Here is a 56,526-nt window from a genome sequence, read left to right as displayed (position 1 = left end):
CTTCCAGGGAACACCTACAAATGCACAACCTGCCCCCAAGTCCCTGGATTCGTTGGGTTTTGGCCAGAGTGCATCCCACGGTAGGGTGGACCCATGATGCGCCTCACCCCTCTGGTTGCCCTCCTTGTCGTGCCCGCCCTGGCCTTCGCGCAGGAAGCCGAGGTCTCCTTCTCGCAGGAGGACCCGCTCGGCTCCGTGGTGGCGCCGGTGATGCTGCCCGCGGGGGCGACGGCGCTCTATGGCTACACGGGCGCGCCGGAGGTGGGCGTGGGGTTCCGGCAGGGGCTGGGCGCGCTGGAGGTGGAGGCGCGGGCGCGCTTCGACTGGTTCAAGCTGGGCGTGTCGCTGGAGCTCGTGGGCCGCAAGGAGGTGGTGCGGCGCGGAGCGTTCAGCCTGGCGCCGACGCTGGGCGTGGGCCTGGTGCTCAACTCCGGCTCCACGTACATGGACGACGACAACTTCTCCGGCGTGCTGGTGCGCATCCTGCCGGGGATGGTGGCGGGCTACCGGGTGGCGGACACCGTGGAGGTGCTGGGCCTCGTGGACCTGCCCATCGACCTGGGGCTCACCGGCGACAAGCAGCGGCGCTTCCAGGCGCTGGGGGGCCTGGGCGTGGAGGTGTACCTGGGCGGCAACGTGTCACTGCTCGCGGCGGGGCAGGTGGGCGTGGAGACGTTCCAGGAGCGCGCGGGCGCGGGCCACACGCGGCTGGGGCTCACGGGGCGCGTGGGACTGGGGACGCGGCTCTTCTAGAAGTCCGGCAGGGGGCTCTGGCGCGGCGTGCCCATCAGCTCCAGCGCGCGCAGGGCGACGCGGATGAGCGTCTGGGCGCACGGTTCGCAGCCCCCGCCACAGCAGTGGGGCCAGCGCCCTTCCGGGTTGCGCAAGAGCGGGCGCACGCTGGACTGGTAGTAGCTGGGGAACTGGAGCTCCTCGCTCGCGCGCACGAGCGCGTCATCGAGGGACAGGGGCGAGGGGACGGGAACGTCGGACACGCTCCCGTTCATACCAGCCCCCCGGGGCCTTGTCAGAGCAGCGATGCCTGCGCCGGAGCTTCAGCCGGAGCCCCCTCCGAGGGCTGGCAGTGCGCGCACCAGTGCGTGTTGCGGCCTCCGATGCGCAGGTGAGACACGGGCGTCGCGCAGCGGGGACACGGCGCGCCCGTCTTCCCGAAGATGTTGCGCCGGTGCTTCGCCAGCCCCTGCACGCCGAACAGGTCGCGCTGCGTTCCGCGCAGCCGCAGTCCCTCCTCCAGCACGCCGCGGATTCCCCGGTGCAGCCGGAGGATTTCAGCGGGAGACAGCGATGACGCCAGGCGCCGGGGATCGATGCCCGCGGCCCACATGCTCTCATCCGCGTCGCGGTTGCCCAGCCCCGCGAGCACGCGCTGGTTGAGGAGCACCGTCTTGAGCGGGCTGCGCCTGCGACGAAGCTGCTTCGCCAGGACCTCCGGCGTGAAGGACGCATCGAGCGCATCCGGCCCCAGCTCCTCCAGCTTGAGCTGCGACGCCAGGCGGGCCGTGGGTCCCAGCGCCACGCGCGCGTAGCCCAGCGTGTCCGTGAGCTGGAGCTCCTCGTTGCCCTCCAGCGTGAGCACGGCGAGCGTCTCGGGAGGCCGTTCACTGCCTGCGGGCTTGAGCTGCAGCTCGCCCCAGAGCATGAAGTGCAGGGCGAGCGTCTGCCCGTCATCCAGGGTCAGCAGCATGAACTTCGCGCGCCGCTCGGCCGCGAGCACCTTGCGGCCCTGGAGGTCCTGGACGAAGTCCCGCGGAGACACGAAGCGCACCGCCGCGGGTACCAGCACCTCCGCGCCCACGAAGCGGCGGCCCACGACGGCCTGCTTCAGGTCACGAACGATGATTTCGACCTCAGGGACTTCCGCCACGCGCAGCCTCCCCCACGAGTCACAACGTAGGAAGACCGCGAGGTAACGCCACGGGTTGAGCCCCGCCGACGGGGGTGCCTCGTCCGCCCGTCGGGCATCCGGCCGGACAGGGGGCACCGCCCTGCCCTGTCTTCACGTCAGGCGCGCACCGTCACCTCGCGCACGTCGCGCTCCAGCTCCCGGACGTCCACCCTCACGTCGAGGAAGTGCGCCATCGTCTCGCGCTGCGTGAGCGAGTGGCTGTCCAGCGCCAGGGTGCGGAAGGTGCCGCCCTTCGCCAGGGCGCACAGCAGCAGGAGCTGATCACACAGGTGCTCGCCCACGGGCACGCCCGCGTCCAGGTAGCGCTTCACCTTCGAGGCGACCTCCTCGCCCACGACCTCCGCGCGCTTGCCGCGCTCGCCGAAGCCGGTGAAGACCTCCGTCACGTGCTCGCTCTCCACCTCGACGCGCAGCACGTTGCCCGGGCCGAAGGCGCGCTTGAGCTCTTCCGGGCGCTGCTGATCCGGCCGCAGCTTCAGCACGGCGGCCACGGCCGCCAGTTCGCGCTTCGCCACGTCGAACGGGATGGCCGCCACCTGCGCCACGGCCTCCGTGCGCAGCACCCGGCCGCGCTCCAGCAACTGGAGCGGCTGGAGCTTCGCGGGGTGGATGTCCACGCGGAACCGTCCGCCGCCGGCCGGATAGAAGCCGGGCCGCTCCAGCGCCACGTCCACGCGCGGGCCCATGCGGCGCAGCATCGGCAGGTACGTCTTCTCCAGGAAGTCGAACGGCGGCGCCGCCGGGTTGTGCGTCCCGCCCTCCAGCGTCAGCGTGGACGGCCCTTCCGCGCGCAGCAGCGCGGGCAGCACCGTCTGGAACACGAGCGTCGCGCTGCCCGCAGTGCCCACCGCGAAGTGGTAGTTGCCCGCCGTCAGCGCGCGCGGGTGGAAGGACAGCTGCCTGGAGCCCAGCTCCGCGCCCGTCACCTCCGCTGCGCCCACGGCCTCCGCGGCCTTGAGCGCGGTGAGGTGCTGACGCAGCAGGCCCGGCTTGGCGCGGCCGGCGCGCACGTTGACCATCTCGAACGGAGCGCCCGTCACCAGCGACAGCGACAGCGCGGTGCGCAGCACCTGGCCGCCCCCTTCCCCCTGTGAACCATCGATGCGAACCATGTGCGTGGTGCTCCCTTGCGCGCTCGCGGACGTGCGCAGCATCTCATCCCTGATTTGAAAAATAGCGGCGCCCGCTCCCCCACCCTCACGGCCGCTTGCGCGGACCTCTTGGGGAGAACGGGCGCCTCGGTGTCTTCATCCCGGCATGCGCACCTCCACAGGACGGCGGGTAAGGCTTCCCTTCGGCTAACCCTTCACGCACACCACCTGCTTCAGCGTGTGGACGACCTCCACCAGGTCCGCCTGCGCGGCCATCACGGCGTCGATGGGCTTGTACGCGGCCGGCGTCTCGTCAATCACGTCCACGTCCTTGCGGCACTCCACGCCCGCGGTCGCCTTCGCGTGGTCTTCCAGCGTGAAGCGCTTCTTCGCCGCTTCCCGCGACATCACCCGGCCCGCGCCGTGGCTGCACGAATGGAACGCATCCGCGTTTCCCTTCCCGCGGACGATGTAGGAACGGGCCCCCATGCTGCCGGGGATGATTCCCATGTCGCCCTCGCGCGCCCGCACCGCGCCCTTGCGGGTCACGAAGCAGTTCTTTCCGAAGTGGTGCTCACGCGAGATGTAGTTGTGGTGGCAGTTCACCGCGGACTCGGACAGCTCGAACGGCGGCAGCTCGCCGCTCGCCTTCAGGGCCTGCACCGCCGAGTGCAGCATGAGCTCGCGGTTCATCGCCGCGAAGTCCTGCGCCCAGCTCACCGCGAAGACGTAGTCATGGAAGTGCTCCGTTCCCTCCGGCAGGTACGCCAGGTCCGCGTCCGGCAGGTGGATGAAGAAGCGCTGCATGTCCTCCTTCGCCAGCTCGATGAAGTGGCTTCCGATGCGGTTACCCACTCCGCGCGACCCGGAGTGCAACATCAGCCACACGCCATCCGACTCATCGACGCACAGCTCGATGAAGTGGTTCCCGGTTCCCAGCGTTCCCAGGTGCGCCAGCTCCGGCCCACGGCCGATGCGCGGATGCTTCTCCACGATGCGGGCGTACCCTTCCGCCAGGCGGGCCCAAGCGGAGGTATGCGTAACGGGCGGGTCCTTCCACGCGCCGCGGTCGTTACGCCCACCGTTATCCGTACGGCCATGCGGAACCGCCGCCTCGATGGCTGAGCGAACCCCGCGCAGCGAGTCCGGCAGCTGATCCGCGCGCAGCGTCGTGCGCACGGCGATCATCCCGCATCCGATGTCCACGCCCACCGCCGCCGGCACCACCGCGCCCACCGTGGGCACCACGCTCCCGACCGTCGCGCCGTAGCCGCGGTGCACGTCCGGCATCACGGCGACCCACTTGTGGATGAAGGGCAGGCCCCGGAGGTTGCGAAGCTGCTTCTTCGCCTCGTCCTCGAACGGCACCCCCACCGTCCAAGCCTTGATGGGGCGGCCCGCCTCGTCCGACAGCACCTCGTAGTTCGCGTTCACACGGTCCATGGCTCTGCACCTTTCGGTCGTTCGACCGGGCGCTGTGTCCCGGTCACGTGGGGGAGCTAGAGCAGCCCGCGTGCCAACGCCGCTCCCGAGGGGAGCTCCCCAGGCAGGCTGGCAATCCATATCCCATGAGATAAATATCTATCCTGATGGCTCAGAAGACGAAGGCACGGCGGACGGTCGTCATCGGGATGCTGGGGACGACGCTGGACACGGGGATGGGGGCGCACCGCTGGTCGCGGTGGCGGCCCACGGTGTCGCTGTGCCAGCAGGAGGACCTGCTGGTGCACCGGCTGGAGCTCCTGCACCCGCCCGCGGCGACGTCACTGGCGGCGGTCATCCGGGACGACATCGGGCAGGTGTCTCCAGAGACGCAGGTGCGGCTGACGTCCCTGCCCATCCGGGACCCATGGAACCTGGAGGAGACGTACGGCGCGCTCCTGGACCACGTGCGCGCGCAGTCCTTCCATCCGGAGGACGAGGACTACCTGGTGCACATCACCACGGGCACGCACATCGCGCAGATCTGCATGTTCCTGTTGGTGGAGAGCCGGTTGATTCCGGGCCGGCTGGTGCAGACGTCTCCAGGCAAGGCGAAGCAGGACGGGGCGGCGGGCACGCACGCCATCATCGACCTGGACCTGTCGAACTACGACACGCTGGCGGCGCGCTTCCGCCAACAGCAGCGCGAGGGCTTGTCCTTCCTCAAGTCCGGCATCGATACGCGCAACGCCGCGTTCAACCGGCTCATCGAGCGGATCGAGCAGGTGGCGGTGCAGTCCCGCGCGCCACTGCTGCTGACGGGCCCCACGGGCGCGGGCAAGTCACAGCTCGCGAAGCGCATCTACGCGCTGAAGAAGGCGCGCAACCAGGTGACGGGGCCGTTCGTGGACCTGAACTGCGCCACGCTGCGCGGCGACGGCGCGATGTCCACCCTCTTCGGCCACGTGAAGGGCGCCTTCACGGGCGCGGTGGGAGACCGGCCCGGGCTGATGCGGCAGGCGAACGGCGGCGTGCTGTTCCTCGACGAGATTGGTGAGCTGGGCGCGGACGAACAGGCCATGTTGCTGCGAGCACTGGAGGACAAGCGGTTCCTGCCAGTGGGCTCGGACAAGGAGGCGGAGAGCGACTTCCAGCTCATCGCGGGGACGAACCGCGACCTCCAGCTGGACGTGGAGCGGGGACGGTTCCGCGAGGACCTGCTCGCGCGCATCAACCTGTGGACCTTCCGGTTGCCCGCGCTGCGCGAGCGTCCGGAGGACATCGCGCCCAACCTGCAGTACGAGCTGGATCAGGCCTCCCAGGCGTTGGGCACGCGGGTGACGATGAGCAAGGAGGCACAGGAGCATTTCCTGCGCTTCGCCACGTCACCGGAGGCCCGGTGGAGCGGCAACTTCCGGGACCTCAATGCAGCGGTGCTGCGCATGTCCACGCTCGCGGCCGGTGGGCGCATGACCCGTGACGTGGTGGACGAAGAGCTGGAGCGCCTGCGAGCGCAGTGGGGGCCGACGGGCGCATCCGCGACGTCCGGGTGTGAGGACGTGCTGGCGGAGGTGATGGGCGCGGCGCGCGCGGCGGCGCTGGACCGGTTCGACCGCGTGCAGCTCGCGGATGTGGTGACGGTGTGCCGCTCCGCGCGCTCGTTGTCGGACGCGGGCCGGACGTTGTTCGCGCAGTCGCGTGCGCAGAAGAAGAGCGTCAACGACGCGGACCGGCTCCGGAAGTACCTGGCCCGCATCGGGCTGACCTGGTCCGAGGTGAGCGGCCGGGACGCGGAGTGACGCCTCCCGTGGGCCCGGCTCGAAGGGCCCACGGGGGGGCATGGCCTCAGCGGAAGGACTCCGCCACGGACCGGCATTGCGGCGTGGCCAGTGCTTCGTCGAGCACCCGGACCGCCCCCGCCCCGGGCGAAGCCGGGACGGGCGCGGGTGCTGCTTGCGCATTCGCCTTGCTCAGCCATCCGGGCGGCACCATGCATTCGACGGTGAGCGGTCCCTCGAACGTCGCGCGCACGCGTCCGTCCTTCGTTCGCACCTCACCCTTCGCCTGGTTCCCCGTGACGGTCAGGTCCAGGATGCCCTCCTCCATCAGCACCGAGGGCCCGCGGGCCTTCTGGGAGTCCACCACCGCCAGACCCGGTCCCAACAAGTTCTGCGGGATGATCCGCGCGGTGGCGTGTTTCGACTTCACGAACTTCTCATCCACCGCCATGCGGAAGCGCCAGGTGCTCCCGTCTTCGGACTGCGCGCTCAGCGTGACCAGCCTCAACGTCGCCGGCGGATTCTCCAGGAAGTCGGCGCTGAACCGCACGGACGGGGCGGAATAAATGCCCTCGTCCGTGCGCACTGTGGCCGCGCCTCGTGGCTGGGGACGCTCCGCCGTGAGCGCCTGGCGCGACATCACCCGGTCCTCCTTCGGCTTCGCGCACGCCCCCAGCATCAGCGCCGCCATCACGACCGCAGGCCGCATGCTCAGCACCCCACCCGCAGGAGCATGGCGCTGACGGTGGTGTTGTCGTTCTCGCGCAACTCATCCACCGCGCCCGCCGGGTCCATGTCCAGGTAGACGTAGTACGTGTTGAACGGCAGCGTCGCCGGCACCGTGAAGCCCAGCGAGTAGATGCCCTCCGAGAACGCGCCCAGCGAGTGGTTGAACGTGGCCACCACGTTGGTGGACTCGTAGTAGCCATTCGGCGGCGCCGTCGGGCTCAGTCGCACGCGCATCGAGTACGACGACACGGCCACGTTGCCCAGGTTGCCCACGTAGAACTTCACGCTCTGCGCCGTGCCCCGGCACACCGACTTCGTGCCGGCGGGGTCCAACGTCTGCGCCACGTCCCCCACCACGCCCATGGCGGACGGCAGCAGGTTCGGCTTCGACACCGAGTAGCCGTACAGCGCGTTCATGCCCTGCGCGTTCGTGGGCCACAGCGTGGAGGACTCGGAGCCTCCCGTCACCAGGTGCGGCGGGGAGGTGCGCAGGATGCTGTGCCCACCCTCGTGCTTGAAGCCGAAGAAGTGCCCCGACTCGTGCACGAACGTGCTCCGGCCCGACGTGCCGAACGCATTGCCGGTGCGCGGCGTGAAGTCCAGGTCGCTGGCGATGCAGACGTCCGCCTCGTCGATGCCGTTGCTCCCGATGAAGCACAGCCCCACGACCGAGTACGTCACGCCGTTGTTCCCGTCGATGGCCGCCCGGTCACACAGGCCGATCTCATTCTGCCCGTCGCTGTGGTCCAACGAGCAGTCCGTCACCGGGTTCACGTTGTAGCCCGCGACGAGATGGGACAGGTCGTCCCACTGCCGCAGCCCGTTCCAGTACGCCGTATTGACGTTGCCGGAGTCCGGGATGCTGCACCGGTTCCGGTACACCACCGGCCCGCTGTACCACTTCACCGGCGTCCCGTTGCACGTGTCCCAGGCGGCGGCTCCCGCCTCCATGCCGCCCAACACCAGCGCCGCGACGACGCCCACGAATGTCGTTGTCTTCATGGCGGACCTCATCACGGCTGGCCGGGCGGGAGGTCCCGCTCGGGCTGGAGGGGAACGGCACCCGGCACTCCTGGCGCGCCCACGGCGGGCGTCACGGGCACGGACAGCGACGACGCGGCGGTGACGGGCTCCTCGCGGAACGTCCCCGCCACGGTGAGGCCGCGCGCGCGCAGGTGGCTCTGGAGCAGCGTGAGGAACGCCTCGCGCTCCATGCCCTCCGGAGCCCCCCGAGCCTGCGCCTCCGCGCGCAGCGCCGGGCGAGCCCCCGTCAGGTCCACCGTCTCGAACACCGGCGACGTCTGCCGCACCCCCTCCGAGCCCAGGCCGGAAACGAGCCCGCCCTCGGCCCCCACGAGCACCTCGCGGCCTCCCACCGACTCCACGCGGAACGCGTGCTCATCCAGCACCGGCGACAGGCTCCACCCGGTGTTGCGCAGGAAGACCACATAGCGAGCGCCCCGCACGAAGCGGGGCACATGGCTCACCACGAGCTGACGTCCATCTGGCATCACGCCGCCGGCCTGCTTGAGGCGCAGCTCCCGGGGCGCGGCTCCCAGGTGCGCTCGAACGTTGCCCAGCGTCACCACCGTCCACGGGCCCGTGCGCGGCGAATACTCACCGCGCACGTCCGTGACCTCGCCCTCCACCACGGAGGCCGTCTGGTCGAACAGGCCGAGCAGGCTGTCCACCGCGCGCGGCGGCCGGAGCGCGGCTTCCGCGACCAGGGGACGCTCCTGCCTCGCGGGGGCTTCGTCCCCGCTGGCGGCACTGCATCCCGTGAGTCCCAGTCCCAGGAGGAGCAGCGCGCGCCCCTCCCTTCTGAACGTCGTCCATGGCCTGCCCACGCGCATCACGTCCGCTCCCTTCGTGTCGTCAGTGGATGAGATAGAAGGCGTCCTGGCGCGGCACGAAGAACCGCCAGCCTTCGTCCGTCAGGTACGCCGGATCTTCCTGCATCACCGCCACCTGCTGCCCGCCCCACTCAGGCACGGCGGTGGTGGTGCTGAGCTCGACCGCGAGGTACGAGCCCTTGCGCAACAGCCGCGGCGCCTCCGAGCGCGACGCCGCGCGGAAGTCGATGGACGCCCCCAGCCCATGGCCCTGCGCACCCAGCGGATGGCTGTAGACCTTCGCCTCGATGCCCCGCTCCTTCATCTCCGCCATTGTCGCGTCGTAGACGTCCGCCGACGTACGCCCCGGCCGCGACGCGCGCAGCATCAGCGCGTCCTGCAGCGCGTGGGTGTTCGCCAGCGCGCGCTTCAGGCCCTCGGGCGCGTCCTTTTCACCGTCCTTCAACACGTACGCCATCTTCTGCCAGTCCGTGTTCAGGCCCAGCGCCGTGACGCCGAAGTCCACGTGCAGCAGGTCCCCGCGCTGGATGACCACCGCCTCGTCCGCCACCGCGAGGAAGCCCCGGGAGAAGCCGTCCTTCATGCCCTGCCGCTGCACGCGCAGGTCCGGCTGGAACCACGTGCCCACGCGCGCCTCGAAGAGCGCGTCGAAGAGCCAGCGGCGCACGTCCCCCACCGTCGTCTTGCCGGGCACCACCACCTCGTTGGAGAGCGCCCGCTTCACCAGCGACTCCGTCAGCGCCACCAGGTCGCGGTAGGGCGCGAACTCGCCGGGCAGCCGCGTGTCCAGGTACTCCTCGATGAGCGGCGCCGCGCTCACGAAGCGCGCCTCCGCGGTGGGCCCCAGCGCCTCCACCAGCCACTTGTAGCTGTCATGCGTGAGGCCGCGCGTCACGCCCCGCCGCCCGTCCATGGCCAGCGCGATGGTGCGCGGGTGGTAGCGCGCGTCCAGGTCCGCGAGCGACTCCGCCTGATTGCGCTCCACCGGCGGCGTCACGAAGAAGCGCGACACCGCCTCCGTGGCGTAGCCCGTCAGCGCCACCTTCTGGAGCCCCGCGTCGCCCGCGTCCACGAAGACGAACACGTCGCGGTTGCCCTCGTACGGAATGGGCGGCGCGACCCAGGACGTCAGCGGGTCGTCGTGGAACTCCTCGTTGACCACCACCCACATGCCCACGCCATGCCGGCGCATCATGTCCAGCAGCAGCCCGTGGCGCTCCGCCAGCCAGGCCTCGCGAAGGGCCCGCTCCCGGGACGGGGGCAGAACGGGCGAGGACGCGGGGACGGCGGTGTCGCGCACGGGCGCGGTGGCGCACGCCGCCAGGCAGCCCAGGCTCAGGGTGGACAGAAGGACGCCACGCCAATGTTTCATGTCGGGAACTCCGGGTCGGGAAGAAGGCCGGGCAGCGTAGCGCGCCTCCCAAACCGAAGCCCCCCGCTCCCGGAACCATGGGGTCCGGGAACGGAGGGCCTGGGGCGCATCCCACCTGCTCACCCGCTCGGGTGGCCTTGCTCCATCACGCTTCCGGGTCCTCGTCCCCCCCGGTCCGGGACTCCGGGAACCCGCCGGGCCTCACGGCCGGCGAATCCACTGGAAGCGGCGGCCCTCCCCCGAAGGCCGCTTGGAGCGCGGACACCCAACCGCGCGCGCCGTTACCTCAGTAGCTGGCGACCCAATCCAGGTCGCTTTCCTCAACGTCGAAGTCCGATGCCTCACGCTCATCCCGGGAGGCTTCTTCCCCGTCCCCCTCTTGCTCGTCGTCCCGGAAGCCCCTCTCCCGGGCCGCGTCCTCTGGCCGCACCCCCGCGCCCCCGTTGGAACCGGGCGCCCACGGCGCGCCGTCCCCCTGGCTCCACGCTTCGATGCGGTACATCGCGTCCCCCCGGGTGCGGTGTCATCCGTCCCCCCGCCGCCACCACGCCGCCCCTCGATAATTAGACGCCGACCGCAAAAATCCTTGGTTCGCGCCCGCGTCATTTCAGGAACCGGCCCCCCTGCCTCAGCGCGAGTGCCCGGATTCCAGCCTCCTCGCTCCACCCCGGCTCCCCCCGGCGGGCCACCGACTCGAAGGCCTCCGCCGCCTGGAGCGGGCTCCCCAGGGCCCTCAGCACCAGGGCCCGGTTCCACAGGGCCTGGGGATGGTCCGGTGCCTGACGCAGCACGCCTTCGAGCAGGTCCAGCGCCCCCCGCCAGTCCCCCGCCGCCATCGCGACCACGGCCCGGTCATTGTCCCGGTCCAGCGACGGCGCGGTGCGCGCGAGGAAGTCCGCCGCCTGACGCAGCTCCCCACGCACCAGGTAGGCCGCCGCGATGCCGTGCAGGTCCCCCCGCTCCTCCAGCGCCGCCAACGCCCGCAGGGACACCGGCGGTTCCGGCGCCGGGTCCGCCCCGTCCCCTTCCCCTGTCCGGACGGGGACATAGGGGAGGTAGCGGTCCGCGGCCGGGTACGCGACGCGCGCCTCCAGCTCCCGCGCGGACGCATCCCCCCGCCATACGTCCCTCGGGTGGAACCCGTCCCCGAGCATGAGCGCGGCGAGCGCCCCCAGCCCCACGGCCACCACCGCCCCCAGCGCCTGCCACCACCGGCCCCGCGGGAGGCGCAGACGCGATGGCGTCCGCAGGGGCGCGGGCGGAGGCGGCGCGTCGTTGTGGGCCACCGCGCCACACAGGGCCTGGACGCTGAGCATCTCCAACTGCATGGCGTCATGCAGTCCGCTGGCGCACTCGCGGCAGAGGGCCAGATGGAGCCGGAAGTGCTCCTCGTCCCCCGACTCCAGCTCCCCATCGAGGAACCGGTAGAGCTTCTTGCACCAGAGGTCCATCAATCGTCAGGGCCCGGAGTCGCGCGGCCGCCTCCCGTCCCTTGCGAAACGCGAGCGGACCCAATCCTTGTTGGATTCCGCTCTCAGCGTTCTGCGCCGGCTTCTCGCCTGCCCCCCAGGGAGGAGCAGGCGGCCGGAGCGCCACCGTCAGCGGCGCGTGCGGGGGCGCAGCGACGCCCCACCGGAGCGGCTGGTGCGTGGGCACGGCAGGCGCGGGGCGCTCACGGCCTCCACCGACTCCGCCTTCGCGAACCAGGGGCAGCAGTTGGCGCACCCCGGGCAGCGGCGGCGGAAGCGGCGGGCGCCCTGGTGCCACGCGCGGCCCTCACGCTCCGGAGGCGGGGGCACCTGCCCGGCGAGCACGTCCCCGGGCCAGGTCCCCGGCACGTCGTCGTCCCACGAGCCGGGGACCCTGTCGCGGACCTGGCGGGCGGACACCCAGCGCTCGCTCTCCGCCGCGTCCTCCAGCGCGAGCCGGGCGAGCATCTCCAGTTGCAGGAGGTCGTGGAAGCGCCGGGAGCAGACGTCGCAGTGGGCCAGGTGGCCGCGGATGCGGCGCTGGTCCTCGGCGGGCAGGTCTCCGTCCAGGAAGGGCTGGAGGTCCTCACACGGGGTGCTCATCGTTCCCTCTCCTGACGGCGGCGCTCGGCGGTGTCGTGGAGCATGGCCTTGAGGCGGCGGCGGGCGTGGAAGAGCCAGGTGCCCACCGTTCCCGCGCTGGGGGTGTTCATCCGCCGGGCGATCTCCGCGTGGCGCAGGCCCCGCGCGTGCAGCTCAAACGCCTGACGCAGCTTCTCGTTGAGCCGGGCCACGGCCTGACGCAGCTCGTCCTCGGTGACGTACTCCCACTGCTCGGGCTCTGGCGCGGCTTCCGGGTCCTCGAAGAGCATGTGGACGTTGTGCAGGTCCACCCGGCGGTCCGTCTCCGCGCCCTGGCGGCGGCACTGGTCCAGGAACCGGTTGTGCAGCACGCGCACCAGCCAGGCGCGGCGCGCGGGGTCCGGCCAGCGCTTGAGCCGCTCCCATTGCAGGAGCGCGCGCAAGAGCACGTCCTGAACCAGGTCGTCGCAATCACTGGCACCCTTGCCGCAGACATTGCGCGCGATGGCGACCAGCACCGGCTGATGGCGGATCGCGAACGCGGCGAACTCCCCTCCCGAGCCCTCCCGGGCCGGCGGCTCCTCCCTCCCTGGCACCATGCGACCGCCTCCCTTCCCCCAGAGAACGCCGAGGGCCGGATTCTTTTTCTCTCACGGATGCGACAAACGCGGGCGCGCTTCACCGCACCTCACGACGGGCAGTCCGGCTGCAACACTTCAAGCAGACGCCAATCCATTGCATGGAATAGACAGACATCCAGGCACTCCCTGGCGTAATGCCTCTCCGTGGGTGTGATTTGCCTCCCGGTGGGTGCGCCCTGCCCGGTGCGGAAAATCAGCGTGGAAAAATGGGCGAGCGCCCGGCCCCTGCGACTTGGGGGCGGCGGGAGCGTTGGAGTGGGTGCGGCTCCGCCGCGGACGGTGGGGTGGCGGGCCCCGCGGGTCGGGTCAGGCGGGGGGACATGCCCCGGCGGGTCGCGTCCCGGCCGGGCGGGAGGCCCTCCGGGGCCCGGGGAAGCGCGCCCGGGTGAAACTCCCCCCTTGCGTGCCTGGGGAGTCCTTTGGTCCTCTTGGGACACCGCCGTATGCCCATGGAAACCGCCGCCGACAGTCGAGAGTACCGCGTGGTCTTCTTCTGCCCCGCGTCGAACGCACGGCTGGAGCGGCTGGAGGTGCCGGTGCGCCGGCTCCTGACGCGCATCCAGGCGCCGCCGGCGGAGCTGGCGCCGCTGAGCGAGGCCGGGGCGCTCACGGAGGCCGGGTGGCAGGTCTACCTGGTGCGTTCGCTGACGGAGCGCAGCGCGGCGCAGGCCATGGCGGCCTACGTCAGCGAGGCCACCTGTGCCCTGGCGGCGGAGGTGGACGCGGAGGTGCTGGGACTCTACGTGGACGTGTCCGGGGACTCGGCGCGCATCTGCCGGTGCGGGCCGGAGGACGGGCCGGAGACGTTCGCCGGGCGCCGGCAGGCCGCGCTCACCCGCACCTCCGAGTGGCTGGAGGTCGCCCCCGCGAGCCTGTCCGCCCTCTTCCAGTTGGATCCACCAGACGCCGAGTACGAACCGGACGCGGACGACCGCTTCGTCGAGGAGAAGCTGCGGGAAGCGCGAGCCCTGATGGAGCGCTACCGCACCGCGGCGAAATGAGGTCGAGCACCCCGGAGGACCTGGCGGGCCGCTGTGCGCGGTGCTACCTGCCCACGGCCCTGTGCCTGTGCGCGGAAGTGCCCGTGGTGCCCACGCGCACGGAGCTGCTCATCATCCGGCACAACAAGGAGTCGCAGAAGAGCACCAACACCGCCCGCATCGCGGCGTTGGCGCTGCCCCGCTGCCACATCGTGTCCTATGGCGCGCCGGGGACGCCGTTCGATCCGTCGGTGCTGGACGCGCCGGACACGTGGCTCCTGTTCCCGGACGCACCGGAGGCGGAGGGGCCTCCGCCGAAGCGACTCGTGGTCATCGATGGGAGCTGGGCGCAGGCGCGGCGCATGGTGCAGCGCGTCCCCGCGTTGCGGCGGCTGCCGGGCCTGAGGCTGCCTCCGCCCGCGCCGGACACGCGCCGCCTGCGCAAGCCGCCACATCCGGATGGGATGTCCACGCTGGAGGCCATGGCCGGAGCGCTCGCGCGGCTGGAGGGCGAGGACGTGGCGAAGCCGCTGCTCACGCTGCACGAGCTGATGATTGAGCGCGTGCTCGCGAGCCGGGGCCGGCTGGGCTGGGAGAACTACCTCTGACGCGAAAGCGGCCTCCTACTGGAGGACCTTCCGCATCTCCGCCGCGAAGGGCGCGGGCTCCAGGAAGCCCGTCACGCGAGGCTTCGTCAGCACCGTGCCGTCCGGGTTCACGAAGGCCACCGTGGGCAGGCCCTCCACGCCCAGCTTCTCCATCAGCGCGTCCAGCGGGTCGCTGCTGTTCGTCGCGTCGATCTTGATGGTGAGGAAGTGGCTGTCCTCGGCCTGGGAGATGACCTCCGAGGACGGATACGTCAGCCGGTCCAGCTCCTTGCAGGCCGCGCACCAGTCCGCAAAGAAGTCGATGAGCACCGGCCGGCCCTCCTGCTTCGCCGCCGCGAGCACCTGCTCGAACTGGCCCGCGTCGAACGAGGCCGTCTTCGCCGGCAGCACGTGGTGCCACTGCCAGGCCGGCGCCACGGGGCGCTCCTGCAGGCCCATGCGCACCCACAGTTCGCCCGTGGGCCGCGCGTCCAGCGCCCCGCCGCGCACCACCAACGCGCCCACCACCAGCGCCACGCCCAGCGCCTTGAAGCCGAACTCGCGCGCGCCCTCCTTGAACGACCGGTGCACCGCGCCCACCCACACGCCCACCACCACCAGCACCGCGGCAATCACCGCGCCGGGCACCTGGCCCACCTCCGCGCCCAGCGCCTTCACGGCGTCGCGCGCCCAGGGGAACGCGTCCTTCAGGTACGAGAACGCGAGCGCCACCAGCATGATGCCCAGCACGCTCTTCACCCACTCCATCCACACGCCACCGCGCGGCAGGCGCACCGTGAACACGCCGATGAGGAAGAACGGCACGCCGATGCCCAGCGCGTAGATGAACAGCAGCGTCGCGCCCAGCGTCGTGTTCGCGGACTTCGCCACGAAGGCCAGGAGGCCCGTGAGCACCGGCCCCGTGCACGGCGCCGCCAGGAACCCGGACACGCTGCCCATCACGAACGCGCCAGCGATGCCCGCGCCGCCCACGTTGCTGAGCTTCGTCTGCATCGACGACGGCAGCGCCAGCTCGAACGCGCCGAACATCGACGAGGCCAACAACAGCAGGAACAGCGCCAGGCCCATCACCACCACGGGGCTGCCCAGCATGGAGCCGAAGGCCTGGCCCGTCTTCGCCGCCAGGACGCCCAGCGCGCTGAACACCACGCCCATACCCACGATGTACGACGTCGTCAGCGCCAGCGAGCGGCCCCGCGCCTCCGCCTTGCGCGCGCCGAACACCGACACGGTGATGGGGATGAGCGGATACACGCACGGCGTCATCGCGGTGAGCAGACCGCCGGCGAACACCACCAGCGCGCCCCACGCGAGATTGCCGGACTCCAGGAACCGGGCCGCGTCCAGCCCTGTGCTCGGGCCGGAGGGCAAAAGCCACGGCACCACCGCCACCGCCACTCCCGCCACCACCGCCGCCAGCGTCAGCTTCTTCGTGTCCATGCGTGCCTTCCGCCTCCGCGCGCTCCGGACCGCACAGGCTCCGGAAGCGGCCCCTTTCTATATGCGGAGGCAGCGGACGCGGCTACCCCACAGGCGGCTGCGCCGGGGAGGCAGGCACCTTCAGTCCGGCGGAGCGCGCCAGCCCCATCACGCCCTCCACGGCGGCGGCGATGTAGCCAAAGGGATTCGCGCCATCCACCGCCGTCACGTGCACCTCGCCCATCTTCTGCTGGAAGGCCGCCGCCACCTGGGGCAGCTGCCGCGCCAGCGTCAGCTGGATGACCTCCGGGCTCACCGAGTTCTCGATGTCGCGCAGCGCCTTCGCCCGCTCCATCTCCAGCCCTTGCAGCGCGCGCGTGCGCCGCAGCTCCAGCTCCGCGATGCCGGCCTCCGCCTCCGCGATGGCCTGCTTCGCGAGCATCACCTGGAGCCGGGCGGACAACTGCTCGGCCTCCTGCCGGGCCTCGGCCAGCTGGATGTCATGGCGCGCGGACTCCGCCTCCTGCTGGCGGCGCAGCCGCTCCAGCTCCACCTGTGCCTTCGCGGCCTCCGCCTCCTGCTCCCAGCGCAGCTGCTCCAGCTCACCCTGGGCGCGGTTGTACGCGAGCTGCCGTTCGCTCGTCAGCCGCGCCTCCTCCAGCCGCGCGTCCGTGGCCAGCGCCTCCAGCCGGGCCTGCTCCTTCAAGGCCTCCGTGCGCGTGCGGACCTCCTCCTGTGCGTTCAGCTTCGCGAGCGCCACCTCGCGCTCCACGGCGGTGCGCTCCTGCTGCTGCTGGCGCGCCTGCTCCATCTTCGCCTGGGCCAGCCGCGCCTCCTGCGCGAGCTGCTCCATCTGCGCCTGCTCCTCGGAGGCCTGCGTGCGCTGGCGGACCTCCTCTCGCGCGGCGAGCTTCTGGAGGTTGAGCAGGCGCTCGGCCTCCGTCTCCTCGCGCCGCACGAAGCGCTCCTTGGCCAGCTCCGCCTCGCGCGCCTGCCGCTCCTGTTCGCGGCGGAAGCGCGCCTGCATGTGCTCGAAGACGGCGGAGGACAGGACGCGCACGTCCTGGATTTCAATCGTGTCCAGCAGCACGCCCCAGCCCGAGTCGGTGCGGTCCTCCATCCGGCCCTTCCCGGACAGCACCGGGGCGATCTCGCGCATCAACTCCGCCGCGATGCCCTCCTTGCGCCGGGTGAGGACCTCCTCCACGGAGAGGTTCGCCACCAGCCGCCGCGCCGCGCCCACGAACATCTCCCCGAGCAGCTCGGCCAGCTTCTCCTGCGCGCGCTCCGGGTAGCTGAAGTTGAGCATCCGGAAGGCCACCAGCGGATCCGCGATGCGGTACACCGCCAGGCCCGTCACCGCTACGCCCACCTTCTCGTTCGTCACCTGATCCGCGGTGAACTGAAGGCGCTGGATGCTGGTGGGCACGATGGCCACCGAGTCCCCGGGCAGCTTGAAGCAGCTGGCGCCCTGGCCGCTCACCTCGCGCACGCGCCCCCGGCGCATGTGGATGAGGAACTCGCTGGGCCGCGCGGTGATGAGCCCCCACTTCTTCACCTTCTCCGGGTCCTCCGCGGGCTTGCCCGCCCGCCAGCCGTCCGCGTAGCGGGAGCGCTCCAGTCCCCCCTCCAGGCGGATCAGCGACGGCCGCCCCGTTCCCTCCGACTGCGTCTCGTGGGCGTTGCTCCGGGCCTGTGACTTCGCGTTGGCGCTCATGTGTTCGCACCCTCCGCGACCGCTCCAGTGCAGGCCCCCGGCCATCTCCCGCGGGGCCACGAAACGGGCACTTATGGGCTCGCGAAGCGCCGTTTCGGCTCTCCCCGCTCCAACCCGGCACAGCCGGAGTGCTCCACTCCGGAGGAGCGTTGGACCCCGCCGGAGCGCTCCTCGACCCGACGCGTCGGACACAGGGGCATTGCGCCCCATGTTCCCTTGACCCGAGGGGGGTCGATTTTATAATTGACCAGTCCGGTCCACATTCGTGTGGGCCCGTGTAGACCCTGCCGCTGCGCGCGGACCCACCGCGTCGCCGGGGAGCGGAGGGACGTTCCACCCTCCTGCGTCACTTCTTCCTGAGGATTTCATGCTGAACCTGCCCATCTACATGGACAACCACGCGACCACCCCGCTGGACCCGCGGGTGCTGGAGGCGATGTTGCCCTACCTCCGCGAGGACTTCGGCAACGCGGCCAGCCGCAATCACGCGTTCGGCTGGAAGGCCGAGGCCGCGGTGGAGAAGGCGCGGCGGCAGGTGGCGGACCTCATTGGCGCGTCGGAGAAGGAGATCGTCTTCACCTCCGGCGCCACCGAATCCGACAACCTGGCCATCAAGGGCGTCATCGAGTTCTACAAGTCCAAGGGCGACCACATCATCACCCTGAAGACGGAGCACAAGGCCGTCCTGGACACCTGCAAGCGCCTGGAGCGCGTGCGCCAGGAGCGCCTGGACGAGCTCAAGCTGCTGCGCCTGGGCCAGTTGGCCGGGCGCGACGTGACGCCGGAAGAAGTCCCGGAGCTCGCGGCGAAGCACCACCTGGAAGCCGACGAGACGTTCCAGAAGTGGGCGGAGATGCCCACCGGCGGCGCGCGCGTCACCTACCTGGACGTGGAGCGCGACGGCCGCGTGAGCCTGGAGAAGCTGGCCGCGGCCCTCACGCCGAAGACGGTGCTCGTCTCCATCATGTTCGCCAACAACGAGATCGGCGTGGTCCAGCCGGTGGCGGAGATTGGCAAGCTGTGCCGGGAGAAGGGCGTCCTCTTCCACTGCGACGCGGTGCAGGGCGTGGGCAAGGTGCCCTTCGACGTGGAGAAGATGAACGTCGACCTGGCCTCCATCAGCGGCCACAAGATGTACGGCCCCAAGGGCGTGGGCGCCCTCTACGTGCGCCGCAAGCCGCGCGTGCGCATCGCGCCCATGGTGGACGGCGGCGGCCACGAGCGCGGCATGCGCAGCGGCACGCTGAACGTGGCGTCCATCGTCGGCTTCGGCGCGGCGGCGGAGGTGGCGAAGAACGAGCTTCCGGAGGAGTCCGCGCGCCTGTTCCGCCTGCGCGAGCGGCTGCGCACGGGCATCCTGGAGCAGCTGGACATGGTGACGGTGAACGGCAGCCTGGAGCACCGCATGCCGGGCAGCCTCAACCTGTCGTTCGCCTACGTGGAGGGCGAGGCCCTGATGATGTCCATCAAGGACGTCGCGGTGTCCTCCGGCTCCGCGTGCACGTCCGCGTCGCTGGAGCCCTCCTACGTGCTGCGCGCGCTGGGAGTCGAAGAGGACATGGCGCACAGCTCCATCCGCTTCGGCCTGGGCCGCTTCAACACCGAGGAGGAGGTCGACTTCGTCATCCGCCTGGTGGTGGACAAAGTCCGCAAGTTGCGAGACATGAGCCCCCTGTACGAGATGGCCAAGGAAGGCATCGACCTCAAGAGCATCGAGTGGACCGCGCACTAGGCGCTCCCCTCGCCTCAAGACTTCCCGCCGGGCACGGAAGCCCCCGCCCGCCCGGCCGCGCATCGGTTGCCCGGATGGCGCATCAGTTCAAGCGTTGGATGATGAAGGAGCGTTAGACGCATGGCTTACAGCGAGAAGGTCATCGAGCACTACGAGAACCCCCGCAACGTGGGGACGCTCGACAAGAACGACCCGAACGTCGGCACCGGCCTCGTGGGCGCTCCCGCCTGCGGCGACGTGATGCGCCTCCAGCTGAAGATCAGCGACGCGGGCGTGATTGAAGACGCGCGGTTCAAGACCTTCGGCTGCGGCTCCGCCATCGCGTCCAGCTCGCTCGTCACCGAGTGGGTGAAGGGCAAGACGGTGGACCAGGCCATGACCATCTCCAACAAGGACGTGGCCCGGGAGCTGGCGCTGCCCCCGGTGAAGATCCACTGCTCCGTGCTGGCCGAGGACGCCATCAAGGCGGCCATCGAGGACTTCAAGAAGAAGCGCGCGGCGCGGCAGTCGTAGGCCCCTCGCGGCACTTCACTTCCAGGATTGAGGACGACCCCATGAACGAGCAGGCCCAGACGACCCAGGCCCCTCAGACGCCCCCCAAGCCGGCCCCCAAGGGCATTGGCCTGGCGGACAGCGCCGTGGCGCGCCTCAAGCAACTCCTGGAGGAGCGGCAGACGCCGGAGGCCGGCCTGCGCATCGCCGTGAAGGGTGGCGGGTGCTCCGGTCTCCAGTACTCCATGGAGTGGGCGGAGAAGTCCCGCGAGCGCGACAAGGTGTTCGAGCGCGACGGCGTGCGCGTCTTCGTGGACCCCAAGAGCTACCTGTACCTCATCGGCACGGAGCTGGTGTTCGAGCAGACGCTGATGGCGTCCGGCTTCAAGCTGAACAACCCCAACGTCAAGGCTGCCTGCGGCTGCGGAGAGAGCTTCTCCGTCTGAAGCCCACGAGGCCTTCCCGCCCGCCCCGTTGGTCAGGGAGCGGGCCGCAGGGGTCCGGCCCGGTGCCGGGCCCCTTTTTTCGTTTCCCCGCTTCTTCCTTTCGATTCCCCCGAGGACTCCCCATCGTGAGGACCCACTTCGACGTGTTCGGGCTGCCCCGCTCCCACGCCGTGGACGTGCCGGCCCTGGAGAAGCAGTACCGGGAGCTGTCGCTCCAACTGCACCCGGACCGCGTCGCGCCCGGTGACGCGAAGGCGCGCCTGGCCGCCGTGGAGGGCACCACCGCCCTCAACGAGGCCTTCAAGACGCTGAAGGACCCGGTGCGCCGCGCCTTCTATCTGCTCAAGCTCCATGGCGTGGACCTGGACCGCGAGGACGCGGGCGCCCAGAAGGACATGCCCCTGGAGTTCCTGGAGGAGGTCATGGAGCTGCGCGAGGCCCTGGACGAGGCCATCGCGGCGAAGGACCTGCCGAAGGCCCAGGCCATGGCCCGGGACGTGGCGGGCCGCAAGGCAGCGGCGCTCCAGGTGGCCGTGGCGGCGCTCGGGGCGCTGGAGGGCGAGGGGGATTCTCCGGACGGGGTGAGAAAGGCATCGCACGCGCTGGGGCGGGTGCGCTACTTCACGCGCTTCCTCGAGCAGGTGGACGCGTTCGAGGAGGAGGTGCTCGCGTGAGCAACAACGGCTATCTGCAGATCCACGACCCGCTCAAGCCGAAGGGCCACGTGGTGGGCATCGACCTGGGCACGACGCATTCGCTCGTGGCCTCCGTGTCGCAGGGCAAACCCCGCTGCGTCCCGGTGGACGAGGGCGACTCGCTGCTCCTCCCGTCGGTCGTGCACTACGGCAGGGACGGCGGCGTGGTGGTGGGCGCCCGCGCGCGCAAGCTCGCGGCCGAGGCCCCCACGGACACCATCGTGTCGGTGAAGCGCTTCATGGGCCGCAGCCCGGATGATCCGGAGACGCGCAAGCTGGGCCACTACGACTTCGCCCCCGGCGCCAACGTGGTGCGCTTCAACGTGTCCGGCGGCCAGCCGGTGACGCCCATCGAGGTCTCCGGTGAAATCCTGCGCGCGCTGAAGCGCCGGGCGGAGGCGCACTTCTCCGGCAAGGTGGAGCAGGCCGTCATCACCGTGCCCGCCTACTTCGACGACGCCCAGCGCCAGGCTACTCGCGATGCGGGGAAGCTCGCGGGTTTGGAGGTGCTGCGGCTGCTCAACGAGCCCACCGCCGCCGCGCTGGCGTACGGCCTGGACAAGGGCAGCCAGGGGATGTTCGCCGTCTACGACCTGGGCGGCGGCACGTTCGACATCTCCATCCTCAAGCTGGAGGACGGCGTCTTCGAGGTGAAGTCCACCGGCGGTGACTCCGCGCTGGGCGGCGACGACTTCGACCGCGCCATCGCGCAGCACGTGCTCCAGGCGATGGGCGTGGCGTCCCCCTCGCCCGCGCGCATCGCGGAGGTGATGGTCGCCGCGCGCCGCGCGAAGGAGGCCCTCACCGACGCCTCCGAGGTCACCCTCAGCGTGGACGGCCATTCGCAGCCCGTGTCCCGCGCGGACCTCGAGGCGTGGATCCAACCGTTCATCGCGAAGACGGGCGCGGTGTGCCGGCGGGCCCTGAAGGACGCGGGCGTGGCGGCCGGGGAGCTGGACGGCGTCATCCTGGTGGGCGGCTCCACGCGCGTGCCCGCGGTGCGCCGCTTCGTGGCGGAGCTGTTCGGCCGCGAGCCCCTGGGCGACATCGATCCGGATCAGGTCGTGGCGCTGGGCGCCGCGGTCCAGGCGAGCCTCCTCACCGACGGCGACCGTCAGGACGAGGTCCTGCTCCTGGACGTCATCCCCCTGTCCCTGGGCCTGGAGACGATGGGCGGCATCACGGAGAAGCTGATCCCCCGCAACTCCACCATCCCCACGGCGGCGGCGCAGGTGTTCACCACGTTCAAGGACGGCCAGACGGGCCTGGACGTGCACGTGGTGCAGGGAGAGCGGGAGCTGGTGCAGGACAACCGCAGCCTCGCGCGCTTCACGCTCTCCGGCATCCCCGCCATGGCGGCCGGCATGGCCCGCGTCGAGGTCCGCTTCCAGGTGGACGCGGACGGCATCCTGTCCGTCTCCGCGAAGGAGCAGAGCACCGGCGTGGCCCAGGCCATCACCGTGAAGCCCAGCCACGGCCTGACAGAGGAGGAGATTGAAAAGATGCTCCTCGACTCCATCGACTTCGCGGAGGAGGACATCCAGGCCCGTCAGCTGCGCGAGCAGCAGGTGGAGGCCGAGCGCGTCCTCTCCGAGGCCGACCGGCAGCTGCGTGAGAACGCCGCCCTGCTCCAGCCCGGCGAGCCGGAGGCCATCCAGGCCGCCATGGCGCGCGTGCGCGAGGCCGCCGGGGGCAGGGACTACCTGGCCGTGAAGGAGGCCCTGCACGCGCTGGATGAGGCGTCCCGAGGCTTCATCGAACGGGTCATGAACCGCGCCATCACCCAGGTGGTGTCTGGCCATTCCGTGGAGGAGTACTGAGCCGTGCCCAAGGTCACCTTCAAGAGCCCCCTGGCCGAGGTCGCCGTGGACGTTCCCGCGGGCACCACGCTGCTGGACGCCGCGGAGAAGGGCGAGGCCCAGGTGGGCCACAGCTGCGGCGGCGTCTGCGGGTGCTCCACCTGCCACGTCTGGGTCCGCAAGGGCCTGGACTCGCTGAGCGAGCAGCGGGACGACGAGATGGACCGCCTGGACATGGGCTTCGACGTCCGGCCGTACTCCCGCCTGTCGTGCCAGACGGAGGTCGGCGGCGAGGACGTCACGGTGGAGATCACCGAGGAGTCCCTCGTCGCCTTCATGGATGAGAACCCGGCGGTCCGCCGGAAGCTCGAGGCGGAGGGGCGCTGGCCCCTGAAGAAGTAGCCTGAAAAAGGATGCTTGACCGGGCGGGGGAGGTTCTTTATACGTCTCGCCCATCGCAGCGCCGCAAGGCGCCGCGAGCCACCTGCCCAGGTGGTGGAATTGGTAGACACACTAGATTCAGGGTCTAGCGCCTGCAAGGGCATGGAGGTTCGAGTCCTCTCCTGGGCATGAAGTCAACGAAGGGCCCCGACCACAAGTCGGGGCCCTTTTTGTTTTCCCGCCCTGCTCTCTCCTTCACGCGGGCTCAGGGCGGCGCGGGCTCCACGGCTTCGTGCGCCACGTGGTGCGCGGCGGCGTTGGCCAGCCGGCCTCCCTTGCGCAGGTCGCGGATCCGCAGCTTGGAGCGATGCACGCACCAGGCCCCCAGCGCCACCTGACTGATGACCGTGCCCAGGTGGGTGAGCGTGGCGAAGGCCGCCGCCTCCTCCGGAGGGGAGCCCAGCGCGCGCGCGGCCCAGCTGGTGACGAAGTAGTAGATGCCCATGCCCGCCGGGACGCCCGGCAGGGACTGCCCCAGGGAGATGGCGCCCAGCACGACGGCGCCCGCGAAGAGGCCTCCGGGGATGTGGACGCCGCGCAGCGCCAGGCCGTACGCCAGCGCGGAGGCGAACACCGGGAAGACGGAGAAGAAGAACACCTTCGCCATGCCCTTGAAGGACCGGGCGGTGCCCAGGCCCTCGCCCACGTGGTTCAGGAAGCTGTCCACGCGGGGCATGGTGTGGCGCCGGTGAAGCCAGCGGCCGAGCGGCGCCGCCCAGTGGGCCAGGAGCACCACCAGGGCCACCAGGCCGATGCACAGCGACAGCGCCACGTGCAGCTCCGTGCGGAAGTGGGCCATGGTGTCGCCGAAGGGGCCCAGGAAGGACAGGGCCACCAGCAGCATCAGGCAGGCGAACTCCATCAGCTTGCACACGCCCACGGAGCCCAGGCTCCGGATGAAGGGGAGGTGGTGGGTGCGCGAGAGCAGGAAGGAGCGCGTCACCTCGCCCAGCTTCCCCGGCAGCGCGTTGTGCACGAACACGCCGATGCCCACCAGTTGGAAGCGGTCCTTGAACGGGATGGGCTTGCGCAGCGTGGCCTGCCACTGCACCGCCCGCAACGGCACGAGCGACGCCTGCAGCAGCATGAACGGGATCAACCACACCAGGTGGCCCGGCAGGTCGTGGACGAACTTGTCCAACGGGAAGCGCGGAATCAGCAGGTCGCCGGGCCCGCGCAGGTTCCACTTGAAGAAGGCGGTGGACAGCAGCAGCAGGGACAGGGCGAGCCCGACGAGGCCCCCCAGCACCTTGAGCCACGTGCGTCCGCTGGCGTTGGGAAGCCGCATGGTCCTCCCCTTCCCCGGTTTCAATGCAGGATCCGCAGCGGGCCGGTGTCCAGGTAGGCCTCCGCCAGGCGCTCGTGCAGCCGCGCGCAGTGGCTCAGGCCGGACAGGTCCACCGGGCCGCTCGCGGGCCACAGCACCAGGCTGTCGGACTCCACGCGCGTGAGGCCGCCGTGCGAGCCGAACTCCCACGCGAAGCCCACCGTGCCGCCCCGCTGGATGGCCTCGCCGAAGAGGACCAGGTCCCCCGCGGTGTCCATGCGCGGCAGCCCGTGGAGGAACTCCGCCACGGCGTGCCGGCTGTACTCGCTGGAGAGCGGCGCGCGGTCCAGGTCCGCCGGGCCGTAGACGCCCCCGCCCATCACCACCACCGCCTCCGCGCCCCGGCGCATCGCCACCATGCCGATGTCCGGGTTGCTCGCGGCCCGCGCCAGCACCTCCGGGTGACGCGCCAACAGCTCGCGCGCCTCCATCGGCGTGGGACGGCCGCTCAGGTAGATGTGCGCGAAGTTGCCGGCCTCCACCACCACCGGGGTGAAGGGCTCGTGCGCGCCGGTGTCCGGCGCCGGCGGAGCGCGGCCGTCGAGCAGGCCCCGGAGCACGTCGTCCTGCAGCGGGGGCACCTCGCCCTCGAAGAGCACGGCCTCCAGGCGGCGGCCCTGGCGCTGCTCCAGGGGCAGGCTGTCCACGTGGCCGTGGTCCGACAGGAGGATGACGTCGTAGGGCACCGGCGCGGCGCGGGCCACGGCGTAGAGCCCCGCGAGCGACGCGTCGACCCGGTAGAGCTCCTCCATGGCCAGCTTCGAGCGCGGGCCCCGGCGATGGGCCACCTCATCGTAGTTGCCGTAGACCAGGTAGATGAGCGGCACGCCGCGCACCATGTCCACCAGGGACTTGGTGTACGCGAAGCTCCAGCCCAACCGCTGGAGGAGGATGCGGCTCAACAGGAACCCGTGCTCATGGCGCCAGTCCTTGAGGGCGTCCGCCCACTGGCGCACCTCCCGCACGGCCTGCCAGGACTCCATGCCGAAGGAACGCACGAAGTCCCAGGCGCTGCGCGTGCGCGCCGCCCCCAGGCCCTGGATCTCGTACGCGAACGAGCGCGCCATGAGCTTGAAGCTCGACAGCGTGCTCATGCACATGCGGTTCATGGCGCCCGCGTGGAAGAGCGAGAAGTACGTGTGGCCGCCCTGGTCCAGGAGGCTCGTGCGGCCGTGGCCTCGCAGGCGCGCGTCGATGGCCATCGCGTCCGCGGGCGCGTTCATCTGCACCTTGCGGCCGAGCGTCCGGTCGTACCAGCTGTAGCCCGGCAGGTTCGGGTGACGCAGCCCGTAGAGCAGCCCCGCCTGGAAGAACGGCGTGGACGTGGGCGCGCCCCAGAAGGCGTTATCCAGGTGATACGCGCCAGAGCGGATGAGCCGTGAAACAAAGGGCATCCGCCCGTTCATGATGGCTTCGTCCAGCAGCGCCTTCGGCACCCCGTCCAGATGGACGAGCAGAGCGTTCCGGGGCCGACGTGCCGCCACCGGTGGAACTTTCGTTCCAATCCTCCGGACGAGGGTATTCGCCCAGTTTCGTGAATTCTCGCTGACGAGCTCGTTGAGACTTTCTCGCACGTTGACGGCTCCCCCATCCCCCAATGCAAAATGGGCATTCAGGGGGACAGGAGCTTCCGGGGCCGTGCTGCTCTCTTGGAGAGCAGGCGGGCGGAAAGGGCGTCCTGTCCCGGGCTGGAATCGATCCGCCCCCCAGGGGCTTCACGGGGTTTCGATGCTGGCTCCAGTCGTCTTTCTCTTCTTCATGCTGATGTCACTGAGCGCCGTGGCCGCCGGCCGCACGGCGCCCGGGCTGGTGCCGGTGAAGCAGACGCCGACGATGGATGGCATCGCGCTGCCTCTGTTGTCGTTCAGCTCGGACCAGGGCTTCGGCTACGGCGCCGTGGGAGGCATGTACCTCTACGGGGATGGCAAGAAGCTTCCTTATGCGCACGCGTTATCCGCGCAAGTGTTCTTCAGCTCGCGCGGCGCCATGAATCATTACCTCCGCTATGACGGCCCGCAGCTGCTGGGGCCCCTGCGGCTGGAAGGACGGCTGGAGTACCGCCAGGAGAAGAGCAGCCCCTTCTTCGGCGCGGGCAACCTGTCCGCCCCGGAGTTCCGGGGCAACGTGGATGACGAGAAGTACAACTACGACAAGGGCTCGCCGGGCCTCTGGGTGCGTCTGCGCGGGCGGCCCTTCGGTGAGGGGCACCCGTTCCAGTCGTACGTGGGCTACGGCTGGCGCTACACGCGCGTGTCACCCTACGCGACGTCCATCCTGGCGCAGGAGAAGCCCATCGGCATCGAGGGCGGGCCCAGCGGGCAGCTGCTCGCCGGCGCGCTCTGGGACACGCGCGACGACGAGTCCGACCCGACGTCCGGCGGCGTGGAGGAGGTGGCGCTGCGCGTGTCGGGCCTGGCCACCTTCAGCCGCTACCAGTACGCGGGCGTGACGCTGAGCGAGCGCCGCTACATCCGCCTCACGCCACGGCTCGTCTTCGCGCAGCGGCTCACGCTGGACATGCTCTTTGGCGAGGTGCCGTTCTTCGAGTGGATGACCACGGGCGGCGTCAACGTGTCCGAGGGCATTGGCGGCATGAGCAGCGTGCGCGGCATCGAGCGCAACCGCTTCGCCGGCAACGTGAAGGCGTTCAGCAACTCCGAGCTGCGCTTCCAGGCGGCGCGGATGTCCGTCTTCGGGCAGCCGCTGGCGCTGGGCGCGGTGGTGTTCCTGGACCTGGGCCGCGTGTGGCATCCGGGGGTGACGGACGGCAAGTGGCATGAGTGGCACCCGGGCATCGGCGGCGGCCTGCGCTTCTCGCGCCGCGCGGCCGTGGTGCGCATGGACTACGCGCGCTCCACCGAGACGGGCCGTCAGCGCTTCTACATCACGTTCGGTCACATGTTCTAACGGCGGGCCCGGGCGCGCGCCGCACTGTTTTCACGTGAGCGCGTCCACCCAGCCGCGAAGCCGCGCGTCGGCCTGCGCCTCGCCGCGCACGCCCTGCTCCACGTCGAGCGTCAGCGTGAGGAAGCCGCGCGACTCCAGGCCCTGGCGCAGGGCCTCGCGAGCCTCCGCGTCCGGGGCGAAGAGGATGCAGCCGTCGCCGCCGCCCGCGCCGGAGAGCTTGCCCGCGCACTGGTACGACGTGGCGATGGCCAGCACGCGGCGCATGCCTTCGGTCTCCAGCGGGCCCAGCTCCAACAGCAGCGCGTGCTGGGCCCTCACGGCCTCGGAGAAGGCGCGGAAGTCGCCGCCGCCCAGGCCGTCTTCAATCGCGTGGCCCAGCGCGTCCGAGCGCGCCACGAAGGCCTTGCGGCCGGAGTCCTCCAGGCGCGCTTCCACCTGGCCGATGAGGAGCCTGGTGGAGGCGCTCTCGCCGGTGAAGGCGTAGAGCATGGACACGCGGGGCGCGGGCATGCGCCAGAGGTCCACCGGCGGGGACTCCGCGAGCGCGGCGTTGAAGCGGCCGGTGTTGGCGGCGTCCGCGAGCGCAGTGACGTCGTAGCGCCGGTAGCGCACGGTGCCGCCCGCGAAGCTCGTCGCCACGTCGCCGCCGCTGCCCTTGCCGCCCTGCCCCAGCGTGTGCGCGGTGAGCGCGAGCTTGAGGACGTCGAACCTCTCCTCCAGCACGAAGCGCGCGGCCTCCGCGGCGAGCACCGTCGCGGAGGCGCTGCCGCCGATGCCCAGCTTGTGGCCGCCCGGGCCCAGCGCGCCCGGCGCCACCGCGAGGTCGAAGCCCACGCTCGCGCGGCCGTGCGCGCGCAGGGCCTCATCCAGCGTGCGCGCGACGAAGGAGAACCCGGCGGGCACGTCGCGGTCCCACCTCACGCCCCGGGGCGTGGTGAGCCCCTGGAGCGTCCCCTCCTCCAGGCAGATGTGCACGCGCGAGTCCTGGCGCCTGCGCACATAGGCGGCCGTGCGCGGCGCCACGGCGGCGAGGCGGGACACGCCGCCCCACAGCACGGCGTACTCGCCGGAGAGGAACAGCTTGCCCGGGGCGGAGAGCGCTCGGTCCATCGATGCGTTACCTCGTGCACGCGCGGCGCGCCGTGCTGCGGCCGGACGCATGCGTTGGAGTCATTCCGCCAGGCGGAGCGAGCGGCGCATCCGCTGGAGCCTCGTGCCCGCTCCAGCGAAACGCGCAGTTCGTCAGAACAGGTGCTCGGTGAGCAGCGCCGCGTCACCGCCGGGCACGCAGCGCACCACGTCCACGGCGCCGCAGGCGCGGGCCAGCGCCTCCGCCGCGACTTCATGGGCCGCGTCCGTGAGCAGCACCGGGTTCGGCCCCGCGTCGAGCGTGAACCACACCGGCACGCCCTTCTTGCGCTGCTCCTTCAGGTGCTGGATGAGCCCCAGCGTCGCCGGGCTCAGGTAGGAGAGCGGTGGCTCCGCCGAGAGCGTCGTGCAGTGCATGCGCCACGCGTTGCGCTCGCACAGCTCGCCCAGCGCCTCCAGGTCCTTCTTCGCGATGAGCTCCCGGGCGCGGGGCACTTCGGCTTCCGCGTCCTTCACCCAGGCCGGGTAGTACGGGCTCGTCTCCACCGTGTTCTTCATCCCGTCCCGCGACTTCACCTCCTTCTCGCCGCGGTCGAGGATGGCCACCACCATGCGCAGGTCCGCCCAGTGCCCCGCGTCGAAGCGCTGCACGGCGTAGCTGTCCTCGCCGTCCGCGCGCTCGCCGCGCATCCACTCGCAGAAGCCGCCCTGCACGCTGCGGCACGCGGAGCCGCTGCCCCGCCGCGCCAGGATGCTGGACGCCCGCGTGTCCTGCGGCAGCCCCGCCGCCGCGCGCCCCGCCACCGCCAGCGCCGCGAAGCCCGCCGCGCTGCTCGCGAGGCCCGCCGCCATGGGGAAGTCCCCGCGCGACACCACCCTCGCGGGCCCCAGGTCGCGCCCCGCCTGCACCCGCACCGCGTCCAGCAGGCGCAGCACGCGGTCTCGCTCGCTGCCCTTGGCCACGTGGCCGTGCAGCTCCACCGCGTCCGCGGACGCGCCGAACTCCACCGTCGTCGTCACGTGGATGGGCGCCAGCGTCAGCGACAGGCTGGACTGGTGCGGGAGGATGAGCGCCTCGTCGCGCTTTCCCCAGTACTTCACGAGCGCGATGTTGGGATGCGCCCGGACCGTTGCCTTCATGGAATGCCTCCCTGGGCCCGCGGCCCCGCGAGCTGGCTCGCGAAGCAGCGCACGCCGTCGCGCGTCAGCCGCGCGACCACGGGCTCCGGTTCGGGGAAGAGGCCGATGACCGCGCCACCGTCACCTCCCGCCCCGGTGAATTTGGCCCCCAGCGCGCCCAGCGAGCGCAGCCGGAACACCATGTCCTCCAGCGCTGGCGACGACAGCCCCAGCGCGTTCAACAGGCCCTGGTTGACGTTCATCGCGTCCCCCAGACCCTCCACGTCACCCGCCTCCACCGCCTTCGCCGCCTCGGCGACGAGCCTGCCCACCTGACCGAAGAGCCGCTTGTAGCGCTCCGGCCACCGCGCCTGCCGCTCGCGCAGCGCCCCCACCGTCAGCTTCGTGGGACTGCGCGCCCCCGCCAGCGCCACCACCACCGACACCGGCCTGGGGCTCTTCAGCTCACGCGCCCGTCCGGTGACACCCGCCGGCGCCTGCACCCGCCGGTAGAGGATGAGCTTCTCCTCCGCGCTGGTGGTGTGGTCCACGCCGGACGGCGTGCCGTGGAACTCCTGCTCCATCTCCCACGCCAGCCGCGCCGTCGCCTTCGCCGTGGGCGCCTGCCCCGCCGCCTGCAAGAGCACGCGCGACGTGGCCACCGCCAGCGCCGCGGAGCTGCCCAGCCCCGCGGACAGCGGCAGCTGCGGCTCCAGCGTCACCTTCACCTTCGGCTCGCCCACAAGCCGCGCCGCCCGCGCGAACGCCTTGCGCATCAGCCGCTTCTGCGCCGCGTCCGCGGTCACCGGCACGTCCAGCACGCACGAGCGCGAAGGCATGCCGCGCGCCACCACGCCGATGCTCAGGGGGCCGGCGATGGCGGGGTAGCCGTACACCACGCTGTGCTCGCCCAGCAGGATGACCTTGCCGGCACCGAAGGCGACCAGGGGATTCTTTGCGGAAGTCATGGCACCTGGCACGCGGAAGGGGGGCGGACGCTTCATTCCGCGCGCCGCCCGGTCCCGTCAAGCGCCCCCTCGGGTCGGGGGCGCTTCCGGGTCAGCCGTTGGTGAGGGTGGCGATGGCGGGCGTCTCCGGCGGCAGGCTCGCGAGGATCTCCCGCGCCTTCTCCACCTTCACGTGTCCGGCCTTCACCAGCAGGTTGGCCACCTTCTCCACGTCCCCGCCGCGCGCGCCCGCCGTCACCGCGACGCTGCGCGCGTGCATGGCCATGTGGCCCTTCTGGATGCCCACGGAGCCCAGGGCCCGCAGCGCGGCGAAGTTCTGCGCCAGGCCCACCGCGGCGAACACCATGGACAGCTCGCGCACGCTGGTGGCGCGCATCAGCTTGAGCGCCACCTGCGCGCCCGGGTGGATCTTGATGGGCCCCCCCACCAGGCCCAGCGCCAGCGGCAGCTCGATGCGGCCCACCAGGTGCCCTTCCTCCAGGTACCAGGTGGACAGCGGGCGGTACTGCCCCTTGCGGCACGCGAACGCGTGCGCGCCCGCCTCGATGGAGCGCCAGTCCTGCCCCGTGGCGATGGCCACCGCGTCGATGCCGTTCATCACGCCCTTGTTGTGCGTGGCGGCGCGGTACGGGTCCGCTTCGGCGAAGCGGCTCGCCTGGGCGATGCCCTCGGCGATCACCTCGCCCGGCAGGCCGAAGTCCGCCAGCAGCGGCAGCGGGATGCGGCACGTGGCGCGCGCGAGCCGCTTGTCCGCCAGGTTCGACAGGATGCGCAGGTACACCCGGCCGCCCGTCAGCTGCTCGATCAGCGGCGCCACGCCCTCCGCCATGGTGTTGATGAGGTTCGCCCCCATCGCCTCCTGCGCGTCGATGAGGAGGTGGACGATGAGCAGCGGCTCGCCGCGCGGCCCCTCCGGCGCGGGCAGGAGGCGCACCTCCACGTCCTTCGCGCCACCGCCGCGGGCCACCATGGCCGGGTGGAAGCTGTTGGCCAGGGCGACGATCTGATCCTTCGCCTCCAGGATCTTCTCGGACGCGAGGCCGGGGTCGCCGTAGTTGGAGACCTGCACCTGGCCGATCATCATCGACTCGTCGGCCTCCGCGGTGAAGCCGCCCGCCTCGCGGACGATCTTGGACGCGAACGACACCGCCGCGACGACGGAGGGCTCCTCCACGGCCATGGGGACCAGGTAGTCGCGCCCGTTGACGTTGAGGTTGAGGCCCAGGCCCAGCGGCAGGGAGAACGTGCCCACCGCGTTCTCGATCATCTGGTTGGCGATGGACAGGTCCAGGCCGCTCTCTCCGCGCAGCTGCTCCAGTTCCGCCTCGGTCAGGCGGAACATCTGGCCGATGCGCGCCAGGCGCTCTTCCAGGGGCAGCTTGTGGAATCCGGCGAGCCGGGACGTCACGGTGTCAGACATGTTCTTCCTTCCCAACCTGGGATCCACCCTGCATCACAACGCCGCCAACCAATCCTTCAACGCTCCGGTCACCACGCGGGGCCGCTGGCGCAATTGCGTGACGGTACGGCTTCCCGTCAGCACCAGCGCTTGCTTCAGCCCGGTGAGGATGACCTTCAACGCCTCCTCGGCGGCCGGCAATCCCCCCTGCTGCTGGGCCCGGAACAGCGGCAGCGCCATGCCCGCCAGGTCCGCGCCCAGCGCGAGCACCTTCGCGGACTCCAGCCCACCGCGCACCCCGCCGCTGGCGACGAGCCGCGCCTCCGGCCCCACCGCCTTGCGCACGCTGGCGATGGCCGCCGCGGTGGGGATGCCCCAGCCGCTGAACTCCGCGCCCACCTGGGCCTGCGAGCCCACCGCGCGAAGCTGCTCCACCCGCACCCACGACGTGCCGCCCAGCCCGGAGACGTCCACGTTGGACACGCCCAGCTCCACCAGGCGCCGCGCCACGTCCGGGCCGATGCCGCACCCGGTCTCCTTCACCAGCAGCCGGTCGCCCAGCGCGCGCGCCAGCTCCTCCACCACACGGTAGCCGCCCCGGAAGTCGCGGTCGCCCTCCGGCTGCGTCAGCTCCTGGCCGGCGTTGAGGTGCAGCGCCATGCCGTCCGCGCCAATGGCGTCCATCAGCCGCCGCACGCCGTCCACGCCCAGGCCAATGGCCTGGTACAGCCCGATGTTGCCCAACAGCGCCACCGTGGGCGCCACGTCGCGCACCGCGTACGACGCCGCGCGCGAGGGGTGCTCCGCCATCGCGCGCTGGCTGCCCACGCCGAAGGCCAGGCCGTGCCGCTCCGCGAGCAGCGCCAGGTCCCGGTTCACCGCGCCCGCGCGCTCCGTGCCGCCCGTCATCCCGGTGACGAGCAGCGGCGCCTGGAGCCGCTTGCCCAGGAACGGCGTGCTCAGGTCCACGTCCTCCACCGCCATCTCCGGCATGGCGCAGTGGATGAGGTGCACGCACTCCAGCAGCGTGGAGTTCTGCGCCGGTTCCACGTCTCCGGTCGCGCACAAATCGAGGTGGGCATCCTTCCGCCTGGCTGTCGTCTCGTCGCCCATGTCGCTGAAAGCCACCCGCGCTGTCGCTGCAAAAAACGTGTAAGCCTGGAAGGTCCCTGGGTTCCTAGCAAGCGCCAGGGCCGAGGTGCAAGCCAAAGGGCCCCAGCGGTCGCCCCCGAGGCGTGGATGGACGCGGTGGCTTCTGGACGGTATGAGCCTGCGCGTGAGCACGCCGGACAACAGGGTCGTCGTCTTCCTGCACAGTGGCGAATACGACCGGGTGCACCAGGGGCTCTCCATCGCGGCCGCGGCGACGGCCGCCGGACGGCGCGCGGAGGTGTACCTGTTCTGGTGGGCGCTGGAACGCTTCCTGACGGACAGGCTGGACGAGCCGGACTTCACCGGCCGCGAGGACGTGGCGGACCGCTTCGAGGCGCGTGGCATGCCCACCGTGCGCATGCTGCTGGAGCACGTGCGCGACTCCGGGTTGGGCACGGTGGCGGGCTGCACGGGCTCGCTCGGTGCCCTGGGGAGCGAGTCGAAGGCGGGCGACAGTGGCATTGACGTCTGGCTCGGTTGGAGCGCCATCCTCCAGCGTACGGCGGGCGTGACGGATCGTTTCTACCTTTGAGCGGATTACGTTTGAGACGACCGGCGGCCGGGGCCATGGGCCTCCGGGGCAGGCTGGCCCCGTCACGTTGACGCTCCTTCGCGCCTGCTTACGTTTCGTGTGGCCCCCTTGACGGGGCGAAAGGCACGGAAAGAGGACCATGGCGCAGCGTGACCCCCACATGACATCCCGAGGACCGGCGGCACCGGCGCTCAAGGGCGGCGGGTGGCACCGGCTGGGCAATGCCTTGAAGACGACCGTGCTGCTGGCGGGCTTGACGGCGCTGGTGCTCGTCATCGGTCAGCGGCTGGGCGGCGCGCAGGGCCTGGTGATGGCGGGCTTCTTCGCGGTGGTGATGAACTTCGGCTCGTACTGGTTCAGCGACCGCATCGCGCTGGCCATCCACGGCGCGCAGCCGCTGTCCTATGAGCAGGCGCCGTGGCTGCATGAGATGGTGGCGCGGCTGGCCGCGCGCGCGGGCATGCCGAAGCCGAAGGTGTACCTGCTGCCCACGGCGCAGCCGAACGCGTTCGCCACGGGCCGCAACCCGAGCCACGCGGCGGTCGCGGTGACGGCGGGCATCATGGACATCCTGGACCGGCGCGAGCTGGAGGGCGTGCTGGCGCACGAGCTTGGCCACGTGCGCAACCGGGACACGCTCATCGGCACGGTGGCGGCGACGCTCGCGGGCATCATCAGCTACGCGGCGCAGATGCTCTTCTGGTTCGGCGGCAGCATGCTCAGCCGCGGCGACGACCGTGAGGACGGCCTGGCCGGGGCGCTGTCCAACCTGGGCCTGCTGCTGGTGGCGCCCATCGCGGCCACGCTGCTGCAGCTGGCGGTGAGCCGCTCGCGCGAGTACGGCGCCGACGCCACGGGCGCGGAGCTGTGCGGAGACCCGGACGCGCTGGCGAGCGCGCTCCTGAAGATGGAGCGCGGCGCGGAGGCCATCCCGTATGATCGCGCGCCCGCGACGTCGCACCTGTTCATCGTCAACCCGCTGCACCACGGCGGGGTGATGTCGCTGTTCTCCACGCACCCGCCCATCCCGGAGCGCGTGCGCCGCCTGCGCGAGATGAGCGCGCGGATGGGCCAGGGGACGCGCGGCCGCGGCGGCTGGGAGTACGCATACTAGCGGCCGGCAGGAAGCGGAGCATCCGGCAAGGGGCCAAAGGCCTCCACCGGGTGCTCCAGCATCTCCCGCAGCGTGCTGGCGATGACGCCCGCGTGGTAGCCGTCCAGGAAGCGGTGGTCGAAGGACGCGTTGATGTTCATCACGTGGCCGGGCACCACCCTCCCCTCCTCCACCACCGCCACCTCCCGCACCCCCCCGGGCGCGAGGAAGATGGGCACGCGCGTGAAGGGCGCGAGCGGCAGGTACGCCGTGTCCAGCCCCAGCTCGCCCACGTCCACCACCACCGCCGAGCCGAATGGATCCCTCGGCAGGCCCAGCCATGAAGGGTTGAGGTTCAGCGTGTACGTGAGGAACGACACGAGCCCGGTGAAGCGGTGCAGGAGCAGGTGCGGCACGCGCTCCAGGAGGCGCCGGCCGTGCTCCACCCGCGGGTCCCTGCCTTCGCGCACGAGCGCCGCGGCGGACTCCACCTCCAGCGCCAGAGCGCGCACGGACTTTTGATCCACGTCCTCGATGCGCACGGGCGTGAGGCCCTGTCGGTCCGCTCCGGGGAGCACCGCGCACACGGTGATGCGCTTTCGCAGGTAGATGCGCTGGTAGCGCAGGAGCGCGTTGGCGTCCGGGCAGCGGCGCAGCGCTTCGCCCACCGCCTTGAGGACCAGGTGCGTCGCGCTGAGCCGCACGCCGGTGCGCTGATGGAAGGCGTCCAGGTATGCGAGCGCCGCATCCATGCGCACCGTCAGCGTGCCGTAGACCGTGGGGTCATACGCGGTCGCCCAACTGCCGATGGCGAGCTTGCGGAAGCTCGACACGTCCCGCTTCGGCTTCAACTCCAGGTGCGCCATGGGGCCCCAGCGTGCCCCAGGACCGCGCCTCCAGGGGAGCCGGAAGACGGATGGACTCCCGGCCCGAGCCAGCGCCGCGGGCGGGGCCCGCCGGGTTGCCTGCCAGTGAAGCCTTGACGCGCCATGTCCGGGAGTTAGGCTGCCCCGCTTTTTGCATCCTTCTGTGGAGGTCGTTCCCTTGCTGGTTGCACTCATCCTCGTATCGGTCGGGTTCGCCGTGACGCTCGGCCTGCTGCTCTTCGGAGACAAGAGCGGCGCTGGTGCCAACGCGGGCCGTCCCTCGCTCTCTTCTTCCTCCTCCGCGCCGTCGTTCCGTGGCGAGCTGGAATCGGAGAGCAAGGCGCGCGCGAAGGCGGAATCGGAGGTCCAGCGCAAGCAGAAGGAGCTGGACGAGCAGCGCACGCAGCTCCAGGAGGTCAAGGAGCAGCTGAAGCAGGCCAAGCGCAAGCTCTTCGAGCAGAAGGAAGGCGAGAAGGGCTCGAACGACCTGCTGAAGGCCCGCGCCGAGGTGGAGCGCAACGCCAGCATCCAGCTGGAGCAGACTCGCGCGGAGCTGGCGCAGGCCCTGACGGAGAACGCCCGCCTGCGCGCCGAGACCGAGTCGCGCGGCGCGCCCCGCCGCCGTGAGGCTCCGGTCACCGCCCCGGCCGCCGTCCCCACGCCCGTGGCCGCTCCGGCGGCCCCCGCCCCGTCGGAGCAGATCGCCGCGCCCGCGAGCGAGCCCGTGGTGAACGCGGCGGTGTCCGTGACGCCCGCGCCGGTGGCCCCGGCCGAGCCCGTGCGCCGCTACCGCGAGCTGAACGACGCGGACCGCGAGAAGATGAACCGGCTGGAGCAGGCGGCCAACAAGGACCGCGCCCGCGCCGCGGAGCTGGAGAAGGAAGTCCGCCGGCTGAAGGGCCGCGCCGACACGCAGGCGCGCATCCTGTCCGTGACGAAGTCCGAGGCCGACCTGGGCAAGGACAAGTACAAGGCGCTGGAGAAGCGCCTCAACCGCACGCTCCTGGAGCGCGACCTGCTTCGCCGGGCCATCAAGGACCTGGAGAAGAAGACGGGCATGCTCGCGGACCGCACGGAGCTGACGCCGGACGAGGTCGCCGCCAGCGATCAGCGCAGCGACGAGCAGGCCCGCGCTCGCGCCGAAGCGGAGGCCCGCGCCGCCGCCGCCGCGACGCCCACGGAGGCCCCGGCCGCCACGGAGCCCGCGTCCAGCGACAGCGAGGCGAAGCCCTCCGACGCCCCGCCGTCCAACGCCTGAGCCGCATCCCGGCTTGAAGCCTGAAGGCCCCGCGGTCCCCCTCGCCGGGACGCGGGGCCTTGGTGTTTCTGGAGGCCCGCCGTCGTCAGTCGCGCGGCGGCGGCATCACGACCAGGGCCTCCGTGTTGGCGCGGATCTCCCCGGTGCTGTCGTCCACGCCGCCCACCACGAGCACGGAGCCATCCGGCAGCGCGGAGCACGTGTGCCACACGCGCGGCTGCGGAATCAGCGGCAGGCCCAGCACGGTGGGCTGCGCGCCCGCGTGCGGGGTGATCAGCTCCGCCCAGGGCACCGCGGTCGTCGTGCCGGGGTTCGTGCCCCGCCCGCCCATGACCACCACGCGGCCATCCGGCAGCGTCACCGCGCACGGGTTGCTCCGGGGCATCAACGCCGGGCCGTCGCGCACGGTCATTTCGTTCTCCAGCACCTCGGAGACGCCCACCGGGCGCGCGCCCTGGGTGGGATCCACACCGTCGAAGCCGCCCACCAGCAACGGGCGGGGGGACTCGTCCGGCCGTCCCAGCACCGCCACGGCCGCGCCCACGCGGGGCACTCGCAGCCGGGGCGGAACGTTCGCCAGACGCTCGAGGTCCATCCCGTTGAAGCCGAGGGACAGGACCTCCGGAACAGGCCCTGTTGTGTCCGCGCCCCCAGCGATGAAGAGCGTCTTCCCATCCTCCATGGCCACCAGCGTCGCGTCGACGCGGCGCACCTCGCCGACCCCGTCCACGAAGCGACCGGAGGCACTGTCGAAGGCATCCGCCGTGAACACCCCGCGTCCATCCGCCGCGCGTCCGCCCACCAGCAGCACGTGTCCCGCCGCGTCCACCGCTGCCGCGTGCTGGTAGCGCGCGACCTTCGGCGTGAGCTCCGTGACCGCGCCCGACCCCGGGTCCACGAGACGCGCCGTGGGCTGCAACGTCACGGGAGCGAAGGACTCCGCGCCACCCGCGAGGAACACGCGGCCCTCCGGCAGGAGCGACGCCGTGTGGAACGCCCGCGCGCCCACGTCCGGTCCGGGGCTGAACGTGCCGTCCGCCGGGTTGAACAGCTCCGAGGTCCTCGACACGGGGCGCGCCCCGTTCGCCTCGGGCCGGTAGCCTCCGGTGAACAGCACGCGTCCATCCGGCAGCGTCGTGGCCGTGTGCGCCGCGCGCGCTTCGGCCGGCAGCGAGCAGGTCCCCGGCGCGGACGCCAGGTTCACCGGCACGGACTCCCCCAGCCGCCGCAGGAACACCCGCACCGTGGGCGCCTGCCCTTCCGTCACCTCGAACGGCGCGGTGCGGCCCAGCGCCACCAGCCGTCCGCCCGAATCCGGCGCGCCCACGTAGGCCCGCACCTCCAGTACCCGCGCGCCGCCCTGCGGCACGGCCGGCACGTCCGCTTCCGTCCAGGCCACCGTCGACACCCGTTCGCGCGGCGTGTCGAGTCCCGGCCCCGTCACGCGGAAGCGCAGGTGCGTCACCCCGGCCAGGGGCTGCGTGCCGGCGCAGGAGGCGGTGATGAGGTCCACGGAGGGGCGGACCTCCTTCTCCCCGCAGGCGGGGGTGAGGGCCACGAGGCCAGCGAGGAGCGTGGAGCGGACGAAGCGCGGAGCCATGCGGCGGACGCTACCAGCCCCCCTCCCCGGAGGGGTGGAGTCCAGACGGCCGGAAGCAGGCGGGGCGGCGGGGATTGCGCTGTAATGCGCCCGCCCCAGGACGTATGTCCTGTCCCCTCCTCCATGAAGCTCTCGCTCGCCACCCGCATCTTCCTGGGCTACGCGCTGGTGCTGCTGACGTTCGGGGCGGTGTCCCTGTTCAGCGTGGCGGAGCTGCACCGCAACCGGCTGGAGATCCGCCTGGTCAGCCAGGGCTACCTCCAGCTGTCCCAGGACGCCGCCGCGCTGGAGACCTTCCAGACCAGCCAGGAGAAGGACACCGAGCGCGTGCTGGAGCAGAACAGCGTGGAGACGCGCCGCGCCCTCATCCGGCTGGCGAGCCTGTACTACGCGCCCCAGATGGCCCAGCGCCTGGAGGCCGCCCGCGCCAAGGCCCGCGAGGTGCTCACCTTCGCCCCCGAGGGCGAGGTGCCCTTCGTGAACGAGCTGGACACGCGCTTCGCGGAGCTGGCCCGCAACTCCCAGGCCTACGGCCGCGCGGTGGAGGCCGTGTTCACCGCGCTCGCCTCGGAGTCGCCGGAGAGCCAGGAGGTGACGCGCGCCACCGCCGAGCTGCGCCAGCTGGAGAGCGCCATCGGCCGCGAGCTGCGCGTGCTGCGCGCCACGCTGACCAACCGCATCCGCGAGCGCGTGGACGGCGCCGAGGAGCGCGAGCGCCGGACGGGCCTCACCATCATCGCGCTGTCCATCATGGCCATTGGCGTGGGCGTGGGCGTCACCGCGTGGTCCTCCCGCACGCTGCGCCCGGTGCGCACCCTGATCGAAGGCGTGTCGCGCATCGGGAAGGGGGACTACTCCGCGCAGCTGGGCGTGCGCGGCGAGGACGAGGTCGCCCTGCTCGCGCGCGAGTTCGACCAGATGGCCCGCTCGCTCCAGGCGCGCGAGGCCCAGCTCAAATCCCAGGCGGAGGCGCTGATGCGCGCGGAGCAGCTGGCCGCGGTCGGTCGCATCTCCGCCCAAATCGTCCACGAGGTGCGCAACCCCCTGTCCTCCATCGGCCTCAACGTGGAGCTGCTCCAGGACGCGGTGGACAGCGCGCGCTTCGACTCGCAGGACACGGCCACGGAGGCGCGCGAGCTGCTCTTGGCCGTCACCCACGAGGTGGATCGCCTCACCGACGTCACCGAGCAGTACCTGCGCATGGCCCGCCCCGCCCGGCCGGACCTGGAGCCGGAGGACATCATCGCGGTGCTCGACGGAGTGCTCGACTTCACCCGCGAGGAGCTGGTGCGCGCGGGCGTGGAGGTGGTGCGCGACTTCGCGCCCGACACGCCCCGCGTGCTCGCGGACCAGGGCCAGCTGCGGCAGGTGTTCTTGAACCTGCTGCGCAACAGCCGCGAGGCCATGCCCGCCGGGGGCAGGCTCACCGTGGCCACCGCCCCGCGCGACGGCGACGTGGAGGTGACCGTGCGCGACACCGGCGACGGCATGACGGAGGAGGTCCGCCGCCACCTCTTCGAGCCCTTCTTCACCACCAAGGAGGGCGGCACGGGCCTGGGGCTCGCGGTGAGCCAGCAGATCCTCCAGGCCCACGGGGGCTCACTCTCCTGCCAGAGTATTCCCGGCCAGGGGACGACCTTCGTGTTAAGGCTTCCTCGCGCATGAGCTTTACACCGTACCGGGACGTGCTGCCCTCGGGGCTGCGCGTCGTCACCGTCGAAACGCCCCACCTGCACACCGCCCTCCTGGCCGTCTACGTGCGGACCGGCAGCCGCCACGAAACGGTGGAGAACAACGGCGTCAGCCACTTCCTGGAGCACCTCTTCTTCCGAGGAAGCGAGGCCTGGCCGGACACGGTGAAGATGAACGCGGCCGTGGAGGAGGCGGGCGGCAACCTCAACGGCGCCACCACCCGCGACCACGGCTACTACTACACCCCGCTGCACCCGGCGCACCTGGGCGTGGGCCTGGACGTCATCGGCGACATGCTCACCCGCCCCCGCCTCACCGACATGGAGGTGGAGCGGCAGATCATCCTGGAGGAGATGCTCGACGAGGTGGACGACAAGGGGCGCGACATCGACCTGGACAACCTGTCCAAGCGCCTGCTGTTCCCCGGCCACCCGCTGTCCCTGAAGATCGCCGGCACCCGCGAGTCCGTGAAGGCCCTCACCCACGCGCAGGTGCGGGAGCACTTCGCCCGGCACTACGTGGCCGGCAACCTGGTGGTGTCCGCCGCGGGCAGCGTGAAGCATTCTGAGGTGCTGGCCCTGGCCGAGCGCGCCTTCGCCCACCTCCCCAGGGGCGAGGCCACCACGGAGAGCGCGCCATCGCTGCTGGGTCCCGGGCCGCACTTCCACTTCGTCTCCCATGACGAGTCGCAGACCGAGTTCAAGCTCACCTTCCGCGCCGTGCCGGAGCAGCACGAGGACTTCCCCGCGCTCCAGATTCTGCGGCGCCTGCTGGACGACGGGCTGTCGTCGCGGCTGCCCTTCGAGATCGTGGAGAAGCGCGGCCTGGCGTACTCGGTGCAGGCGGGCCTGGACACGTACCACGACCTGAGCCTCTTCGAGATCGAAGCGGCCAGCGCGCCGGAGAAGGCGTCGCTGGTGGTGGCGGAGGCGCTGCGCGTGCTCGCGGAGCTCTGCGACAAGGACGCGAGCGAAGAGGAGCTGAACCGCGCCAAGCGCCGCCACCGCATGCTGCTGGAGTTCTCCCAGGACTCGCCGGGGGAGCTGGCCGGGTGGTTTGGCGGCGTGGAGCTGTTCCGCCGCCCGGAGACGTTCGGCCACCGCGCGGATCAGGTGGACCGGCAGACGGCCGCGCAGGTGCGCGAGGTGGCCCGGCGCTACTTCACCCGGGAGAACCTGCTCGTGGTGGCGGTGGGTCAGCGCAAGGGGCACAAGGCGCTGGAGAAGGTGGTCGCGGAGGCGGCGGGCCTGCCCTCCTCCGCGCCCGTCCTCAGCGCCGCCCGCGGATGATGATGGGCCCCGTCGGGGCCTTCTTCTTCTTGGGCGTCGCCTTGTCGATGGCCTTCTGGATGCGCAGGTACTCGGGGTTCTGGGGCTCGCGCTTCAGGGCCTCCTCGATGAGCTTCCGGCCTCGCGGCAGCTGGGTCTCGAACTGGGCGTAGAGGCCCGCGAGCGCGGCCTTCTCCTCCACGGTGGCCTCGTTCAGGCGGGTCAGCTGCTCCAGGACCTCCTGGGCCTCCGGCTTGCGTCCGGCCTTCAGGTGCAGCCGCCACATGCGCGACAGCGCGGGCGCGAAGGTGGGCTCCGTCTTGAGGGTGAAGCGGTAGCTGTCCTCCGCCCCACGCGCGTCGCCCTGCTCCTCCAGGACGCGGCCGCGCACGTACAGGGCGCGGGCGAAGCGCGGGCGCAGGTGCAGCGCGCGGTCCACCAGTTGCTGGGCCTCGGAGGCGCGGCCCTGGGCGCAGACGATCTCCGCCAGCCACGCGACGGCCTCCGCGTTGTCCGCGTCGTCCTCCAGCAGCTTCCGGAGCGCGCCTTCCGCTTCCGCCGGGCGCCCGAGCGCCATCAGCACGCGGGCCTTCATCGTCACCACGTCCGTGGTTTCCGCGTCCTCGGGCGGCACGGCCTGGAGGTCCGCCTCCGCCATGTCGTTGACGCCGCTCATCAGGAAGAAGCGCGTGCGCAGGAGGCGCGCGGGCGTGAAGCTCGGCGAGCTCTGGAGCACCCGGTCCATCAGGTTGGCCGCGAGCAGCTCGTCGCCCTTCATGAGGAGGATTTCAGCCTCCACCGTCTTCGTCGCGGCGTCGTCCGGGTTCTCCCGGAGGATGCGCTCCAGCGTGGAGAAGGCCTCGTCCGGGTGGCCCTGCCGCGCCTGGAGGCGGGCCAGCGCCAGGACGTCGTCCTTGGGCAGCTTGCCCTCGTCCCTGAGCGCGACGAGCGTGGAGATGGCCTGGGGCGTCTGTCCCTCCCCCAGATACAGGTCCGCGAGCTGCTTCTGGATGACGGGGTCCGTCCCCGGAATCAGGCTCTCCGCCTGCTTGAGGGTGAGGATGGATGCGCCCGGGTTGCCGGCGCCCTGATGGGCCCTGGCCAGGAGGAGGAGCGGCTCCACGCTCTCCGGCGCGGCGTTGGCGGCCTTCTGCAGCTCGGAGATGGCGCGGACGTACTGCCCCTGCGCGAGGGCTTCACGCCCCTGTGACAGGGAGTTCTGGACCTGGGTGGCCTGCTTCTGCGCGGCCGCCGTCTCAGGGTCCTTGCAGGCAAGCGGCAGGAGGAGGACGAGCGTCCAGGGACGGGGGAAAAATCGATGGGGCATCGCTGAGGGACAGGGTAGCGGATGTTATCCTTCTGCGTCGATGGACCCCTTCGTGCGCCGCCTCGTGGAGAGGCTTCATGATCCCAGCCGGCCGCTGTCGCGGAACCGGCACTTCCACACGTTCGACACCCCCGAGGGTCGGATGGCGCTGAAGGTGTTCCGCCGGCTGCGCAGCCTCCAGCAGGACATCCTGGCCTGCCACAAGGAGGGCCGCCGCGCCCGCATCTCGCGACAGGTCAACCCCGAGGGGGAGCACCGCATCGAGCTGTGGATGGAGCGCGTCGCGGGGCGCCGCGTGTCCATGCTCCAGCCCGCGGAGTACGAGCTGCTCGCCCGGCTGCCGGGGGTGAGGGACGCGCTGGAGGTCCTGGACGAAGCGGCCTGAGGGCCCTGCGCGGCTAGAACACCCAGGGCCCCAGTCCGGTAGGTGCCCCGTCACACGCCGCCCGGAGCCGCGCCTGGGCGTCCTCGTAGGAGAGCCGGGCCGCGTCCGCCTGGAGCGTGGGAGAGGCCCAGCCCCGCCAGGAGCGCAGCACCGCGACGTGGCGGCCGTCGTCCTCCTGCGCCTCGGAGACGTGCACCAGCAGGCGCTCCTCCAGGGCCTCGCGCGCCTTGGTCCACGGGCCCTCCTTGTCCAGGGGGACGCGCTTGTCGCGCTCCACGGCGGTGAGCAGCGCGCGGGCGTCCGGGGACAGCCCCTGGAGGGACGGACGGCGGCGCGAGGGCTCCATGGCGACGCGGTACACGGCGGGCCAGAGCGTGGGGTCCACGAAGGCGACCTTGCCCTCCACGAGCCGCACCGCGAGCACGTCCTTCGACGCGCGCAACATGCGCCCCAGCCGGTACGCGAGCCGCCCCTTCGCGTGGTCGCGCCAGCTGCCGGTGGGCCGGGCGCCCATGACCTGTTCGACGAGGGACGTGGGCCCGTGGGTGGGCACCTCGGTGATGACGTGGCGCGTGCGCACCAGCTCCTCCGCGTCCCTCAGCGTCTTGATCATCCGCGCGCCCCTCTCCGGCGTGGCCGTGTGCCGCGCCCCTGGGAAAACATTCCGCGTCCCGAGCGGATTCCGGTGCCTGTATCCCCACGCGCTGCCTGACGAGCGATACTTCCCGCCAGGAGGTCGTGTTCGATGACCAGCGCCGTCCGCCGCCAGGCTCCAGGCCCTCGGGGCCACGTGTTCATGGGCATCCTGCCCGAGGTGCGCCGCGACGTCCTGGCCTGCCTGGGAGACCTCCATCGGCAGTACGGGGACGTGGTGCGCTACCGGCTGGGCCCGATGCGCTCGCACCTCATCGCGCATCCGGACGGCGTGAAGCACGTGTTGCAGGAGCACGTGAAGAACTACACGAAGGACCACTTCGCGTACCGCATGGGCCGGTGGATCACCGGCGATAGCCTGCTCACGAGCACAGGGGATTTCTGGCTCCGGCAGCGGCGGCTCGCCCAGCCCGCCTTCCACCGGCAGCGCATCGCGGGCATGGCCGCGGGCATGGTCCGCCGGACGGAAGCGATGCTCCAGCGATGGGAACCGGCGGCCGCGAACGGAACAGCCGTGGGCGTCAACGAGGAGATGATGCGGCTGACGCTGGGCATCGTCGGCGAGGCCCTCTTCGGCACGTCCGTGGAGGACCAGACCGAACGGGTCGGCGCGTCCTTCACCGAGCTGAGCCAACAGATGACGGAGCGCTTCCGCACCTTCCGGATGCTGCCGCCCGTGCTCCCCACGCGTTACGACCGGGCCTTCCGGCGGGCGCGCGCCACGCTGCGCGACACCGTGCAGGGCATCATCGCCGCGCGGCGCCAGCGCAGCGAGGACACCGGCGACCTGCTCTCCATGTTGATGCTCGCGCGCGACGAGGACACCGGCGAGGGCATGACGGACGAACAGCTGGGGAGTGAGGTGATGACCATGCTCCTCGCCGGCCATGAGACGACCGCCACGGCGCTGAGCTGGACGTGGGCCCTGCTGTCCATGCATCCAGAGGTGGAGGCGCGGCTGCACGCGGAGCTGGACGCGGTGCTGGGCGGACGCGCGCCCACGATGGAGGACGTGCCGAAGCTTGGATACACGCGGCAGGTCGTGGAGGAGGCGATGCGGCTGTACCCCCCCGTCATCGTCATCAGCCGCGCCGTGAAGGAGGATGACGTCGTCGGTGGGTTCCACATTCCGAAGGGAACCTGGGTGGACGTGAGCGCCTACGTCACGCAGAGACACCCGGACTTCTGGGAGGAGCCGGACGCGTTCCGTCCGGAGCGCTTCGCCCCCGAGGCCGCCGCGAAGCGGCACCGCTTCGCGTACTTCCCCTTCAGCGGCGGGCCAAGGCAGTGCATCGGCAACAGCTTCGCGTTGATGGAGGCCCAGCTCCTGCTGGCCACGGTGGCCCGGCGCTACCGCCTGCGCGCGGCGCCCGGCTTCACGATGGAAGCGGAGTCGAACGTGACGCTGCGGCCCAGGGGGGCGCTCCCCATGTCGCTGGAGCGCCGGAGCTGATCAGCTGGGTGTCACGGACGCGCGCTGCACCTGGGTGACGCCGGGCAGCGTGGGCGCGGGGTTGAGCGCCTGGACCAGCATGGCGCGCAGGGCTTCGGTGAGGTCCTCGCCCGGGGCGCTCACTCCGGCCGGGGCTCCCTGCAGCGGCGCGGGGACCTCCGTGCCCACCACCACGATGGGGATGCGGACCTCCCACGCGAGATAATGCGCCAGCCGCACCGCCGGCTCCGACGTGTCCATCAACAGCGCGCCAATGGCCCCCGCGCTGAACGGGCGCCACAGCGGACGCGCGGCCTCCGCGGGCGGCAGCACGCAGAAGTCCACGTTCAGCACGTCGCTCAACTCAAGACGGCCCAGCGTCCCGAAGCCGCTCTTCACCGCGGTGGGGTCCGCGGACATCGCCTCCAGCCCCGGCACCCGCGCCAGGATGCGCCGCGCCGCGGACGAGCCGCTGCCACAGACGAAGACCTTCGCCGTCGCCACCTTCGCCAGCGTGCGGGTGCGCAAGAGGCGCCCGCGCAGCGCGTGCACCTCCGCCGCGCCGATGAGGTCTCCCGCGCCCAGGTTCTGGCCTTCGCTCTCCGTCGGGCGCGCCACGCCCTTCTGGAGCAGCGTGGACAGCACGCCCAGCACCTCCATGTCCGTCGCGGGCGCCAGGTCCAGCACCTCGCCCAGCGCTCGCGGCTGACGGAGCAGCTCCATCACCTGCGCCGTCACCGGGTGCTGCTCCTCGGACAGGTCCACCTCCGGTGCCAGCATCAGCCGCGTGTGGCGCGGCGGCAGACCCGGCAGCAGGCGGTTCACCTCGTCCGACTGGCGCATGCCCTCCAGGAGCGCGTCGTCCATCGCGCGGTTGATGCGCGGACGCGCGGCGCTGGTGCCGGGCGTGAAGGTGAAGTTGCCCTCCGTCCACGCCAGGAGCCGGAACAGCGCCTTCTCCCCTTCCACCCTCCCGAGCCGCGCGTTCACCGTGCGCCCCTCCGAGACGGTGATCTCCCCGCGCTCCGAACCGCGCTCCAGCGCCAGGCGCCCGTTGCGCTTGTTCATGCCCAGGATCTGCATGAGGTCCGGGATGCTGAGCTGGCTGAGCGAGCCTTCGATCTCCTGCTGCTCGCTCTTCAGGTCCTTGGCCGCTTCGTTGCGGCGGAAGATGTGCTCGATGCGGCTGAGCACCTCGTCCAGGTTGAAGGGCTTGCGCAGCGTGCCGTCCCGCATGCCCCGCGCCCGGTCCGTGTCCAGGCTGGACGTGGTGAGCACCACGGGGATGTCTTCCGTGCGCGGGTTGGTGCGGAGGATCTGCACGAACGTGCGCGCGTCCAGGAGCCGGCACGCCTCGTCGAAGAGCGTCAGGTCCGGGTGCCGGAGCACCGCGACCTCCAGGGCCCGCGAGCCATCCGGCGCGTAGTGCACCTGATACCCCTTCGTGCGCAGCGCCCGCGACAGGGCGCGCACCGAGTCGAGGTCGGGGTCGGCGATGAGGATCTTCCGCACCTGGGCCACGGTCGCTTGCTCCGCTTCGTTACGTCAGTAGGGCTGCAGGTCGTACTCGGCCTGCAGCTTGGAGATGAGCCCGTCCACCACCGCGGTGTCCGAGGTGTGGAACCCCCACGTCGCGCCCCGCCCCCGCCGTTGGATCAGCGCGTACGACGCGCTCTCCGACAGCCAGAGGATGAACTCGTGGCGCGACACCCGTTCGTCGCCCTCCAGGAACACCGGCGTGAGCGCCGCGTGCGACTCCAGGTCCACGCGCCTTCCCAACAGGTAGATGCGCGACGCCAGGTCCGGCGGCGCCTGCTCCAGGCCCACCGCCAGCGGCAGGTCCGCGCGGATCTCCGGGCCGCCCACGTAGAGCAGCCCGCGCGAGCCCGGGTCGCGCACCAGCTCCCGGGCGATCTCCACCTGGAGCTCGTCGAAGAGCACGTCCGCCACCTTGCCCCGGCGGCTGGGCTCCGCGCGGTCATCCGTGGGCAGGCGCGGGCTGTTGGGCGTGCCCAAAAGCAGGTCCACCTCGTCCCAGAACGGCAGCCCGTCCAGCATCAGCCGGCGCTGGAGCGACGCGCGGCGCTCGTCCATGCGGCGGCGGCAGCGGTGCACCAGCTCGTCGAAGTCCTCGCCGTCCTTGGGAAAGGTGCTGGCCCCGCCCACGAGCGCCAGCGGCAGGCGCTGCTCCACGTCCTGCACCTCCGGCTCGTCGCGCACGGCGGCCACCGCGCGGCGCACGAACATCATCGCGCCGAAGAAGTCCGTCTCAGGCAACAGGAGGTAGAACTCCTGGTCGCTCGCCTTCGCGATGACGTCCGAGTCGCGGATGATCTTGCTGAGCGCCTTGATGATGCCGCGCACGGCCTTCTTCGCGTCCTGCGCGCCCAGCCGCACGCGCACGAGCGGCAGGTTGTCGATGCTGAAGGTCAGGAGCGAGAACGTGCGGCCGTACCGGCGCGCCTTGTAGATCTCCTTGGACGCATAGTCGGTGAAGTAGCTGAGGTTGTACGCGGCGGTGTCGCGGTCGCGCAGGCCCAGGCGCTGGAGCGCCATCAGCTTGCGGCCGTTCTTCACGCCCACCGCGGCGAAGTCCGCCAGCACCTTCGCGTCGCGCGTGTGCTCCAGCCGGAAGTCGCCGGTGAGCGGATCCGACAGCTGCGCCAGGCCCATCACCTCGCCCGTGGCCACCAGCGGCACGTACAGCACCGGGGAGCGCTCATCGCGCGCGAGCCACGGCGCCGCTTCACGCAGGCGCAGGGACAGCGGCCCCTCCGGGCTCATCTTCTCCGGCAGGAACTGCTTGTCGAGCAGGCCCCGGTACGAGCGCAGCGCCAGGTCTCCCCGGTCGTCCACCACCCACAGCGCGGCGCTCTGCGCGTCGCACACCGCGCCCAGGTCCGCGATGACGCGCTCCTGGAGCCACTCCAGGTCCGGATGGGAGAGCAGCTCCAGGCAGCGCTGCTGGAGGTTGTGGAAGCGGGCGAACTCCAGGTTCTCGTCCTGGAGCCGCGCGCGCTCGTGGCGCAGCTGGGCGCGCTCCATGGCGCGGTCCACCGCGAGCAGCAGGTCCGACTCCTCCACGGGCTTGACCAGGCAGTCCGCCACGCCCAGGCGCAGCGCGACCTCCGAGCCCTGCACGTCGTCGCGGGTGCTGACGAGGATGACCTCCTGCTCGGGGTCCCGCTCACGCAGGCGCGCGGTGAGCGCGAAGCCGTCCACGCCGGGCATCACCACGTCGGTGAGGACCAGGTCGAACGTCGCCCGGGAGACCTCTTCCAGGGCGAGGGTGGCGTTCTCCACCGCCACCACGCGGTGCCCCCGGCGCGACAGCAGGTCCGTGGCGAGTTGTCGGAAGAACAGGTCGTCGTCGACGACGAGGATGGGACCGGCCACGGCGCTCGCGAGGGGGGAAGAGAGGAAAACCGAAGGCTATCGGGCCCTTGGAAGCGCGACAACGCCTTCGAAGACGAAGGACACGGGGCCCCGCAGCCGGATGTCGGACAGGTCGTCCGGAACGCGGATTTTCAGGTCGCCGCCCGGCAGGGTGACGCGCAGCCAGGCGTTCGAGGGCAGGCGCTTCGCCAGCACGGCCGCCACCGCGGACGCGCACGCGCCCGTCCCACAGGCCTGGGTGAGGCCGCAGCCGCGCTCCCAGACCACGACCGTGAGACCGTCCTCGTCCACGCGGACGAACTCCACGTTGGTGCGGTCCGGGAAGGCGGGGTGCCGCTCCAGGACGGGGCCCAGGCGCTCGGCGGCCTCCAGGGGTTGATCCAGGAGCACCAGGTGCGGGTTGCCCATGTTCACCGCCGTGCCGAGCAACGCTTCATGGCCGGGCACGGGGGCGCGCACGAAGGGCTGTCCGGTCGGCCCGGAGGGCAGGTTCGCGGCCACCAGCCGCGCCGGGCCCATGGAGATGTCCACGCCGACGACGCCGCCGTCGCCGTAGCCGGGCTCGCAGGTGAGGACGCCCGCTCCGGTCTCCACGTCGATGAGCGCGGGGTGCTCGCCGGAGTGGTCCACCAGATACTTCACCGCACAGCGCAGGCCGTTGCCGCACATCTCCGCGATGCTGCCGTCGGCGTTGTGGACGACCATGCGGGCAAGGCCGCGGGGCGACGGGAGGATGGCGAGCACCCCGTCCGCACCGATGCCCCGGCGCCGGTCGCACAGCCAGCGGGACTGCTCCGCGTTGATGTCCACGCCCGTGCGGCGGCGGTCCAGGACGACGAAGTCGTTGCCCAGGCCGTGGTACTTGAAGATGCGTTCGCTTGCGTCCACGGGTGCAAGTGTAGACGCCGGCGGTTATTCGCGCTCGCCGACCTTCTTGGGCGCGGACGGGACGTCCAGGGCGGGCATGGCCCGGCGTGAAGTCCCGGAGGCGGCGGGGGCGCTGGCACGGCGCAGCTCGGCCAGTTCGGCCTCCCGGGCGGCGAGCTGGTCCTGCATCTTCTCGACGTGGGCCTGGAGGACCTCCATCTCCGCGGCCATCTCCAGCACGTCCTCCGGGGGCGGGGCGGCGGCGCTCCGGGCCTCTTCCACGGCCTGGAGCAGGGTCGCGCGTTCGGCCTCCAACGCTTCCAGCCGGGCCTGCTGTTCGCGGATCCGCGCGGCGAGCTGGTCGCGTTCGGCGCGCTCGGTGTCCAGCAGGCGCGCGGCGTCCGCGGCGGCGGTCTCCAGGGAGTTGGTGCGGCCCTCCAGGCGGACGCGGGCGGCGCGGGCCACGGTCAGGTCCGACTGGAGGCGCTCGCGTTCGGAGGCCATGGCGGTGCGCTCGGCGTCCGCGCGGCGGGCGTGGGCCTCCGCGTCGGCGACGGCCTGGGTCAGCGAGGTGACGCGGGCCTCCAGCGCGGCCTGTCCACCCTGGGCGTCCGCGAGCGCCGTGGCGAGCCGGGCCTCCAGTGCGGCAAAGGACTCGCGGGTCTGTTCGGCGGATCGTGCAAGGCGGGCTTCGAGCTCCGCCTTCTCCGTGGCGGCCTGGGCGAGCGCTTCGGCGAGGCGTGCTTCGAGCTCCGCCTTCTCCGTCCCAGCGTTCGCGAGGACCTCGTTGAGGCGCGACTCCAGCTCGGCCTTCTCCAGGCCGACCCTTGCGAGTGCCTCGTTGAGGCGCAGCTCCAGCGTGGCCTTGTCCGTGCCGGCGCTCGTGAGCGCTTCGGTCAGGCGCAGCTCCAGTTCGGCCTGCTCCGAGGAGACCTCCTCCAAGCGAACCTGCAGCGCGGCCTTCTCGGTGGCGGCGCTCGCGAGCCGGGCTTCCAGGTCGGTCCGCTCCCCTTCCGCGCGCGCGGTGAGCTCCGCGAGCTGGGCCTCCAGGGAGGCGGTGCGCTCGTTCCCGCTCTGGGCGGTCTCCGTGAGGCGGGCGGCGTCCGCGCGCGCGGCTTCCAGTTCGGCGCGCAGGCCTTCCAGCGACGACTCCAGGGTCGTGGCCTTGCCCGCGAAGCGGCGCGCGGTCTCGAGCTGCACCACGAGCACCTCCGCGTGCTCGCGCGTCGCGGCGAGCCGGTCGCTGGCGTCCACCAGCTCCGCTTCCAGCCGGCCGACCTGCTGGTTCCGCTCATGCAGCGCGGCGTGCGCCCGTTGCAGCTCGGAGCCCAGGCGCATCAGCTCCTGGTGCGCGGCGCCCAGGCGCGCCGTCTCCGCGCGCAGGGCCGTCAGCTCCTGCTCCTTCAGTCCCAGCTGCCCGCGCAGCTCGTCCAGGTCCTGCTGCTGCCGCTCGGCCCGCGAGAGCGCGCCTTCCAGCTGCGCCTCCATGGAGACCCGCAGGGCACCGGCCTCGCGCAGCTCCTGCTCGCGCGCGGAAAGGGTTTCCGCGAGGCGTGCAGCCCGAGCCTCGGACTCGAGCGCCGCGTCCTGCGACCGCGAGCCTTCCGCGAGCCGGGCCTCCGCCTGCGCGAGCGAATCCTCCAGTGCGCTGAGGTTCGCCGTCTCGGCGGCGAGCCGGAACTCCACCTCCGTCAGGGAGGCTTCCAGTCCGACACGGCGCGACGTCTCGGAGGCGGCGCGCTTCTCCGCGTCCGCGAGCGCCTGCTCCAGCGTGGCGAGACGGGTCTCCGCGTCCTTCAGCGAAGCTTCCAGTTCGGAGCGGCGCGTGGACCCGGCGGCCACCGCGGACTCCGCCGTGGCGATGGACGCTTCCAGCTCGGCGCGGCGCGTGAACTCCGCGGCCAGGTGGGCCTCCACCTCCGCGAGCGACGCTTCCAGCTCGGCACGTCGCGTGGCTTCAGTGGTCCGCTGGACCTCCACATCCGAGAGCGCCTCTTCCAGTTCCGAGCGCCGTGTCGACGCGGCGGCAAGCCGGGCCTCCGCGTCCGCGAGCGTCTGGCTCAGCGAAGCATGGCGCGCCGTCTCGCTGGCCCGCTGAGACTCCGCCTCCGCCAGGGCCTGTTCCAGCGAGGCCAGTCGCGCGGCATCGTCGGCGTGACGGGCCTCCGCGTCGGCGAGCGCCTGCTCCAGCGTGGTCCGCTGTGAAGACACGGCCGCCTGCCGGGCCTCGGCCTCCGCCAGGGCCTGCGCCAGCGTGGTCGCTCGCGCGGTCTCGGCCCCGAAGCGGGCCGCCTCTGCCGCGAGGCGGGACTCGGAGTCCGACAACGACGCTTCCAGCTCGGCACGGCGCGCCTCGACTTCCGAGAGCCGGATCTCGACCTCGGCCCGAGCCTGCTCCGCGTCGGACACGCGCACCTGCTGAGCCGTGAGCTCCGCGCGCAGGGCTTCCAGCTCCGAACGAAGCGCGGACTCGTCCTTCGCGCGAGACTCACGGTCGCGAGCATCCTGCGTGCGCGCTTCATCCAGCGAGGACAGCGCCTCCATCTCGGACCGCCGAGCCTCGGTGAGCTCCGCGCGAAGCTCGCGCACGGTCGACTCCAGGGCCGCCTGCGACTGCTTCGCGTCCGACAGCGCGGCACGGGCCTCGTCCAGCTCACGGGCATAACGACGCGCCTCGTCCGACGCGGCCTCGTGCGACTGCCGCAGCTCCTGCATCGCGGCTTCGTTCGTCCGCTGCGCTTCGGTGAAGGCGGCCTGGACCTCTGAAAGGGTCTGCCGCGTCTGCTCGAAGGCGGCTTCGGTGGACAGCCGCGCGGCACGCGCCGCCGACAGCTCCGCTTCGAGCTGTGTCCGGGACTCCTGCGCCGAAACCCGCGAGGCTTCGGCCCGGGCGCGCTCCTCCTCCAGCGCCGACGCGGAGTCCTGCTGGAGCTGGGCGAACGCCGTCTCCAGTCGGGCCCGCTGCGAGCGTTCCTCCTCCAGGACCGTGCGCGCCACCCCCAGCGCGGCATCCAGCCGCAGCCGGTCCGCCTCCAGCGCGCTCTGCGCTTCGTTCCAAGAAGACTCGGAGCCCTCCAAACGGGCGCGAAGGGCCCGCTCGGCGTCGAGCGACTCCTGAAGGTTCGCGAGCGCCACCTGCGCGCGGGACTGCTGCTCGCGCTCCGCCAGCAGCTGCGCCTGGGTATCGGCGAGCAGCGCTTCCCAGCGAGCCCCCCGCTCCTGTTCGAAGGACAGGGCCTCGCGTGCCGCAGCAAGCTCTGCCTGCACCGACGCGCGGGCCTTCTGCTCCCGCGACAGGTCCTCCTGGATGAGCGCCGCCAGGGCTTCCGAGTCGGTCAGCTCCTGCCGCAGCGAGCGGAGCGCTGCCTCCAGCTCCGTGTTGCGAGCCTCGGCGGCCTCTCGGGCCTGGTTCGATTCCGCGAGCCGGGCGCCGTGCTCCCACACCTCACGGGCCAGGACATCGCGAGCCTCGGAGCGGGCCTGTTCGACCGCCGCATCGAGGGCTTCCGCGGCACGGGCCTCCGCCGCCATGAGACGCGCTTCGGCCTCGGCGCGGACGCCGGCGAGAACCTGTTCCGTCTGGCCACTCGACTCGGCGCGGGCTTCAGCGAGCGCGGTGGCCGCGCGGGCTTCCACCTCCTCCAACCGACGGGCGAAGACGGCCTCGGCTTCGGCGCGCGCCTCCGCGAGCATCCGTGCCGAGCGGACCTCGGCTTCCTCCAACTGCCGGACGCGCTCGGCCTCGGACTCGGCGCGGGCTTCGGCCAGGGCCTGGGCCTGCTGGGCCTCCGCCTCGGCACGCGCCTCCGCGAGCGCCTGGGCCGTACGGGCCTCGACGTCCGCCAGCTGCTTGCTGCGTTGAGCCGAAGCGGTGGCGCGAATCTCGGCGAGCGCCTGCTCCCGGCGGCTCTCCGCTTCCGCCAGCGCCTTCGCCAGTCGAGCATCCGCATCGACCCGGGCGGCCTCCAACGCCTGCGCCGCCTCCACCCGCGTGCGCTCGACACGCGCGTCCGCGTCGGCCTTGGCGACCTCCAACACCTGCGCCGCGTCCGACAACGCACGTTCGACACGGGCATCCGCATCGGCGCGGGCGGCATCCAGCGCTTGAGCGGCCTCCCGCGCCTCCGCCCGTGCGCGCTCGACACGGGCATCCGCATCCGACAGCGCCTGCGCGAGCCGGGCCTCCGACTCAGTCCGCGCCTCTTCCAGCGCCTGCGCGAGCCGGGCCTCCGCCTGCTCACGGGCCTCCGTCAGCGCGCGCTCCTGCCGCGAATCCGCGTCGGCATGCGCGGCGGCCAGCGCGTTCGTCACCCGCTCATCCGCCTCGGCACGGGCCTGGGTGAGCGCCTCCTCCAACTGCGCCTGCGCCTGCGCCCGCTCCGCATCGATGGCCTGGACGAGCGCCGCCTCCACGCGGACGCGCTCCGTCTCCGCCGCCGCCAGCCGCTGTCCCGCCACGTGCTGCGCGGACTCGACGCGCTTCTGCTCTGCCTCCAGCGCCTCCAGGCGCAGCCCGGCCGCGTGAAGCTCCTCCTCCAACCGCGCCGCCAGCGCCCGCGCCGCGGACTCCGACTGCGCGCGTCCCTCCAGCTCCCGCGCCAGCCGGCCTGCCGCCTCGCGCGCCGCGGCGAGCTCCGTCTCCACACCGCGCAGCAGCGACTCACGCTCCGAAAGCCGCGCCTCCGCGTCCTTGCGCGCCCCTTCGGCGGAGTGCATCCGCTGCTGGGCCTCGGCGAGCTCCCGGCGCGCCCGCGCAAGCTCCGCCTCCTTCACCGGCACCGCGTCGCCGACCGTCCGCGCCGACTCCTGTGCGCGCGCCAGCTCCGCCTTCAGGTGCTCCACCGCCGCGAGCGCCGTCGAATACTGCTCCGCGATGCGCAGCTCCCGCTCGCGAGCCGCCTCCGCCTGCCGGCGCCGGTCCTCCGCGCTGTCCTGCGCGCGCTCCGCCGCCAGCCGGTCCCGCTCCCGGTCGATGCGCAGCGCCCCCAACTCATCCTGCAGCGCCCGCAGCTCCGTGTACGCCTGCGTCAGCCGCTCGCGAGACTCGTCCAGCGTCGCGGCCGTCTCCTCGCGCCGGGCCCGCTCCAGCCGCAGCGACTCCTGCGCGGCCAGCACCTGCACGCCCGCGTCCGCCTGCGCCCGCTGCGCCGCCTCCACCTCCAGGCGCTGCGCCGCCAGCCGCCGGTCCGCGTCCGCGATGCGCTCCGTGGCGACCTGCAACTCCAGCTCGCGCCGCCGCAGCCGGCTGCTCAGGTCATCCCGCTCGCGAGCGGACTCCACCGTGCCCCGCGCCTGCTCCAGCTGCGCGGTCAGCCGCGCCATGTCCTGCCGCGCGCCCTCCAGCGCCGGCTTGAGCGCCACGACCTCCGCCTCGCGGTCGCCAATCTCCGCGCGAAGCTTCGACACGGCCTCCTTGAGCCGCCCCGCCCGCTCCTCCCACGTCCTGGCCCGGGCGGCGACCTCGTCCAGCTTGCCGCGCGTGAAGGCCAGCGGCTCCGGCGGCAGCTGCACCCACGTGGGGTCCACCACCCGCGCCGGCTCCAGGCCCGCCATCACCACGAAGTACGCCGCCTCGCTGTGCCGCACGAGCGAGCCGTCCACCTGCAGCCCTTCACCGCGCTCGAACGCCAGCTGGTAGCCCAGCACCGGCGACTGCGTGGCCACCTCCACATGCGGGAAGTGCGCGGACAGCGCGTCCAACAGCTGTCCGTACGTGGGCGGCACCGTCTCTTCCGGCTCCATCAACTGGGGCAGCGCCAGCCCCGCGATGTTGCGCAGGCCGCCCACCAGGAAGCCCTGCCGGGCCACCAGCCGCGCCAGCTCCGCCAACAGCTCCGGCGCGCGCACGTAGGGCGCCAGGTCCGTCACCAGCACCAGGTCGAAGCTTCCCGCCTCCAGGTCGTCATAGACGTTGGCCCGGAAGCGCACCTGCGGGTGCGCATGGGCCTTCTGCGCGGCCTCCACCGCCACCACGTCCGCGTCGCACGCCACCACGGTGCGCGCGCCCCGCTCCACCAGGAAGCGCGCGCTCTCGCCGCCCGTGGACGCCACGGCGTCGACCTCGAGCACCCGTCGGCGCGCGAACAAACTCTCCGCGAAGATGTAGCGGGGCAGCAGCTCGCTGGGCCCCATGCGTCGAAAGGTCGATTGCAAATGATGATCCCGGCGGGCCCAGGACTGTAGCGTTGGAGTCCCAGAAGACCCAATTTCATGGCCACCCACCCACGGGCCCACGCCCGTCCGACCGGAGAGCAGGCGACATGACCACCCATTCCCCCCAGGGCTTCGGCTACCGGGCCCGCCGCACCTTCACCCGGCTGGTCGTCTTCCTCGTCATCCTGGGCCTGGGCGCCGGCGTCGTCTTCCTCCTGGGCCAGCTCAACGCCCGCACCTTCACCGTCGTGCAGGAGAACGGCGAGTTGGTGGTGATGAAGGGCCGCGCCCTGCCCACCGGCGCCGCCGCCTACCGCCCCGGGGACCCGCGCCTCGCGGACGCCTACGCGCCTGTGCCCCTGGAAGGCCAGGACGTCACCCTGCTGACGCAGCAGAAGTTCACCGACCGTGACGACCTGGACCGCGCCCTCTTCCCCCTCCTGGAGACCCTGGCCCGCCCGCGCATCGCGTCCGGCGAGCCCGCCAAGGTGGAGCGCGGCCTCTACTACCTGCGCCGCGCGGAGAAGCTCTCCGGCATCACGGAGGAGCAGCGCCGCAGCCTCCACTCCATGCTCACCGACGTCGCCTTCTACCAGGCGCGCCAGAAGCTGGAGGACGCGCGCCGCCTCGTGTCGGAAGGCCTCGCCCAGCTCAAGCTCGCCGCGGAGACGGAGAACCGCCACGCCCGCGCCGCCAACCAGATGCTCAGCACCGTGGGCCCCGCCGCCCGCGACCTGGAGGAGGCCCTGCGCCGCGCCGTCCACACCGACAGCGCCCCGGACAACACCCCTGTAGCACCCGCCCCCCGCCCCGCCGCCCCGACACCCGCCGGTGACGCGTCCGCCACGC

The 56,526-nt window shown here is 71.7% G+C and carries 47 protein-coding genes and 1 tRNA gene (1 of these 48 cut by a window edge); 20 read left to right on the top strand and 28 right to left on the bottom strand.

The window, feature by feature from the left end; genetic code table 11:
- The first annotated feature begins 93 nt into the window (after positions 1-93).
- A complete protein-coding gene (locus KYK13_RS13420) occupies positions 94-753 on the top strand; it encodes a hypothetical protein (protein ID WP_223644696.1) in 660 nt (219 codons plus the stop codon).
- Here KYK13_RS13420 and KYK13_RS13415 read toward each other — a convergent pair.
- The 4 genes from KYK13_RS13415 to KYK13_RS13400 all read right to left on the bottom strand — a co-directional run bounded on the left by KYK13_RS13415 (position 750) and on the right by KYK13_RS13400 (position 4,461).
- Positions 750-1,007 carry a hypothetical protein gene (locus KYK13_RS13415; RefSeq protein ID WP_223644694.1) on the bottom strand — a complete coding sequence of 86 codons (258 nt, stop codon included), beginning with the start codon at positions 1,005-1,007 and terminating at the stop codon, positions 750-752. The genes KYK13_RS13420 and KYK13_RS13415 overlap by 4 nt on opposite strands.
- Before the next feature lie 20 nt (positions 1,008-1,027).
- Positions 1,028-1,885 (bottom strand): Fpg/Nei family DNA glycosylase, encoded by an 858-nt coding sequence (locus KYK13_RS13410; protein WP_223644693.1) that lies wholly within the window; start codon positions 1,883-1,885, stop codon positions 1,028-1,030.
- A 137-nt stretch (positions 1,886-2,022) separates the two neighbouring features.
- A complete protein-coding gene (rtcA, locus tag KYK13_RS13405; protein ID WP_223644691.1) occupies positions 2,023-3,039 on the bottom strand; it encodes an RNA 3'-terminal phosphate cyclase in 1,017 nt (338 codons plus the stop codon).
- Positions 3,040-3,225: 186 nt separating this feature from the next.
- The gene (locus tag KYK13_RS13400; RefSeq protein WP_223644689.1) at positions 3,226-4,461 is read right to left on the bottom strand and encodes an RtcB family protein; all 1,236 of its coding nucleotides are present in this window, start codon (positions 4,459-4,461) and stop codon (positions 3,226-3,228) included.
- A 146-nt stretch (positions 4,462-4,607) separates the two neighbouring features.
- Here KYK13_RS13400 and rtcR point away from each other — a divergent pair, with 146 nt between their 5' ends.
- On the top strand, positions 4,608-6,239 hold the full coding sequence (rtcR, locus tag KYK13_RS13395; protein ID WP_223644687.1) for an RNA repair transcriptional activator RtcR: 1,632 nt from the start codon (positions 4,608-4,610) through the stop codon (positions 6,237-6,239).
- Between the two features lie 46 nt (positions 6,240-6,285).
- On the opposite strand, the gene KYK13_RS13390 is transcribed toward rtcR, so the two are convergent.
- The 7 genes from KYK13_RS13390 to KYK13_RS13360 form a co-directional block, all read right to left on the bottom strand.
- Entirely contained in the window at positions 6,286-6,927 is a 642-nt protein-coding gene (locus KYK13_RS13390; RefSeq protein ID WP_223644685.1) for a hypothetical protein, read from the bottom strand.
- A gap of 2 nt (positions 6,928-6,929) precedes the next feature.
- Positions 6,930-7,949 (bottom strand): hypothetical protein, encoded by a 1,020-nt coding sequence (locus KYK13_RS13385; protein ID WP_223644683.1) that lies wholly within the window; start codon positions 7,947-7,949, stop codon positions 6,930-6,932.
- Between the two features lie 11 nt (positions 7,950-7,960).
- Positions 7,961-8,800 carry a hypothetical protein gene (locus KYK13_RS13380; protein ID WP_223644681.1) on the bottom strand — a complete coding sequence of 280 codons (840 nt, stop codon included), beginning with the start codon at positions 8,798-8,800 and terminating at the stop codon, positions 7,961-7,963.
- A gap of 22 nt (positions 8,801-8,822) precedes the next feature.
- Positions 8,823-10,172 carry a M24 family metallopeptidase gene (locus KYK13_RS13375; protein WP_223644679.1) on the bottom strand — a complete coding sequence of 450 codons (1,350 nt, stop codon included), beginning with the start codon at positions 10,170-10,172 and terminating at the stop codon, positions 8,823-8,825.
- Between the two features lie 602 nt (positions 10,173-10,774).
- Positions 10,775-11,623 (bottom strand): zf-HC2 domain-containing protein, encoded by an 849-nt coding sequence (locus KYK13_RS13370; RefSeq protein WP_223644677.1) that lies wholly within the window; start codon positions 11,621-11,623, stop codon positions 10,775-10,777.
- Between the two features lie 147 nt (positions 11,624-11,770).
- On the bottom strand, positions 11,771-12,244 hold the full coding sequence (locus tag KYK13_RS13365) for an anti-sigma factor (RefSeq protein WP_223644675.1): 474 nt from the start codon (positions 12,242-12,244) through the stop codon (positions 11,771-11,773).
- Positions 12,241-12,822: an RNA polymerase sigma factor gene (locus KYK13_RS13360; RefSeq protein ID WP_223644673.1), complete on the bottom strand. Its 582-nt coding sequence runs from the start codon at positions 12,820-12,822 to the stop codon at positions 12,241-12,243. Before KYK13_RS13360 ends, KYK13_RS13365 begins: the two co-directional genes overlap by 4 nt.
- 491 nt (positions 12,823-13,313) lie before the next feature.
- Here KYK13_RS13360 and KYK13_RS13355 point away from each other — a divergent pair, with 491 nt between their 5' ends.
- Together KYK13_RS13355 and KYK13_RS13350 are read left to right on the top strand one after the other, a co-directional pair.
- Positions 13,314-13,865 (top strand): hypothetical protein, encoded by a 552-nt coding sequence (locus tag KYK13_RS13355; RefSeq protein WP_370645415.1) that lies wholly within the window; start codon positions 13,314-13,316, stop codon positions 13,863-13,865.
- Positions 13,862-14,452 carry a tRNA-uridine aminocarboxypropyltransferase gene (locus KYK13_RS13350; protein WP_223644669.1) on the top strand — a complete coding sequence of 197 codons (591 nt, stop codon included), beginning with the start codon at positions 13,862-13,864 and terminating at the stop codon, positions 14,450-14,452. Before KYK13_RS13355 ends, KYK13_RS13350 begins: the two co-directional genes overlap by 4 nt.
- A 15-nt stretch (positions 14,453-14,467) precedes the next feature.
- Here the strand turns inward: KYK13_RS13350 and KYK13_RS13345 are convergent, their stop codons facing one another.
- The gene (locus KYK13_RS13345) at positions 14,468-15,892 is read right to left on the bottom strand and encodes a protein-disulfide reductase DsbD (protein ID WP_223644667.1); all 1,425 of its coding nucleotides are present in this window, start codon (positions 15,890-15,892) and stop codon (positions 14,468-14,470) included.
- An 82-nt stretch (positions 15,893-15,974) separates the two neighbouring features.
- Positions 15,975-17,588, bottom strand: coding sequence for an SPFH domain-containing protein (locus tag KYK13_RS13340; protein WP_223644665.1), 1,614 nt, complete (start codon positions 17,586-17,588; stop codon positions 15,975-15,977).
- A gap of 370 nt (positions 17,589-17,958) precedes the next feature.
- On the opposite strand from KYK13_RS13340, the gene KYK13_RS13335 reads away from it, so the two are divergent.
- The 7 genes from KYK13_RS13335 to KYK13_RS13305 all read left to right on the top strand — a co-directional run bounded on the left by KYK13_RS13335 (position 17,959) and on the right by KYK13_RS13305 (position 23,322).
- Positions 17,959-19,320 carry an IscS subfamily cysteine desulfurase gene (locus KYK13_RS13335; protein WP_223646601.1) on the top strand — a complete coding sequence of 454 codons (1,362 nt, stop codon included), beginning with the start codon at positions 17,959-17,961 and terminating at the stop codon, positions 19,318-19,320.
- A 120-nt stretch (positions 19,321-19,440) separates the two neighbouring features.
- Positions 19,441-19,833: a Fe-S cluster assembly scaffold IscU gene (gene iscU / locus KYK13_RS13330; RefSeq protein ID WP_120532156.1), complete on the top strand. Its 393-nt coding sequence runs from the start codon at positions 19,441-19,443 to the stop codon at positions 19,831-19,833.
- A gap of 41 nt (positions 19,834-19,874) precedes the next feature.
- Positions 19,875-20,258 (top strand): iron-sulfur cluster assembly accessory protein, encoded by a 384-nt coding sequence (locus tag KYK13_RS13325; RefSeq protein ID WP_223644663.1) that lies wholly within the window; start codon positions 19,875-19,877, stop codon positions 20,256-20,258.
- A 125-nt stretch (positions 20,259-20,383) separates the two neighbouring features.
- On the top strand, positions 20,384-20,932 hold the full coding sequence (gene hscB, locus KYK13_RS13320; protein WP_223644661.1) for a Fe-S protein assembly co-chaperone HscB: 549 nt from the start codon (positions 20,384-20,386) through the stop codon (positions 20,930-20,932).
- Positions 20,929-22,773 (top strand): Fe-S protein assembly chaperone HscA, encoded by a 1,845-nt coding sequence (gene hscA / locus KYK13_RS13315; RefSeq protein ID WP_223644659.1) that lies wholly within the window; start codon positions 20,929-20,931, stop codon positions 22,771-22,773. Before hscB ends, hscA begins: the two co-directional genes overlap by 4 nt.
- Positions 22,774-22,776: 3 nt before the next feature.
- Complete coding sequence (locus KYK13_RS13310) at positions 22,777-23,154, top strand: 2Fe-2S iron-sulfur cluster-binding protein (RefSeq protein ID WP_223644657.1); 378 nt, start codon at positions 22,777-22,779, stop codon at positions 23,152-23,154.
- A gap of 84 nt (positions 23,155-23,238) precedes the next feature.
- A tRNA-Leu gene (locus KYK13_RS13305) sits at positions 23,239-23,322 on the top strand.
- A gap of 76 nt (positions 23,323-23,398) precedes the next feature.
- Here KYK13_RS13305 and KYK13_RS13300 read toward each other — a convergent pair.
- Together KYK13_RS13300 and KYK13_RS13295 are read right to left on the bottom strand one after the other, a co-directional pair.
- Complete coding sequence (locus tag KYK13_RS13300) at positions 23,399-24,481, bottom strand: lysylphosphatidylglycerol synthase transmembrane domain-containing protein (protein ID WP_223644655.1); 1,083 nt, start codon at positions 24,479-24,481, stop codon at positions 23,399-23,401.
- A 20-nt stretch (positions 24,482-24,501) separates the two neighbouring features.
- Positions 24,502-26,094: an alkaline phosphatase family protein gene (locus tag KYK13_RS13295; RefSeq protein ID WP_223644653.1), complete on the bottom strand. Its 1,593-nt coding sequence runs from the start codon at positions 26,092-26,094 to the stop codon at positions 24,502-24,504.
- A 154-nt stretch (positions 26,095-26,248) separates the two neighbouring features.
- On the opposite strand from KYK13_RS13295, the gene KYK13_RS13290 reads away from it, so the two are divergent.
- Complete coding sequence (locus KYK13_RS13290) at positions 26,249-27,427, top strand: BamA/TamA family outer membrane protein (RefSeq protein ID WP_223644651.1); 1,179 nt, start codon at positions 26,249-26,251, stop codon at positions 27,425-27,427.
- Between the two features lie 30 nt (positions 27,428-27,457).
- On the opposite strand, the gene KYK13_RS13285 is transcribed toward KYK13_RS13290, so the two are convergent.
- The 5 genes from KYK13_RS13285 to fni form a co-directional block, all read right to left on the bottom strand.
- Positions 27,458-28,537, bottom strand: a complete 1,080-nt coding sequence (locus tag KYK13_RS13285) for a mevalonate kinase (RefSeq protein ID WP_223644649.1) — start codon at positions 28,535-28,537, stop codon at positions 27,458-27,460.
- Positions 28,538-28,669: 132 nt separating this feature from the next.
- Positions 28,670-29,656 (bottom strand): diphosphomevalonate decarboxylase, encoded by a 987-nt coding sequence (gene mvaD, locus KYK13_RS13280; RefSeq protein WP_223644647.1) that lies wholly within the window; start codon positions 29,654-29,656, stop codon positions 28,670-28,672.
- Positions 29,653-30,603 (bottom strand): mevalonate kinase, encoded by a 951-nt coding sequence (gene mvk, locus KYK13_RS13275; RefSeq protein WP_223644645.1) that lies wholly within the window; start codon positions 30,601-30,603, stop codon positions 29,653-29,655. Before mvk ends, mvaD begins: the two co-directional genes overlap by 4 nt.
- A gap of 91 nt (positions 30,604-30,694) precedes the next feature.
- Positions 30,695-32,023, bottom strand: coding sequence for a hydroxymethylglutaryl-CoA reductase, degradative (locus tag KYK13_RS13270; RefSeq protein ID WP_223644643.1), 1,329 nt, complete (start codon positions 32,021-32,023; stop codon positions 30,695-30,697).
- Between the two features lie 33 nt (positions 32,024-32,056).
- Positions 32,057-33,115, bottom strand: a complete 1,059-nt coding sequence (fni, locus tag KYK13_RS13265) for a type 2 isopentenyl-diphosphate Delta-isomerase (RefSeq protein WP_223644641.1) — start codon at positions 33,113-33,115, stop codon at positions 32,057-32,059.
- 151 nt (positions 33,116-33,266) lie between these two features.
- Here fni and KYK13_RS13260 point away from each other — a divergent pair, with 151 nt between their 5' ends.
- Both KYK13_RS13260 and KYK13_RS13255 read left to right on the top strand, forming a co-directional pair.
- Positions 33,267-33,686 carry a hypothetical protein gene (locus KYK13_RS13260; RefSeq protein WP_223644639.1) on the top strand — a complete coding sequence of 140 codons (420 nt, stop codon included), beginning with the start codon at positions 33,267-33,269 and terminating at the stop codon, positions 33,684-33,686.
- Between the two features lie 160 nt (positions 33,687-33,846).
- Positions 33,847-34,800, top strand: a complete 954-nt coding sequence (locus KYK13_RS13255; RefSeq protein ID WP_223644638.1) for a zinc metalloprotease HtpX — start codon at positions 33,847-33,849, stop codon at positions 34,798-34,800.
- Here KYK13_RS13255 and KYK13_RS13250 read toward each other — a convergent pair.
- On the bottom strand, positions 34,797-35,645 hold the full coding sequence (locus KYK13_RS13250; RefSeq protein ID WP_223644636.1) for a 2-oxo acid dehydrogenase subunit E2: 849 nt from the start codon (positions 35,643-35,645) through the stop codon (positions 34,797-34,799). The genes KYK13_RS13255 and KYK13_RS13250 overlap by 4 nt on opposite strands.
- 178 nt (positions 35,646-35,823) lie before the next feature.
- Here KYK13_RS13250 and KYK13_RS13245 point away from each other — a divergent pair, with 178 nt between their 5' ends.
- Entirely contained in the window at positions 35,824-36,903 is a 1,080-nt protein-coding gene (locus KYK13_RS13245) for a cell envelope biogenesis protein TolA (protein WP_223644634.1), read from the top strand.
- Between the two features lie 85 nt (positions 36,904-36,988).
- Here KYK13_RS13245 and KYK13_RS13240 read toward each other — a convergent pair whose 3' ends face one another.
- Positions 36,989-38,503 carry a hypothetical protein gene (locus tag KYK13_RS13240; protein ID WP_223644632.1) on the bottom strand — a complete coding sequence of 505 codons (1,515 nt, stop codon included), beginning with the start codon at positions 38,501-38,503 and terminating at the stop codon, positions 36,989-36,991.
- A gap of 123 nt (positions 38,504-38,626) precedes the next feature.
- Here KYK13_RS13240 and KYK13_RS13235 point away from each other — a divergent pair, with 123 nt between their 5' ends.
- Entirely contained in the window at positions 38,627-40,168 is a 1,542-nt protein-coding gene (locus KYK13_RS13235; RefSeq protein ID WP_223644630.1) for a HAMP domain-containing sensor histidine kinase, read from the top strand.
- Entirely contained in the window at positions 40,165-41,484 is a 1,320-nt protein-coding gene (locus KYK13_RS13230) for a pitrilysin family protein (RefSeq protein ID WP_223644628.1), read from the top strand. Before KYK13_RS13235 ends, KYK13_RS13230 begins: the two co-directional genes overlap by 4 nt.
- On the opposite strand, the gene KYK13_RS13225 is transcribed toward KYK13_RS13230, so the two are convergent.
- On the bottom strand, positions 41,465-42,790 hold the full coding sequence (locus KYK13_RS13225) for a tetratricopeptide repeat protein (protein ID WP_223644626.1): 1,326 nt from the start codon (positions 42,788-42,790) through the stop codon (positions 41,465-41,467). The genes KYK13_RS13230 and KYK13_RS13225 overlap by 20 nt on opposite strands.
- 40 nt (positions 42,791-42,830) lie before the next feature.
- On the opposite strand from KYK13_RS13225, the gene KYK13_RS13220 reads away from it, so the two are divergent.
- Positions 42,831-43,175 (top strand): hypothetical protein, encoded by a 345-nt coding sequence (locus KYK13_RS13220; protein WP_223644624.1) that lies wholly within the window; start codon positions 42,831-42,833, stop codon positions 43,173-43,175.
- Between the two features lie 13 nt (positions 43,176-43,188).
- Here the strand turns inward: KYK13_RS13220 and KYK13_RS13215 are convergent, their stop codons facing one another.
- Positions 43,189-43,788, bottom strand: a complete 600-nt coding sequence (locus KYK13_RS13215; protein ID WP_223644622.1) for an RNA methyltransferase — start codon at positions 43,786-43,788, stop codon at positions 43,189-43,191.
- Between the two features lie 132 nt (positions 43,789-43,920).
- On the opposite strand from KYK13_RS13215, the gene KYK13_RS13210 reads away from it, so the two are divergent.
- Positions 43,921-45,282 (top strand): cytochrome P450, encoded by a 1,362-nt coding sequence (locus KYK13_RS13210; protein WP_223644620.1) that lies wholly within the window; start codon positions 43,921-43,923, stop codon positions 45,280-45,282.
- On the opposite strand, the gene KYK13_RS13205 is transcribed toward KYK13_RS13210, so the two are convergent.
- Genes KYK13_RS13205 through KYK13_RS38860 form a run of 4 tightly spaced genes read right to left on the bottom strand, consistent with a single transcriptional unit; the run spans position 45,283 to position 55,656 of the window.
- Positions 45,283-46,782 (bottom strand): DUF4388 domain-containing protein, encoded by a 1,500-nt coding sequence (locus tag KYK13_RS13205; protein WP_223644618.1) that lies wholly within the window; start codon positions 46,780-46,782, stop codon positions 45,283-45,285.
- A 24-nt stretch (positions 46,783-46,806) separates the two neighbouring features.
- Positions 46,807-48,657 (bottom strand): response regulator, encoded by a 1,851-nt coding sequence (locus KYK13_RS13200; RefSeq protein ID WP_223644615.1) that lies wholly within the window; start codon positions 48,655-48,657, stop codon positions 46,807-46,809.
- Between the two features lie 36 nt (positions 48,658-48,693).
- On the bottom strand, positions 48,694-49,545 hold the full coding sequence (gene dapF, locus KYK13_RS13195) for a diaminopimelate epimerase (RefSeq protein ID WP_223644613.1): 852 nt from the start codon (positions 49,543-49,545) through the stop codon (positions 48,694-48,696).
- 24 nt (positions 49,546-49,569) lie between these two features.
- Entirely contained in the window at positions 49,570-55,656 is a 6,087-nt protein-coding gene (locus tag KYK13_RS38860) for a methyltransferase domain-containing protein (RefSeq protein WP_255654234.1), read from the bottom strand.
- 128 nt (positions 55,657-55,784) lie between these two features.
- Here KYK13_RS38860 and KYK13_RS13180 point away from each other — a divergent pair, with 128 nt between their 5' ends.
- Positions 55,785-56,526: the 5' portion of an IF-2 protein gene (locus KYK13_RS13180; RefSeq protein ID WP_223644611.1), read on the top strand. The gene runs 44 nt beyond the window's last position; the window shows 742 of its 786 coding nt (coding positions 1-742); its start codon is at positions 55,785-55,787; the stop codon falls past the right edge of the window.

Source organism: Corallococcus sp. EGB (genome assembly GCF_019968905.1).
GTDB lineage: Bacteria > Myxococcota > Myxococcia > Myxococcales > Myxococcaceae > Corallococcus.
The sequence above is the reverse complement of the archived record's forward strand: the minus strand, read 5'-3'. Positions and strand labels throughout refer to the sequence as shown.

Bases quoted from the DNA above. Each gene is read 5' to 3' on its own strand.
- KYK13_RS13325 (WP_223644663.1), top strand. From the start codon at position 19,875: ATGAACGAGCAGGCCCAGACGACCCAGGCCCCTCAGACGCCCCCCAAG.
- KYK13_RS13340 (WP_223644665.1), bottom strand. From the start codon at position 17,588: ATGAGCGCCAACGCGAAGTCACAGGCCCGGAGCAACGCCCACGAGACG.
- KYK13_RS13260 (WP_223644639.1), top strand. From the start codon at position 33,267: ATGAGCCTGCGCGTGAGCACGCCGGACAACAGGGTCGTCGTCTTCCTG.
- KYK13_RS13365 (WP_223644675.1), bottom strand. From the start codon at position 12,244: ATGAGCACCCCGTGTGAGGACCTCCAGCCCTTCCTGGACGGAGACCTG.
- KYK13_RS38860 (WP_255654234.1), bottom strand. From the start codon at position 55,656: ATGGGGCCCAGCGAGCTGCTGCCCCGCTACATCTTCGCGGAGAGTTTG.
- KYK13_RS13300 (WP_223644655.1), bottom strand. From the start codon at position 24,481: ATGCGGCTTCCCAACGCCAGCGGACGCACGTGGCTCAAGGTGCTGGGG.
- KYK13_RS13235 (WP_223644630.1), top strand. From the start codon at position 38,627: ATGAAGCTCTCGCTCGCCACCCGCATCTTCCTGGGCTACGCGCTGGTG.
- iscU (WP_120532156.1), top strand. From the start codon at position 19,441: ATGGCTTACAGCGAGAAGGTCATCGAGCACTACGAGAACCCCCGCAAC.
- KYK13_RS13420 (WP_223644696.1), top strand. From the start codon at position 94: ATGATGCGCCTCACCCCTCTGGTTGCCCTCCTTGTCGTGCCCGCCCTG.
- KYK13_RS13370 (WP_223644677.1), bottom strand. From the start codon at position 11,623: ATGGACCTCTGGTGCAAGAAGCTCTACCGGTTCCTCGATGGGGAGCTG.
- KYK13_RS13415 (WP_223644694.1), bottom strand. From the start codon at position 1,007: ATGAACGGGAGCGTGTCCGACGTTCCCGTCCCCTCGCCCCTGTCCCTC.
- KYK13_RS13350 (WP_223644669.1), top strand. From the start codon at position 13,862: ATGAGGTCGAGCACCCCGGAGGACCTGGCGGGCCGCTGTGCGCGGTGC.
- KYK13_RS13380 (WP_223644681.1), bottom strand. From the start codon at position 8,800: ATGCGCGTGGGCAGGCCATGGACGACGTTCAGAAGGGAGGGGCGCGCG.
- KYK13_RS13270 (WP_223644643.1), bottom strand. From the start codon at position 32,023: ATGTCTGACACCGTGACGTCCCGGCTCGCCGGATTCCACAAGCTGCCC.
- KYK13_RS13220 (WP_223644624.1), top strand. From the start codon at position 42,831: ATGGACCCCTTCGTGCGCCGCCTCGTGGAGAGGCTTCATGATCCCAGC.
- KYK13_RS13375 (WP_223644679.1), bottom strand. From the start codon at position 10,172: ATGAAACATTGGCGTGGCGTCCTTCTGTCCACCCTGAGCCTGGGCTGC.
- KYK13_RS13215 (WP_223644622.1), bottom strand. From the start codon at position 43,788: ATGATCAAGACGCTGAGGGACGCGGAGGAGCTGGTGCGCACGCGCCAC.
- KYK13_RS13290 (WP_223644651.1), top strand. From the start codon at position 26,249: ATGCTGGCTCCAGTCGTCTTTCTCTTCTTCATGCTGATGTCACTGAGC.
- KYK13_RS13360 (WP_223644673.1), bottom strand. From the start codon at position 12,822: ATGGTGCCAGGGAGGGAGGAGCCGCCGGCCCGGGAGGGCTCGGGAGGG.
- fni (WP_223644641.1), bottom strand. From the start codon at position 33,115: ATGGGCGACGAGACGACAGCCAGGCGGAAGGATGCCCACCTCGATTTG.
- KYK13_RS13385 (WP_223644683.1), bottom strand. From the start codon at position 7,949: ATGAAGACAACGACATTCGTGGGCGTCGTCGCGGCGCTGGTGTTGGGC.
- rtcA (WP_223644691.1), bottom strand. From the start codon at position 3,039: ATGGTTCGCATCGATGGTTCACAGGGGGAAGGGGGCGGCCAGGTGCTG.
- KYK13_RS13210 (WP_223644620.1), top strand. From the start codon at position 43,921: ATGACCAGCGCCGTCCGCCGCCAGGCTCCAGGCCCTCGGGGCCACGTG.
- rtcR (WP_223644687.1), top strand. From the start codon at position 4,608: ATGGCTCAGAAGACGAAGGCACGGCGGACGGTCGTCATCGGGATGCTG.
- KYK13_RS13240 (WP_223644632.1), bottom strand. From the start codon at position 38,503: ATGGCTCCGCGCTTCGTCCGCTCCACGCTCCTCGCTGGCCTCGTGGCC.
- KYK13_RS13230 (WP_223644628.1), top strand. From the start codon at position 40,165: ATGAGCTTTACACCGTACCGGGACGTGCTGCCCTCGGGGCTGCGCGTC.
- mvaD (WP_223644647.1), bottom strand. From the start codon at position 29,656: ATGAAGGCAACGGTCCGGGCGCATCCCAACATCGCGCTCGTGAAGTAC.
- KYK13_RS13250 (WP_223644636.1), bottom strand. From the start codon at position 35,645: ATGGCGCACCTGGAGTTGAAGCCGAAGCGGGACGTGTCGAGCTTCCGC.
- KYK13_RS13345 (WP_223644667.1), bottom strand. From the start codon at position 15,892: ATGGACACGAAGAAGCTGACGCTGGCGGCGGTGGTGGCGGGAGTGGCG.
- KYK13_RS13355 (WP_370645415.1), top strand. From the start codon at position 13,314: ATGGAAACCGCCGCCGACAGTCGAGAGTACCGCGTGGTCTTCTTCTGC.
- KYK13_RS13225 (WP_223644626.1), bottom strand. From the start codon at position 42,790: ATGCCCCATCGATTTTTCCCCCGTCCCTGGACGCTCGTCCTCCTCCTG.
- KYK13_RS13285 (WP_223644649.1), bottom strand. From the start codon at position 28,537: ATGGACCGAGCGCTCTCCGCCCCGGGCAAGCTGTTCCTCTCCGGCGAG.
- KYK13_RS13390 (WP_223644685.1), bottom strand. From the start codon at position 6,927: ATGCGGCCTGCGGTCGTGATGGCGGCGCTGATGCTGGGGGCGTGCGCG.
- mvk (WP_223644645.1), bottom strand. From the start codon at position 30,603: ATGACTTCCGCAAAGAATCCCCTGGTCGCCTTCGGTGCCGGCAAGGTC.
- KYK13_RS13400 (WP_223644689.1), bottom strand. From the start codon at position 4,461: ATGGACCGTGTGAACGCGAACTACGAGGTGCTGTCGGACGAGGCGGGC.
- KYK13_RS13255 (WP_223644638.1), top strand. From the start codon at position 33,847: ATGACATCCCGAGGACCGGCGGCACCGGCGCTCAAGGGCGGCGGGTGG.